This window comes from Bifidobacterium sp. VU/mBH4 (B4) (assembly GCF_058199535.1).
In genome coordinates, this window is sequence record NZ_JBVPQJ010000003.1 from 115343 (window position 1) to 173013 (window position 57671).

General features: G+C 59.1%; 50 protein-coding genes and 1 pseudogene (2 of these 51 running past the window's edge). 26 read left to right on the top strand and 25 right to left on the bottom strand.

Features of this window, described 5'->3' with window-relative positions; translation table 11 throughout:
• From AC0AII_RS05110 to AC0AII_RS05130, 5 genes are all read left to right on the top strand, one after another.
• Positions 1-563, top strand: the 3' portion of a protein-coding gene (locus tag AC0AII_RS05110) for a CPBP family intramembrane glutamic endopeptidase (RefSeq protein ID WP_490446360.1). Its footprint begins 490 nt before the window's first position; 563 of the gene's 1053 nt are visible here — the last part of the coding sequence; its start codon lies off the left edge, out of view; the stop codon is at positions 561-563.
• Between the two features lie 139 nt (positions 564-702).
• Complete coding sequence (gene murA / locus AC0AII_RS05115) at positions 703-2034, top strand: UDP-N-acetylglucosamine 1-carboxyvinyltransferase (protein ID WP_144085306.1); 1332 nt, start codon at positions 703-705, stop codon at positions 2032-2034.
• Positions 2035-2048: 14 nt separating this feature from the next.
• On the top strand, positions 2049-2942 hold the full coding sequence (locus AC0AII_RS05120) for a lysophospholipid acyltransferase family protein (protein WP_490446361.1): 894 nt from the start codon (positions 2049-2051) through the stop codon (positions 2940-2942).
• Between the two features lie 113 nt (positions 2943-3055).
• Positions 3056-4057, top strand: coding sequence for an NAD(P)H-dependent glycerol-3-phosphate dehydrogenase (locus tag AC0AII_RS05125; RefSeq protein ID WP_490446362.1), 1002 nt, complete (start codon positions 3056-3058; stop codon positions 4055-4057).
• 292 nt (positions 4058-4349) lie between these two features.
• A complete protein-coding gene (locus tag AC0AII_RS05130; protein WP_490446458.1) occupies positions 4350-5498 on the top strand; it encodes a D-alanine--D-alanine ligase family protein in 1149 nt (382 codons plus the stop codon).
• Between the two features lie 87 nt (positions 5499-5585).
• Here the strand turns inward: AC0AII_RS05130 and AC0AII_RS05135 are convergent, their stop codons facing one another.
• On the bottom strand, positions 5586-6407 hold the full coding sequence (locus tag AC0AII_RS05135) for a mechanosensitive ion channel family protein (RefSeq protein WP_313838880.1): 822 nt from the start codon (positions 6405-6407) through the stop codon (positions 5586-5588).
• 50 nt (positions 6408-6457) lie between these two features.
• Positions 6458-6910, bottom strand: coding sequence for a GNAT family N-acetyltransferase (locus tag AC0AII_RS05140; RefSeq protein WP_490446363.1), 453 nt, complete (start codon positions 6908-6910; stop codon positions 6458-6460).
• 201 nt (positions 6911-7111) lie between these two features.
• Here AC0AII_RS05140 and AC0AII_RS05145 point away from each other — a divergent pair, with 201 nt between their 5' ends.
• Entirely contained in the window at positions 7112-7783 is a 672-nt protein-coding gene (locus tag AC0AII_RS05145; protein ID WP_490446364.1) for a sugar O-acetyltransferase, read from the top strand.
• Here the strand turns inward: AC0AII_RS05145 and AC0AII_RS05150 are convergent.
• Complete coding sequence (locus tag AC0AII_RS05150) at positions 7743-8552, bottom strand: ABC transporter ATP-binding protein (protein ID WP_490446365.1); 810 nt, start codon at positions 8550-8552, stop codon at positions 7743-7745. The genes AC0AII_RS05145 and AC0AII_RS05150 overlap by 41 nt on opposite strands.
• A 374-nt stretch (positions 8553-8926) precedes the next feature.
• On the opposite strand from AC0AII_RS05150, the gene AC0AII_RS05155 reads away from it, so the two are divergent.
• The 4 genes and pseudogenes from AC0AII_RS05155 to rsmD form a co-directional block, all read left to right on the top strand.
• Positions 8927-9952: a helix-turn-helix transcriptional regulator gene (locus AC0AII_RS05155; protein WP_490446366.1), complete on the top strand. Its 1026-nt coding sequence runs from the start codon at positions 8927-8929 to the stop codon at positions 9950-9952.
• A gap of 124 nt (positions 9953-10076) precedes the next feature.
• Positions 10077-10271, top strand: coding sequence for a 50S ribosomal protein L28 (gene rpmB / locus AC0AII_RS05160; protein WP_015021347.1), 195 nt, complete (start codon positions 10077-10079; stop codon positions 10269-10271).
• A 100-nt stretch (positions 10272-10371) separates the two neighbouring features.
• A complete protein-coding gene (locus AC0AII_RS05165; RefSeq protein WP_490446367.1) occupies positions 10372-12849 on the top strand; it encodes an ATP-dependent DNA helicase RecG in 2478 nt (825 codons plus the stop codon).
• A gap of 10 nt (positions 12850-12859) precedes the next feature.
• Positions 12860-13465 (top strand): annotated as a pseudogene (gene rsmD, locus AC0AII_RS05170) (16S rRNA (guanine(966)-N(2))-methyltransferase RsmD); the annotation flags it as partial.
• Positions 13466-13490: 25 nt separating this feature from the next.
• On the opposite strand, the gene trmD reads toward rsmD, so the two are convergent.
• Positions 13491-14441, bottom strand: coding sequence for a tRNA (guanosine(37)-N1)-methyltransferase TrmD (gene trmD / locus AC0AII_RS05175; RefSeq protein WP_490446368.1), 951 nt, complete (start codon positions 14439-14441; stop codon positions 13491-13493).
• 281 nt (positions 14442-14722) lie between these two features.
• Here trmD and AC0AII_RS05180 point away from each other — a divergent pair, with 281 nt between their 5' ends.
• On the top strand, positions 14723-16126 hold the full coding sequence (locus AC0AII_RS05180) for an MFS transporter (RefSeq protein ID WP_490446369.1): 1404 nt from the start codon (positions 14723-14725) through the stop codon (positions 16124-16126).
• A gap of 30 nt (positions 16127-16156) precedes the next feature.
• On the opposite strand, the gene AC0AII_RS05185 is transcribed toward AC0AII_RS05180, so the two are convergent.
• Positions 16157-17173, bottom strand: coding sequence for a YdcF family protein (locus AC0AII_RS05185; RefSeq protein ID WP_490446370.1), 1017 nt, complete (start codon positions 17171-17173; stop codon positions 16157-16159).
• A 356-nt stretch (positions 17174-17529) separates the two neighbouring features.
• Here AC0AII_RS05185 and AC0AII_RS05190 point away from each other — a divergent pair, with 356 nt between their 5' ends.
• The 3 genes from AC0AII_RS05190 to AC0AII_RS05200 are packed head-to-tail and all read left to right on the top strand — an operon-like array spanning position 17530 to position 20551.
• On the top strand, positions 17530-18348 hold the full coding sequence (locus AC0AII_RS05190) for a (Fe-S)-binding protein (RefSeq protein ID WP_198199220.1): 819 nt from the start codon (positions 17530-17532) through the stop codon (positions 18346-18348).
• Positions 18345-19850 (top strand): LutB/LldF family L-lactate oxidation iron-sulfur protein, encoded by a 1506-nt coding sequence (locus tag AC0AII_RS05195; RefSeq protein WP_081709296.1) that lies wholly within the window; start codon positions 18345-18347, stop codon positions 19848-19850. The genes AC0AII_RS05190 and AC0AII_RS05195 overlap by 4 nt, the downstream gene beginning before the upstream one ends.
• Positions 19847-20551 carry a LutC/YkgG family protein gene (locus AC0AII_RS05200; RefSeq protein WP_045923943.1) on the top strand — a complete coding sequence of 235 codons (705 nt, stop codon included), beginning with the start codon at positions 19847-19849 and terminating at the stop codon, positions 20549-20551. The genes AC0AII_RS05195 and AC0AII_RS05200 overlap by 4 nt, the downstream gene beginning before the upstream one ends.
• A 107-nt stretch (positions 20552-20658) precedes the next feature.
• Here the strand turns inward: AC0AII_RS05200 and rimM are convergent, their stop codons facing one another.
• The 5 genes from rimM to AC0AII_RS05225 form a co-directional block, all read right to left on the bottom strand.
• Complete coding sequence (gene rimM / locus AC0AII_RS05205; RefSeq protein ID WP_490446371.1) at positions 20659-21264, bottom strand: ribosome maturation factor RimM; 606 nt, start codon at positions 21262-21264, stop codon at positions 20659-20661.
• Complete coding sequence (locus tag AC0AII_RS05210) at positions 21261-21494, bottom strand: RNA-binding protein (RefSeq protein WP_015021362.1); 234 nt, start codon at positions 21492-21494, stop codon at positions 21261-21263. Before AC0AII_RS05210 ends, rimM begins: the two co-directional genes overlap by 4 nt.
• Positions 21495-21529: 35 nt before the next feature.
• The gene (gene rpsP / locus AC0AII_RS05215) at positions 21530-21988 is read right to left on the bottom strand and encodes a 30S ribosomal protein S16 (RefSeq protein ID WP_045923945.1); all 459 of its coding nucleotides are present in this window, start codon (positions 21986-21988) and stop codon (positions 21530-21532) included.
• A 215-nt stretch (positions 21989-22203) separates the two neighbouring features.
• The gene (locus AC0AII_RS05220) at positions 22204-24519 is read right to left on the bottom strand and encodes a glycoside hydrolase family 31 protein (RefSeq protein WP_490446372.1); all 2316 of its coding nucleotides are present in this window, start codon (positions 24517-24519) and stop codon (positions 22204-22206) included.
• A 28-nt stretch (positions 24520-24547) separates the two neighbouring features.
• Complete coding sequence (locus tag AC0AII_RS05225; protein WP_197071124.1) at positions 24548-25927, bottom strand: SLC45 family MFS transporter; 1380 nt, start codon at positions 25925-25927, stop codon at positions 24548-24550.
• A 158-nt stretch (positions 25928-26085) separates the two neighbouring features.
• Between AC0AII_RS05225 and AC0AII_RS05230 the strand changes: the two genes are divergently transcribed.
• Complete coding sequence (locus AC0AII_RS05230; protein ID WP_045924248.1) at positions 26086-27108, top strand: LacI family DNA-binding transcriptional regulator; 1023 nt, start codon at positions 26086-26088, stop codon at positions 27106-27108.
• Positions 27109-27125: 17 nt separating this feature from the next.
• Here AC0AII_RS05230 and AC0AII_RS05235 read toward each other — a convergent pair whose 3' ends face one another.
• A complete protein-coding gene (locus tag AC0AII_RS05235) occupies positions 27126-28268 on the bottom strand; it encodes an endonuclease/exonuclease/phosphatase family protein (RefSeq protein WP_490446373.1) in 1143 nt (380 codons plus the stop codon).
• Between the two features lie 30 nt (positions 28269-28298).
• Positions 28299-29915, bottom strand: a complete 1617-nt coding sequence (gene ffh, locus AC0AII_RS05240) for a signal recognition particle protein (RefSeq protein ID WP_490446374.1) — start codon at positions 29913-29915, stop codon at positions 28299-28301.
• A 582-nt stretch (positions 29916-30497) separates the two neighbouring features.
• On the opposite strand from ffh, the gene AC0AII_RS05245 reads away from it, so the two are divergent.
• The 4 genes from AC0AII_RS05245 to AC0AII_RS05260 all read left to right on the top strand — a co-directional run bounded on the left by AC0AII_RS05245 (position 30498) and on the right by AC0AII_RS05260 (position 34942).
• On the top strand, positions 30498-31811 hold the full coding sequence (locus AC0AII_RS05245; protein ID WP_045924249.1) for an ABC transporter substrate-binding protein: 1314 nt from the start codon (positions 30498-30500) through the stop codon (positions 31809-31811).
• A 107-nt stretch (positions 31812-31918) separates the two neighbouring features.
• Complete coding sequence (locus AC0AII_RS05250) at positions 31919-32857, top strand: carbohydrate ABC transporter permease (protein WP_045923950.1); 939 nt, start codon at positions 31919-31921, stop codon at positions 32855-32857.
• A gap of 20 nt (positions 32858-32877) precedes the next feature.
• Positions 32878-33759 (top strand): carbohydrate ABC transporter permease, encoded by an 882-nt coding sequence (locus AC0AII_RS05255; protein WP_045923951.1) that lies wholly within the window; start codon positions 32878-32880, stop codon positions 33757-33759.
• A gap of 49 nt (positions 33760-33808) precedes the next feature.
• Complete coding sequence (locus AC0AII_RS05260; protein WP_490446459.1) at positions 33809-34942, top strand: glycoside hydrolase family 172 protein; 1134 nt, start codon at positions 33809-33811, stop codon at positions 34940-34942.
• A 52-nt stretch (positions 34943-34994) separates the two neighbouring features.
• On the opposite strand, the gene AC0AII_RS05265 is transcribed toward AC0AII_RS05260, so the two are convergent.
• Positions 34995-36011, bottom strand: a complete 1017-nt coding sequence (locus AC0AII_RS05265) for a LacI family DNA-binding transcriptional regulator (protein WP_045923952.1) — start codon at positions 36009-36011, stop codon at positions 34995-34997.
• Positions 36012-36088: 77 nt separating this feature from the next.
• Positions 36089-37687 carry a cysteine--tRNA ligase gene (gene cysS, locus AC0AII_RS05270; protein ID WP_490446375.1) on the bottom strand — a complete coding sequence of 533 codons (1599 nt, stop codon included), beginning with the start codon at positions 37685-37687 and terminating at the stop codon, positions 36089-36091.
• 91 nt (positions 37688-37778) lie between these two features.
• Here cysS and AC0AII_RS05275 point away from each other — a divergent pair, with 91 nt between their 5' ends.
• Positions 37779-38504: a type 1 glutamine amidotransferase gene (locus tag AC0AII_RS05275; protein WP_490446376.1), complete on the top strand. Its 726-nt coding sequence runs from the start codon at positions 37779-37781 to the stop codon at positions 38502-38504.
• A 2-nt stretch (positions 38505-38506) separates the two neighbouring features.
• Here AC0AII_RS05275 and AC0AII_RS05280 read toward each other — a convergent pair whose 3' ends face one another.
• From AC0AII_RS05280 to coaD, 9 genes are all read right to left on the bottom strand, one after another.
• A complete protein-coding gene (locus AC0AII_RS05280; RefSeq protein ID WP_490446377.1) occupies positions 38507-40453 on the bottom strand; it encodes an ABC-F family ATP-binding cassette domain-containing protein in 1947 nt (648 codons plus the stop codon).
• A gap of 63 nt (positions 40454-40516) precedes the next feature.
• Positions 40517-41176 (bottom strand): sugar O-acetyltransferase, encoded by a 660-nt coding sequence (locus tag AC0AII_RS05285; RefSeq protein ID WP_490446378.1) that lies wholly within the window; start codon positions 41174-41176, stop codon positions 40517-40519.
• A gap of 30 nt (positions 41177-41206) precedes the next feature.
• Entirely contained in the window at positions 41207-41761 is a 555-nt protein-coding gene (gene ilvN / locus AC0AII_RS05290; RefSeq protein WP_015021375.1) for an acetolactate synthase small subunit, read from the bottom strand.
• Positions 41762-41775: 14 nt separating this feature from the next.
• Complete coding sequence (locus AC0AII_RS05295; protein ID WP_198189623.1) at positions 41776-43716, bottom strand: acetolactate synthase large subunit; 1941 nt, start codon at positions 43714-43716, stop codon at positions 41776-41778.
• A 217-nt stretch (positions 43717-43933) separates the two neighbouring features.
• Entirely contained in the window at positions 43934-44695 is a 762-nt protein-coding gene (gene rnc / locus AC0AII_RS05300) for a ribonuclease III (protein ID WP_490446379.1), read from the bottom strand.
• Between the two features lie 142 nt (positions 44696-44837).
• Entirely contained in the window at positions 44838-45032 is a 195-nt protein-coding gene (gene rpmF / locus AC0AII_RS05305) for a 50S ribosomal protein L32 (RefSeq protein WP_015021378.1), read from the bottom strand.
• A 64-nt stretch (positions 45033-45096) separates the two neighbouring features.
• Positions 45097-45717 carry a YceD family protein gene (locus AC0AII_RS05310; RefSeq protein WP_144085334.1) on the bottom strand — a complete coding sequence of 207 codons (621 nt, stop codon included), beginning with the start codon at positions 45715-45717 and terminating at the stop codon, positions 45097-45099.
• A complete protein-coding gene (locus tag AC0AII_RS05315; protein WP_490446380.1) occupies positions 45714-46406 on the bottom strand; it encodes an SPFH domain-containing protein in 693 nt (230 codons plus the stop codon). The genes AC0AII_RS05310 and AC0AII_RS05315 overlap by 4 nt, the downstream gene beginning before the upstream one ends.
• A complete protein-coding gene (coaD, locus tag AC0AII_RS05320) occupies positions 46403-46912 on the bottom strand; it encodes a pantetheine-phosphate adenylyltransferase (protein WP_045923959.1) in 510 nt (169 codons plus the stop codon). The genes AC0AII_RS05315 and coaD overlap by 4 nt, the downstream gene beginning before the upstream one ends.
• Before the next feature lie 62 nt (positions 46913-46974).
• Here coaD and AC0AII_RS05325 point away from each other — a divergent pair, with 62 nt between their 5' ends.
• Positions 46975-47286, top strand: coding sequence for a DUF3039 domain-containing protein (locus tag AC0AII_RS05325; protein WP_024627652.1), 312 nt, complete (start codon positions 46975-46977; stop codon positions 47284-47286).
• Between the two features lie 25 nt (positions 47287-47311).
• Here the strand turns inward: AC0AII_RS05325 and AC0AII_RS05330 are convergent, their stop codons facing one another.
• Together AC0AII_RS05330 and AC0AII_RS05335 are read right to left on the bottom strand one after the other, a co-directional pair.
• Entirely contained in the window at positions 47312-48331 is a 1020-nt protein-coding gene (locus AC0AII_RS05330; RefSeq protein WP_490446381.1) for an aldo/keto reductase, read from the bottom strand.
• Entirely contained in the window at positions 48331-49677 is a 1347-nt protein-coding gene (locus AC0AII_RS05335; protein WP_490446382.1) for a nicotinate phosphoribosyltransferase, read from the bottom strand. Before AC0AII_RS05335 ends, AC0AII_RS05330 begins: the two co-directional genes overlap by 1 nt.
• Before the next feature lie 106 nt (positions 49678-49783).
• Here AC0AII_RS05335 and AC0AII_RS05340 point away from each other — a divergent pair, with 106 nt between their 5' ends.
• The 5 genes from AC0AII_RS05340 to AC0AII_RS05360 form a co-directional block, all read left to right on the top strand.
• Positions 49784-50422, top strand: coding sequence for a Pr6Pr family membrane protein (locus AC0AII_RS05340; RefSeq protein WP_198199192.1), 639 nt, complete (start codon positions 49784-49786; stop codon positions 50420-50422).
• A 66-nt stretch (positions 50423-50488) separates the two neighbouring features.
• Positions 50489-51253, top strand: a complete 765-nt coding sequence (rph, locus tag AC0AII_RS05345) for a ribonuclease PH (RefSeq protein WP_024627656.1) — start codon at positions 50489-50491, stop codon at positions 51251-51253.
• A 36-nt stretch (positions 51254-51289) separates the two neighbouring features.
• Entirely contained in the window at positions 51290-51976 is a 687-nt protein-coding gene (rdgB, locus tag AC0AII_RS05350) for an RdgB/HAM1 family non-canonical purine NTP pyrophosphatase (RefSeq protein WP_490446383.1), read from the top strand.
• 176 nt (positions 51977-52152) lie between these two features.
• Positions 52153-55107 (top strand): hypothetical protein, encoded by a 2955-nt coding sequence (locus tag AC0AII_RS05355; RefSeq protein ID WP_490446384.1) that lies wholly within the window; start codon positions 52153-52155, stop codon positions 55105-55107.
• Between the two features lie 367 nt (positions 55108-55474).
• Positions 55475-57671: the 5' portion of a hypothetical protein gene (locus AC0AII_RS05360; protein WP_490446385.1), read on the top strand. It continues 782 nt past the right edge of the window; only the first 2197 of its 2979 coding nucleotides appear in the window; the start codon lies at positions 55475-55477; its stop codon lies off the right edge, out of view.

Sequence of the window (57671 nt, forward strand, 5' to 3'; positions counted from 1 at the left end):
TGCAGCAGTCCTGGACCACGACTGAGCAGATCCAGCAGGCCTCGGGTACCATTCCCATGTTCATCTACGTCAGCCTGCTGGCCCCCGTCATCGAGGAGCTGGTCTTCAGAGGTGCCATCCTGCATGCGCTGAAGCCCTACGGCCACGTCTTCGCCATCGTCACCTCCGCGGTCATGTTCGGTTTCTTCCATGGCGACCTTGGCCAGGGGTTCTTCGCTTTCATCATGGGTCTGCTCCTGGGCTATCTGGCCTGCGAATACTCCATCTTCTGGTCCATAGCCCTGCACGTGTTCAACAACCTGGTCGTCAGCGACGGGCTGGAACTCCTCCTCGGGTTTATGAGCGACAACATGGCCTCCTACGTTAACGTGCTCATGATGCTGGCAGGATTGCTGGCGGCCGTCCTGGTCCTCTACTTGGGCCGACATCGGATTGTCGCTTTTCTGCGTGAAAACCGCACCTATACGAACGTCTACGGTGCCTGGGCCTGTCCATTTTTCATCATGCTGCTGCTGATCATGGGCTTCACGATGCTGACCCCCTTCGTTTCAGCTGGCGCCTGACCAGTATCTGACTGGGTGGACGCTCTATGCCCGAGGCGACAATTCACGGTGTCCCCACACCCCTTGTGGCAGACTTGCAGATAGGGCCGATGATGTGCCAAAGCCCGGCTCTGAGCAGATATGAGAAGGAAGCCGATATATGCCCAAGGTGAATACACAGAATGATGTGCTGCATGTGGTGGGCGGCAGACCCCTGCACGGTACCATCCAGGTCCGCGGGGCCAAGAACTTCGTCAGCAAGGCCATGGTGGCGGCCCTTCTGGCTCCTGGTGTTTCAGTGCTGAAGAACGTTCCCGAGATCCGCGATGTCCATGTGGTCTCGGATCTGCTGAGGCTGCACGGGGTCAAGGTGGATGTTCGTCCCCAGGAGGGTGTGGTCACCATCGATGCCAGTCATGTGGAGCTGGCCGACGTGGCTGATGTGGACACCCTGTCGGGCTCTTCCCGCATTCCCATCCTCTTCTCCGGACCGCTTCTGCATCGGATGGGGGAGGCGTTCATCCCCGTTCTGGGTGGATGCCGCATCGGCAGCCGGCCCATCGATTTCCATCTGGAAACCCTGCGCAAGCTGGGGGCCAATGTCGACAAGGAGCATGAGGCCGGCATACACATCACAGCGCCCGATGGTCTGCATGGGGCCAAGATTCACCTGCCCTACCCCTCGGTGGGCGCCACGGAGCAGACCCTGCTGGCAGCCGTCATGGCCGAGGGGCGCACTGAGCTGTCAGGGGCGGCTACCGAGCCCGAAATCATGGACCTGGTGGCGGTCCTGCAGAAGATGGGCGCGCAGATCTCCGTGGATGTGGACCGGACCATCCGCATCGAGGGGGTGCCATCCCTCAAGGGGTTCACCCATACCTCCCTGCCCGACCGGATCGAAGCTGCCTCCTGGGCCTCCGCCGCCCTGGCCACCCATGGCGACATCATGGTCAAGGGCGCCCATCAGCCCGATATGATGACCTACCTGAATGTCTTCCGCAAGATCGGCGGCCAGTTCGACGTGCGCGACGACGGCATCCGCTTCTGGCATCCGGGCGGCGACCTGCGGCCCGTGGCCATTGAGACCGATGTGCACCCCGGGTTCATGACCGACTGGCAGCAGCCGCTGGTGGTCGCTCTGACCCAGGCCAAGGGTCTTTCCATCGTTCACGAGACCGTCTACGAGAACCGCTTCGGCTTCACCGAGCCCTTGATTCAGATGGGCGCCACCATCCAGCTCTACAAGGAGTGCCTGGGGTCCCTTCCCTGCCGCTTCCAGCAGCGCAACTTCAACCATTCGGCGGTCATCTTCGGGCCCACCCCGTTGACCGGCCAGGACATCGATGTGCCCGACCTGCGTGGCGGCTTCAGCCACCTGATCGCCGCGCTGACGGCCTCCGGTCCCTCCACCGTCCACGGCATCTCCCTGATCGACCGCGGCTACGAAGACTTCCGCGACAAGCTGTTGGCCCTGGACGCGCAGATCGACTGATCCGGCAGGCATAGATGGCTTCCAAAGGCAAACCTTCCCCACGCTCTGCGGTGCCGGCCCTGTCCGACCAGCAGGTGGCCCTGTTGGCCCAGCGGCACAGGTTGGTGGATCCAACCCGCTACTATCCCACTGGACACCGCATACCGGCCCTGGATGAGATAGACGGCCAGCACCCTGTGGGGACTACCCGTCTGTTGCGCGGAGTCTCCCAGGTGGTGCGAGACTCCTGCCGGGTCTATGCCTGGGGCCTGGAACGGGTGCCGCAGAGCGGCCCCTTTATCACCGCAGCCACCCATGTGACCCAGTTCGACGTGTTCATTCCCATGATGTCCCTCTTCCACCTGGGTCGTCGTCCCCGATACATGGCCAAGGCCGAAATGGCCCATTGGCCCCTTATCGGCAGCTGGTTCCGCATGGTGGGCATGCAGCCGGTGGAGCGCAAGTCAGGCAAGGCCAGGTCGATTGAGGAGGAGTCGATCAGCATTATCACCTCGGGCAGGCCACTGACCATTTGGCCCGAGGGAACCGTGACCCGTGATCCTCTGAAGTGGCCCATGTCGCTCAAGCCCGGTGTTGGATTCATCGCCCTGGAAGCCTCGCGACAGCTGGGTCGCATGGTTCCCCTGTATCCCAGCATCACCTGGGGGGCGGCTTCGATCAATCACAAGTGGCCCTGGCCTCGAAAGAACGTGGTCATGTGCTATGACCGGCTCCTTGACTATTCCGACCTTCTGGAAGACGTGGATCAGTGGGGAGCGGAACCCCCCAAGCAGTCCGTCCATGCCCTCTGTGTCCGCCTGCGCAACCGAATGGAGGAGGTCATGGCCGAGATTCGCGGCGAAGAGCCCCCAGCGGCTGGATACTTCGATTACGTGACCATGACCCGTCGGCCCAGAAGCGAGCAATAAGGCCGGAACCCGCCTCTAATTCCAGCTGCCTGGCGGCGGTGTCATAGGATGGTAGAGACAAGAATGAGGCTGCTGGTCGGCGTTCCCGTGCGCACGGCATTATGCAAAGGAGAATGATGACGAAGATCGCGGTATTGGGAGCAGGCGCATGGGGAACCGCTTTTGCCCAGGTATTGGCTGACGCAGGCAATCAGGTGATCATGTGGGACATCGACCCGGATGTCGTGGACGAAATCAACAGCAAGCATTCGAATGCCCGTCGCCTGCCGACCGTGAAGAGGCTGCCTGACGCCATCAGCGCTGAGGGTGATCGGGCCAAGGCCGTTTCGGGGGCTGAAATTGTAGTCGTCGCCATAGCCGCGCAGCATGCCTGTGAGGCCTTGACGGAATTCAAGGGTCTGCTGGGTCATGATGCCATTGTGGTTTCCCTGATGAAGGGGATCGAACGGGGTACTGACAGGCGGATGGATCAGGTGGTCTGTCAGACGCTGGATCTGGACCCGGTCAGGTTTGCGGCCGTCTCCGGCCCCAACCTGAGCAAGGAGGTGGCCGCACGTGAGCCCAGCGCCACCGTGGTCGCCAGCGCTGATGCCGATGCTGCCATGAGCGTGGCCCGTGCCTGTACGACCGACTATTTCAAGGCCTTCGTCTCTGACGATGTGATCGGCCTGGAAATGTGCGGGTCGCTGAAGAACGTCACTGCACTGGCCGTGGGGATGTCACGGGGGGCTGGGTTCGGGGAGAACACGGCCGCCATGATCCAGGCCAGGGGTCTGGCTGAACTTACGGCCCTAGGGGAGGCCTGCGGGGCCAAGTCCAAGACCTTCGCCGGTCTTGCCGGGGTCGGCGACCTGGTGGCCACCTGTGGTTCGTCCTTGAGCAGGAACTACACCTTTGGCTTTAATCTGGGTCAGGGCAAAAGCATTGAAGAGGCTACCCGCGTCAGCAAGGGTGTCGCCGAGGGCGTGCCCACCACCGATGCTGTCGTCGCCCTGGGCAGGCGTTACCAGGTGGCGACCCCGCTGGCTACGGCCATGAGCCATGTGCTGAGTCAGGGTCTGAGCTGCCGGGGCATGATCGACGAGCTCTTCGGCGGGCAGATCACTGCAGAATGAGTCTGGTGGCCGTCAGAAAATTCTGATGACTATAAGGGCGCGAAGGCTGTGAAGCCGGTGCTCTCAACCTTCTGCTCGATGATAAACGGTTTTCCAAATCAATCGCGTGTCTGACTTATCTGGTCCTTGCTTCTGCCCCGTTACGTCCGTTCGTGCCAAGCTTGTGGATGAGCGACCCTGACCAGGCCTTGCTGCCCGCCAAGGGGATATTCTGCTGTCTTGAGTGGTGTATCTGCCCGAGCAGATGCGTGAAGTTCGAATGCATGTCCAGGATGAGGAAAGCCGAGGGATGATGGTCAGGAAACGTGTTGTGGTGCTCTATGGCGGGCGTGCTGACGAACATTCCATATCCTGCGTGTCAGCGGCCGGCGTGCTCAATGCCATTGATACCGACCGATACGAGCCTATTCCTATCGGCATCACCAAGGACGGTCGATGGACCATCGGCGGCCAGGATCCCAGGCAGTGGGGTCTGGGCGATGCCAGTCTGCCAACCGTACAGATAACCGAAGGCAGCCGTCCGGTCATCCTCGACATGGCTCGCGGCAGGGATGGGTTTCTGATTGGCGACCATGCCGATCTGGTCTCTGGAGCCCAACCTTCCGGGACAGTCGGTTCCTTAGAGCCTTTGGGGCGTGTTGACGCGGTCTTTCCGGTGCTGCACGGCCCATACGGTGAGGACGGCACCCTGCAGGGCCTGCTTGAAATGATGGGCCTGCCCTACGTTGGGTGCGGGGTCTTCGCCTCTGCCGCATGCATGGACAAGCACTATACCAAGATTCTGCTCAGCCAAGCCGGCATACCTGTGGCTCCTGGCATCACTGTTGACTCCCGTGAACAGCGATCCGGAGCCGACCTGCTGGCCGCTGTGGAGAAGGCAGAGCTGCATTACCCGCTCTTCGTCAAGCCCTCCCGCGCAGGATCCAGCTTTGGTGTGGTCAAGGTAGAAGAGCCTGAAGCCGAAGCACTGGCTGCTGCGGTCGCCGAGGCGGCAAAGCATGACTGGCGAGTCCTGATAGAGGAGGGCATTGAAGGGCGGGAGATCGAGTGCGCCGTGCTCGCCTCAAGCAAGGACAGAAAGCCCCGTACAGCCTGGCCTGGCGAGGTGGTGCTGGACAAGGCTGATCGAGACGAGGCCTTCTACGACTTCGACAGCAAGTATGTGGACTCCTCCGCCTCTCACGTGGAGGTCCCCGCAGACCTGCCAGAGGAGACTCTTCAGAAGGTTCGCGACCTGGCTGCCAAGGCCTTCAGAACCGTGGACGGTGCCGGTCTGAGCCGTGTCGACTGCTTTGTAACGCCCGAGGGCAGGGTCATCGTCAACGAGATCAACACCATGCCTGGTTTCACGCCCATCTCCATGTATGCCAAGGCCTGGGAGGCCACTGGGATCACCTACACCGAACTGATTACCGATCTGATTGAGGGTGTATCTGCCTGACGCGGAGTCGCCTGCGGAGTTTGAGGCGTCTCGTGAGAGGAAAGATGCCGTTTTGCATTTCTCCCGCAGGATGAGAGGATCATCTGGTTAATACTCAACGTCTTTTGTTTGGAGCTCGGCCTCCTGGACCAGGTAGTCCTGGCCGGCCAAAGCGCGGGTGGCGGCATCCTGCATATCGGCGGCGATGACGCCCTGCTTGGCGAACATGACCACCTGGCCCTTGATGCCATAAGGGGTGAAGCCCTGGAGCTGGACAATGGGCGGGTTGGCTGGCATGGCCATATTCCTGGTTGCCTGGGCCACCACCTGTGCAATGGAACGGGAGGACCTGGCTATATCGGCATCTCCCCGCAGGGTGAAGGGAACCGTGGTGGCGGCCTCGCCGGCCTCGGTGATCTTCTCAAGCGCCGTGGTGTTGAGGATGGAGTTGGGGATCAGCAGCTGGTTGCCGGTCCTGTCGATGACGATGGTATGGCGCCAGGTCACATCGCGGACCGTTCCGGTGGTGCCTTGAATGGTGATGATGTCGCCGGGTTGGACCACCTTGCTGACCATGAGCCCGAAGCCGCCGACGATGTTGGCGATTGTATCCTTCAATCCGAAAGAGAGCGCCAGACCGCTGACGCCTAGGGCGGCGACCACCGTGGATGGGTTGATTCCGAAGACTGGTTGCAGGATTGTGGCAGCAGCGAAGATCCAGATCAGGGCGCGGACGATGTTGACGAAGATGGAGGCACTGGGCAGGTTGGTCCGTTCCAGGGCACGTCGCATGGCCGCCGCTACGATCTTGGAGATCAATGCAGCGCAGACAGCCACGACAATCAGAAGGATGATCTTTCCGAAATTTTGGCGGAACCAGTAGATGACGGCATCGCTGAAGCTGGAAATGGCCTGTTCGGATCTTCCCATGGGATCCTTGTTCGTAGCGACGCTTGTGCTGGCAACATTGACGGTCGGATTCATGAGGCGCGATCCTCTGGCTCGTTTCCGGTGCTGACTGTTAGGGGCTTGTCCATCCACATATGCGGGCATCCCTCGTCCTGGTCGTGAATGCCCATGTCCCTATAGCCTAAAGACTTATAGAAGCCTGCTACCCGTTCCTGGGCGTGAAGTGTGAGCTGGTCGGCCCCGTGGCTCCGAGCGGTTTCCTCAGCCTTGGCTACCAAATTGGCGCCTAGATGCTGACCGCGGTAGGATTTCAGCACCGCCAATCGGCCAAGGGTCCATGTCTGGCCCTGGTCGGGGAAGACTCGGCATACTCCGACGGGTTCATCCCCTTCATAGGCCACGATATGGAGGCTGGCATCGTCGGTTCGGTCGAATTCGTTGTGAAAGCCCTGCTCCTCTACGAATACGGCCTTACGGATGGCCTTGGCATCCGCGGGAATGGCCTCGCTCACCTCATACCGCATGCTTCCTCCTCGCCATGGTCCTCCGCTGTCTCCAATCTACCAAGCTTGACCCTCGGCATGAACGGATGTCCGCAACCGGACGACGAACGGTCCCTGCGACTGTCGGCTGTCTGACCCAGACGATTACATGGATGAGGACTCTGCAAGCAGTGTGAGCTTGCAGCAATGACACTGAAGTGACGCGGGAACGATGGGATGGCCATGGACAAGGACTCGAAACTGACAGGTGCGACTGCCGGAGCCGCTAAAGGGAATCGGCGCTCGCAGCGGGAGCGGATGCTATCTGGCGAGCTCTATGATGCTTCGGATCCTGAATTGAGCCAGCTGCGGGTCAAAGCCCACGAACTTTGCCGTCTTTTCAACGCATCTTCTGAGCAGGAGCGGGACCTGCGCAGCCGGCTTCTGGATGATCTGGTACCCGAACACGGTCAGGATGTCGACTGTATGGGGCCCATCTACTTCGATTACGGATGCTTCACCAAGCTTGGCTCGCGCATCTTCGCCAATTTCAACTTCACTGTTCTGGATACCTGCCCTGTGCTGATCGGCGATGATGTGATGATCGGCCCCAACGTCACCCTGGCCACCCCCCTGCATCCCCTACGGTGGCAGGAGCGAAATCTGAGGCGCCATGAGGATGGCTCCCTCTACGACTACGAGTTGGGCGCTCCAATAACCATCGGATCCAACTGCTGGCTGGCATCAAACGTGACTGTTGCCGGGGGAGTGACCATCGGCGATGGTGCGGTTATCGGGGCCGGATCCGTGGTCACCCATGACATCGCACCTGACTCCCTGGCCGTGGGTGTGCCCTGCCGGGTAATTCGTACCATCACCGAGGCTGATCGGATGGAACTGCCAGAGGAGGGCTGAAGGCCTCCTGGTTTGGCGCAGCATCCATGCTGGCCAGCTGCTGGGCTATGGTCTGTGGGTCTCCGCCCGGGCAAGCTGCCTGAATGCGCCCATCCTGGAGGAAGATGACCCGGTGGGCCCGGGCGGCGACGTTGGGGTCGTGGGTCACCATGAGAATGGTCTGGCCGCTGCGGACAGCCAGGTCGAACAGATCCATGACCTCCCGCGAGCTATGGGTGTCTAGGGCGCCGGTGGGCTCGTCGGCCATGATGATCTCCGGGCTGGTGGCCAGGGATCTGGCGATGGCCACGCGCTGCTGCTGGCCTCCGCTCATGTTTGCCGGATAGGTGTTGGCATATCCCTCTAAGCCGACGTTCGACAGGGCAGACAGGGCCGCTTGGGTGGAGATTTTCCTGCCGCCGAAGAGGCTGGACAGCATGGTGTTCTGTAGACAGGTGAAGGCGTTGACCAGGTTGTAGTCCTGGAAAACGAAGCCGATGTGGTCGCGCCGGAGCTTGGTCAGCTCTTTCTCTTTCATTCGGGTCAGGTCCTCCCCGGCGATGGCCACCCTGCCCTGCCTGACTTGGAGCAGTCCCGCGGCGCAATAGAGGAGGGTCGATTTGCCGGCGCCTGAAGGACCCATGATGGCCGTCCAGGTCCCCGCCTGGCATTCCAGGCTGATCTCGTCCAGCACTCGGGCGCCCTGCTTCTGTCGCGTTCCATAGTCGTAGCAAATCCTGTCCAGAATCAGCGGTGGTGCGTAGGGATCTCTGGTTGCCCGATGCTGCATCCTTGCCTTCCTTTCGATCATTTCCTGCCCGGTCTCTACCTCTATAAGACCATGGCGAGAGCTCCTGTCAGGGTGTTTTTCAGGGTCGAATCAGGGACGATTCAGGGTTGGGATCCGCTGGATCCGCATTCCCTCCTGAAGGGTATGTATCGTGAACGTAGATGGGGTGTATTTCTTGCTGGAGAGGGGGCTGATGGGGATTCAGCGACCACTTGTTTCCTTGGAATTGCAAGGATGCAACCGTCGGTTGACAGCAAATATTGGTGTCTTTGCCGGGTGCAACTCAAAGCTGGTGGCGGTCGGAGCCCTGCACGTTTCATCATGGTCTCGTTGCTGGTTGAATCGGCAATCTGCCGATCTGGAGAAAGAACATTATGAGTTTCAGAACCAATGTGCAATATCTGCGTTCGCAGCGCAACATGACTCAGGAGCAGCTGGCCATGCTGGTGGGGGTATCCCGTCAGGCCGTGTCCAAGTGGGAGTCGGACAAGGCCTATCCTGAGATGGACAAGCTCCTGGCCATCTGTGACCTCTTCGGCTGCACTCTTGATGACCTGGTTCTAGGCGATGTTCGGCATCCGGGTTCCGGGCAGCGTGCGTCCAAGCCTGACCATCAGGATGCCGCGCAGACGACTTCGACAACGCACACGACTATACCTGTTCAGTCTGCTGCGGAAGACGTGACCGGCTACGCCTCCTTCAGCAATGCCTATAGCCTGCGGATGGCTTTCGGCATCGCCCTTATCATGTTGGGACTGGCTTTCGCTGGTCTCTTCGCCGCAGTCAGCCAGCCGACCGACACACAGAATGGTCTGGCCTTCCTTGCTCTGATGATCGGCATCGTCCTGGGCCTGGCCTGTCTGATACCGGCGGTTTCCGCCAGAAGGGATTTTCGCCGTCGGCATCCCTATGTAGCGGATTTCTACACCGATGAGGAGCGCTCGCGAGTTTCCCGGCAGGCAACCTGGGAGCTGGTCTGCGGTCTGGCTGTCGTGCTCTTGGATGTGGGGATCAACTCTGCCGGATACCTGATCTGGGGCTGGTCCGATCAGGTCAGAGGGTTCGTCTTCTTCCTCCTTCTGGCTCTAGGGATCTTCCTGCTAGTCCATGCGGGAACGAGCCACAGAATGATGAACCTCCGGGCCTACAACAGGCAGATTGATTCCGTTGATGACGGTCGCTGGGACACCTATCGGTATGAGCACCGGATAAGCAATGCCATCAGCGGAGTCATCATGGGCATTTGCACGCTGGTGGCCCTGACTATGCTCTTCTCCGGCAATTACGACAACCTCTTCGGGTGGCGCATCCCGTTCTGGGCCATCTGGATCATCGGCGGGGTGTTCTGTGGAGTGCTCCAGTCTCTAATCGGCATCTTCCGCAAGCCGCCTCGTGCCTGAGACAGCTGATTTGCCTTCTTTGAGGGGATGTAGTAGTCTAACAAAGTTGTGTGTTCATCCGTAGCCTCGCGTTGCGGGCAAGAACACCTGGGACGACTTGGAAAACAACGTAAAGGAAGTCAACATGGCAGCTCGTTGCGCGGTGTGCGGCAAGGGCCCGCAGACCGGTTACAGTGTTTCTCATTCGCATATCCGGAACAAGCGCATCTTCCGCCCCAACCTGCAGTCGGTGCACACCACCGTTGATGGCCAGAACGTGCGTCTGCGCGTCTGCGTCAAGTGCCTCAAGGCAGGCAAGGTGCAGCGCATCGCCGCCTGAGTGCGGTTTGTCGGTCGTATTGGGACCCCCGGGGGCAAAGCTCCGGGGGTTCTTGTCATCCTGACGGATGATGGTCGGCGCATGCGGGAGGTGATCGGGTATGTCGGCAGTGGCTCGTGTTGGTCTGCACAGCACCGTGGCCTCGCTGGTGGCCAACAGGCGTAGGGTGAGTGCTCTCAAGGCTCTGGGCGTGGTCACAGTCGGGGATGCGCTGACCTACTATCCTTTCCGCATCACTGATCCTATGCGGGTCACCACTATTGCCGGCATTCGCCTTGGCGAGCCCTGCGCCTTCGCCGCCCGGGTGGATCAGGTGCGTCTGGTGCCACTGAGTGGCCACCGGGGTTTTCGGCTGGACGTGATGGTGGACGATGCAGCCTTCGTCAGCAGCCAAGACGGCACTCCGCTGGCGGTCAGACTGGTCTTCTTCTCCCATAAAAAGCCCTATATGGACTGGATGGTCCGTCGGCTGCAAGTAGGGGCGGATCTGGTCGTGGCTGGCGAGCCCGGTGTCTACATGGACCAGCTCCAGTTCACCCATCCGGAGACCCTGGTTGTTGCCGATGCCGATCGGGAGGTTTTGGCAGAGGCTTCTCGACCCGATGCAGCCAGCCTTGACGAGGCCTTGGAACGCGTCCGTCGACCGCGGCCGGTTTATCATGCAAGCTCCCGCATCTCCTCGGACCATATTCACGATGTCATTCTGGGGTTTTTGCGTCTGCTGGCACAGGCCGGTGATTCACCTGAAGCCTTGCCTGTAGCGGGTGCCCTCGAAGAGGGGCAGCCCAGTGCCGAGATCCGCATTAATCCGGAAGCCCTGGGCCGAGCCATACCTGATGTGCTGCCCGAGCAGGTCCGTGTCGACCAGGGGCTGATGCATCGTGCCCGTGCCCTCTTGGGCATGCATGCGCCCGACAGCCCTGACGACTTCGCTGCGGCGCGCAAAACCCTGCGCTACGAGGAGGCTTTCGTCTCGCAGACGGCGCTTCTGCAGACCCGTCGCCAGACCCAGCAGCAGCCCACTTATCCATGTGCGAATTCGGGCGCCGATCATCCAGACACCCTGCCTGCCCGTTTCATCGACTCCCTGCCGTTCCAGCTGACCGATGGGCAGCGTCAGGTCATCAATGATATCGGTGTCGACATGGCCAAGGATCAGCCCATGCAGCGGCTTCTGCAGGGCGAGGTTGGTTCTGGCAAGACCGTGGTGGCCCTGGCGGCCATGCTCCAGGCGGTCCAGGCCGGTCATCAGGCTGTCTTGGTGGCTCCCACCCAGGTGTTGGCCGAGCAGCACTATGCCTCCATCGGCGGCATGCTTAAGACCATGGGCACTGATGTGACCGCCACTGCCGTAGAAGGCCGCCATAAGCCTGTGGACAACGTCACCATGATTCGTATGACGGATCAGCTGGTGCTGTCTCTGGTGCTGCTGACCGGCGGTATGAGACTGGCCCAGCGCCGTTCTGCCCTGGCTGTCTCGGCTTCGGGCCGTCCCTGCATTATCATCGCCACCCATGCGGCCTTCTCCAAGACCTTCCAGGCCCCCAATCTTGCCCTGACTGTTATCGACGAGCAGCATCGTTTCGGGGTCGAGCAGCGCGAGGAGCTACGCCGCAAATCCGAGCGCGTTCCCCATCTGCTGATCATGACCGCGACACCTATCCCGCGCACGGCCGCTATGACCTGGTTCGGCGACCTTGACATCTCCACCCTGACCGAGCTGCCCAGCAACCGCAAACCGGTCCGCACGCACGTCATCGCCGAGTCCGACGGAGCGACCATGGGTGCCATGTTCCTGCATCTGCGCCGACGGATCGAGGCTGGAGAACGGGCCTATGTAATCTGCGCCCGCATCGACGAGGAGGACGACTTCTCGGCCGCCTCTGACCGACCTGGTCAATCTAGCGGATCCGATGCTCAACCTGAGCTGCTGGCTGAGGAGGGCCAAGGTGATGGCCAGCGTCCGCCTCTGCACTCGGTGGCCGAAATGAGTCAGAGACTGGCTGCTCTGCCGCAATTCCAAGGCATTGCCATGGCCACGCTGACTGGTCGGGATGACGACGCCACAAAGAATGCTGTTATGGCGGATTTCGCTTCGGGCCGCACGCCCCTGCTGGTAGCCACCACTGTGGTGGAGGTGGGGGTAGATGTGCCCCAAGCCTCCTGCATTGTCATCTTCGATGCCGATCGGTTCGGACTCTCCCAGCTTCATCAGCTGCGCGGCAGGGTGGGACGCGGCGGCACTGATTCATGGGCCTTCCTGATCTCGCGCGCCCCTGCGGATTCCCCGGCTGCCGAGCGGCTCGAGGTCATTCGCGACACCACTGACGGGGCCAAAATCGCAGAGGAGGACATTCGCATCAGGGGTGCCGGAGACGTGCTGGGCGATGCCCAATCCGGCGGTCATTCCTCCCTGAAGCTTCTGCGGGTGGTCACCGATGCGCCCATGATCGTCCGTGCAAGGACCCAGGCAGGCCAACTCCTGGAGTCCGACCCCACCCTGGCCGGACAGCCCGAGCTGGCTGGCGCCGTTCTGGATTTCATGAGGGGCAACGAAGGTTTCCTGGTCTCCAGCTGAAAGGACAACAGACCATATGCACATCATCGCCGGCCGCTTCAAGGGATTCCCCATTCCCGCAGCCCTCAAGGGCACCCGGCCCACCACCGATCGCACCAAGGAGGCCATTTTCTCCCACCTGGAGTCCGAAGGTCTGCTGTCCGGTGCTCGGGTCCTGGACCTGTTCGCCGGCACCGGGGCTTTGGGATTCGAAGCCCTCTCCCGTGGTGCCCGGAGCCTGGTGGCTGTGGAGTCTTCTGGTCGTGTCGCCGGACTGCTGTCACGCTCAGCCGCTGGGCTGCGCCACCATCCGGCTTGGGATCCAGCCATGGATATTCGTGTCAGCAGAAATCGTGCCGAGCGCTTTGTTCGTCCTCTCTCTTCTGGCCATGAGGATGCCGGTCTGTCCGAGGCCTGTTTCGACCTGGTCTTTATGGACCCGCCTTATGACCTGTCGACTGAGGATTGCCAAAGTATTATGACCGGTCTGACTGGCCGAGGAATGGTGGACGATAGGGGCATGATCGTTCTGGAACGATCGACACGCACCCCGCCGCCCACAGCTCCTGAAGGATGGGCGATTGATCAGGCTCGCAGCTATGGGGAGACAGCAGTCTACTATCTGACGGCCTGCTGATAAGCCCTGCAAATTTGACGGCTAATCAATTTGAAGGCTGGTCCAGAGGTCTCGGATGGGTTTCCCTTGTATCCCAGCCCAGGTCCTCCAAGAGACGGCGGTCATGCTTATCCAGGGTGGGGCAGTCCAATCGGGCGATCAGGTCGGGACGGATCCGACTGGTTCGCTTGATGGCTTCATCGCGTCGAAACCGGTCCACCTTCCCGTGGTCACCGCTGGTCAGTATCTCGGGCACGGCCATACCTCGCCAGGTGGTGGGGCGTGTGTACTGGCGATATTCCAGCAGCGGCTCATCCCCGGTGTAGGACTCCTGCACGATGGATTCAGGATTGCCCATGAATCCGGGCAGAAGACGGGTGATCGCCTCCAGCATCACCGAAACGGCCACCTCGCCCCCATTGAGCACATAGTCGCCAATGGAGTACTCGCGAACGTCGATCCCCTGATTCCGGTAGTAGTCGGGGATGCGTGCGTCATAGCCTTCGTAGCGGCCGCAGCCGAATATCAGCCTCTTCGCCTGTGACAGCGCGGTCGCATCGGTCTGGGTGAACAAAGGAGCGGATGGGTTGGGGAAGATCAGGACTGGTCCTGCCAGGCCTGCCTCGTGGCTGTCTGTAGACGAATCTGCCTCGGCTGCTATGCCATCGCTTTTGTCGCCGGAACTCTTTATTGCTTCTTTGTGTTCTGCAGCATCAGCGGTGCCGGCTGTCTGATCCGTGGACGGTTGTTGCTGAGTCGATTCGTCTGGCATGTCCAGCAGGTCGTCCAGGCACTGGCCCCAGACTTCCGGTTTCATGACCATGCCGGCTCCGCCGCCTACCGGAGTATCATCCACCGAGTGGTGCACGTCATGGGTCCAGTCGCGCAGATTGTGGGCGCGGATGGTTACCAGGCCTTTTTCCTGGGCCTTGCCAAGCAGGCTGAGTCCAGTCACGTCAAAATATTCGGGGAAGACGGAGACGATATCGATTTGCATGTCATCAACTCTACCCAAGCCTGTTTAGGTCTGGAGTGGACACGGATTGGTGCCTTTGCGGGTGCTACACTAGCTGGGTCTTCAAAAGTCGTGGAGGTGAACCGGCTCGTCGCAGCATGCGGCTGTCAGTCCGGCGCCACTTTGGGAGACGTCATCAACGCAGCCAGAGAGCTATAACCGTTGCGTAAACAGCAATGAGAGCGGCATCTGATGATGCCATGCCGTACGGATCCGTGGTGATGGCTATGCGAACAGTCTGATGCGTGAGGAGCGGACGGTCCATGGTCGACCATGTTGATAAGCGAACACAACTGCTGATTACCGGCACTGCCGGGCTCGCCTTCTGCGGGGTCCTTTTGGAGACCTCGCTCAATGTCACCTTTCCGGAGATGACCCGGTACTTCAACACCGGGCTGGGCACGGTCCAATGGCTGACTACCGGGTATCTGCTGGTGGTGGCCTTGACGGTTCTGGCCGCTGCCTGGCTGGAGCATTCATTCACCACCCGCACATTGATTCTTGCCAGCGTGGGAATATTCCTGGGCAGCGACCTGATGTGCATCCTTGCTCCATGTTTTCCCCTCCTTATGGCGGGGCGCCTCCTGCAGGGCATCAGCACTGGTATCGTTCTTCCCCTGGTCTTTTCCCTGATCATGAAAAAGATACCTCTTCACATCCAGGGTCGTTACGTGGGCAGCGCCGGCATGGCGGTAGCACTGGCGCCCTCACTTGGGCCGACCTTTGGTGGAGCCGTTATCCAGGCCTTATCCTGGCAGGCCATCTTTCTGATCGTGCTGCCCATCGAGCTGGTCTTCGGGCTCATCGCCCTCATCTCTGTAGACAGGGAGAGCGCCCATGTCGGCCCCTTCGCCTGGCTCCAGTTCCTTCTTCTGGGTATGTTCCTGACCGGTCTGACCTTGTGTCTGAGCACCTTGGATGTGCACGGTCCTATCACCTGGCTGTCCCTGCTCGTCGGCGTTTTGGCCCTGGTCGCAGGGGTTTGGATCCTTGCGCATCAGCGCACCAGGCTGATCAACATTGCGGTCTTCCGCAACCGCACTTTCACCCTTGCCCTGATCCTCTACTTCCTGGTCCAGTTCGTTCAGATTGGCCTTACGTTCATCCTGCCCAATATGGCCCAGTCCGTCCTGGGGGAGACATCTACCGTGGCCGGCCTCTTGCTGCTGCCGGGGAGTCTGCTCTCAGCCCTCTGCCAGCCCATCACAGGCGGTTATCTGGATGGTCATGGCCTGCGTGGACTGCTCGCTGTGGGAAGCACGGCCTTCATCCTCTCCGCCTTAGGCTTCATGATCCTCAGTCGGCGCTTGTCTGTCCCCCTGATGGTTCTTCTCTACGCCTGCTACATGGTCGGTCAGGCTTGCGTCTTCAACAACCTGCTTACGGTCGGCCTGCAGCATATCCCTGCGAAACTGGTGCCTGACGGCAACGCCCTCTTCAACACCCTTCAGCAGTATTCAGGCGCGGCTTCGACCGGCGTTCTGGCCGCCATCATCACTGGCGTGCCCAAGGCCAGAGGAATCCATGGCGGCCCTCAGGCCTTCCAGTTCGGAGCCGTCTGGGCTTTCGTTTTCGTCTTGCTCATTGTCCTGGTCATCCTTCTGGTGGCATGGTTCCTAGAGCGCAGCCTGGCCGGTCAGGATAGGGAAGAGGTTCAGGTTGTATGACCGCTGATTCCTTCTGGAAAGCCACCGGTGTCAGTTCAGGAATGAGATGCCGACCCAGACGGCCCAGCCCAGTGCAAGGACCAGGTAGGGCCACCAGTGCATGCGGGTGATGGCCACGAACTCTCGGATGAAGGCAGTCGGCCAGTAGTAGCCCTTGGTGTGCGAACCGATTCCGTCGGCATTCAGCCCGACCTTGCTGGCGTATTCGCTGGCCCGGAAGACATGGTAGTCGCTGGTGACCAGGGCCACCCGGTAATGCTCAGGCCCGGTGCCCGTCTCGTAGCGGTCGTCGAGGATCTGCTTGGAGTAGCGCAGATTCTCCAGGGTTGTGGTCGATCTGTCCTCCATGATGATGGCCTCGGCTGGCACCCGGCAGGAGTTACGCAAATACTGAGCCATGGCCCTGGCCTCGCTGATGACCTCGTCCGGGCCTTGCCCGCCGGAGACCACGAAGCGCCCCAGGCGCCCCTGCCGCTTCCAGAGGTCTACAGCCTTGTCCAGCCGTCCGCGGAGCAGAGGGGTGGGTTCTTCGCCGCGCAGGCCGGCTCCGTGGATGATGATGTAGTCGTAGCGACGCTTGCGGGGCAGCAGCCTGTACAAGCTGGAATAGAGCAGCAGGGCCAGGAAGGAGAAGAAGAACCAGGTGGCTTCCAGGTCGATCAGCCCAGCCAGCTTCTGCAGCCATGAGGGGGCGCCAAACCCAGCCAGGAGGGGCGAAAGAATCATGTAGGCTACCACGGCCAGTGCCAGCAGTCCGGGCAGCAGGGTGGTCAGGGAAATCCCCTCATGCCGGATGACGATGACCGTGTTGGCCAGCAGGAAGGCGACCACCAGCAGGGGCGAGGCGATCAACACAATGATCAGCGGCAGGATCAGCCAGCGCATCCCGAACTGCAGAAGAAGCGCTCCACCCAGGGTCAGCAGCAGGAGCAGGAACCAGATGGCATTGCGGAACTGCCGTGGCTCCTTGTGCAGGTCCCAGAGGAAGAGCAGGCCGAAGATGATGGCGGGTGCATAGAGCAGGAGGAGCTGCAGGTAGTTGGTCATGCCGTGATTCCCCTTCCCGAGGACGAACTGGCAGGGTTGTATTCCACTGTAGCGAATAGATGAGCCGCCGCTCGTCCTTGACATGCCACCGCTTTCCAGCCTGTCGTGGTACCATATATGTGGTAAATCTCACACGTTCAAAAGCTGAGGGTGGGCGATTCCCGACGGTGCGAATTCCAAGTCGAGACCATGATAATGATGGGTCCTCTCAGGATTGCACATCGGTGCCTGCATGGGCGTGGTTGGTCGCAAGGCAGCGATGCGTTGGGAGGATCAGGGGTTCAAGTGATGTTGGGTTCCTCCGCGCTCAGGAGATGGTTCGGACCTGGCGTACAAGGCTGTAGAGAGGTGTGGTAATGAAAGTAGTGATATTCTCCACCTGCGTGGTGGACCTCATGTTTCCGAACGTGGGGAAGGCCATGGTGGAAGTGTTGGAGCGGTTTGGCTGCGACACCTACCTTCCCAAGGAGCAGATCTGCTGCGCCCAGCCCACCTTCAACAGCGGGTATGTCAAGGAGAGCATGCAGGTCATGCGCAACGAGGTCGATGCCCTGCTGAGCGTAGATGCCGACTACATCGTGGGTCCAGCAGGCTCCTGCGTGAATATGCTCAAGGAGCTGCCCTTCCATCTCAAGAACGACCCGGTCTATGCCGCCAAGGCCCAGACCATGGCTGACAAGACCTATGAGTTCTCGCAGTTCCTCTATCGTGTGCTGGGTGTGCTGGATGCGGGCGCTGAGCTTGATGCCGTGGCCACCTACCACCGCTCCTGCCACATGACCCGGTTGCTGGGGGAGCGGACCAGTCCCTTCGTCCTGCTGGATCATGTCAAGGGCCTGACCATGATCCCCCTGCCCCATATCGAGAACTGCTGCGGATTCGGTGGCATGTTCTCCATGAAAGAGCCTGAGATCTCCAAGCAGATGGTGGATGAAAAGGTGAACGACGTGCTCAGCACCAAGGCCAGCGTCCTCATCTCCTGCGATCCGGGCTGCCTGATGAACATCGGCGGCCGATTCAACCGGCGTGGCGAGAAGATCACCATCATGCACCTGGCTGAGGTGCTCAATCACAACGTGGACATGAGCCGCGTCAAGTATGTGGAAGGCCGCTCTGCTGGCGATGGGGCTGTGGGTTCCGTCAGGGCTGCCAAGGAAGAGGGGGCTCTGGTATGAGCAGCATGGTCAATGGCAAGAAGGCTGCGCAATATCTGCGGACCAGCAAGGCTCCCTTCCTGACCAGGGTCAAGGAGTCCGAGCAGGACCAATTCGCCCAGCAGGCCGTGGCCAAGGCCCAGGATGCGCAGTGGGTCAAGCGCGAGGCTGCCCGACAGGAGCTGGGCAACTGGGAACAGTGGCGCGACCTGGGCGAGCAGATTCGCCAGCATGTCATCCGCTACCTGCCTGACTACCTGGAGGAGTTCTCCGACAACGTGGAGAAGCGCGGCGGCCATGTCTTCTTCGCCCAGACCGACGACGAGGCTGCCCAGTACATCAAGCAAATCGCCATCGAAAAGAAGGCCAAGCACGTCGTCAAGAGCAAGTCCATGGTGACCAGCGAGATCAACCTGGATCCCACGCTGATGACTGTGCCCGGCCTGGAGGTGCTGGAGACCGACCTGGCCGAGTTCATCCTGGAGGAGGACGACTGGGACCAGCCCACGCACCTGGTCTTCCCCGCCCTGCACAAGAACCGCGAACAGGTTCGGCAGGTTTTCGAGAAGAAGCTGGGTTACAAGGGTGACAACGATCCCCAGCACATGGCTCGCTTCTCGCGCAAGGTTCTGCGCAAACACTTCCTCGAGGCGGACATGGGCATCACCGGATGCAACTTCGCCGTGGCAGACACGGGCATGATCAACCTGGTGACCAACGAGGGCAACGCCGACCTGGCCATGTGCATCCCCAAGACCCAGGTGGTGGTCATGGGCATGGAGCGCCTGGTGCCGACCATGAAGGAGGCCGAGACCATGGACAACATGCTGGCCCGGTCCGCCGTCGGCCAGAAGCTGACCTCCTATTTGACCTATACTGCGCCGCGCACCGGCCAGGAGTCGGACGGACCGGACGATGTCTATGTGGTCATTCTGGACAACGGCCGCTCCAACGCCCTGGGGACGGTTTTCGAGCCCATCCTCCAGTGCATCCGCTGCGCCTCCTGCCTGAACGTCTGCCCCATCTACCGGCACATCGGCGGTCATGGCTACGGATCCATCTATCCGGGTCCTGTGGGCTCGGTGCTCTCGCCGGTATTGGATGGTGGCTACGACGACTTCGGGGACCTGCCCTACGCCTGCAGCCTGTGCGCAGCATGCACGGCCACCTGCCCGGTCAAGATCCCCCTGCATCAGCTCATGATTGAGCACCGGCGGATCATGATGGACGACCAGTCCCAGGCCAATCTGATCGACGACACGGTCATGAGGGTCATGGGTCTGGGCACCGGCCACTCCTCGCTCTTCCGCACTGCCCTAGGGGTGGATCACACCATGCTGACCCCCATATCCAAGAAGCAGCCGGAGACGGCCAAGAACCTTTTTGCCAGCGATCGGCACGTGGAATGGATGCCCTTCGTCTTCGGCGGATGGACCAAGGTTCGTGATCTGCCGGATCCGCCCAAACACGGGCAGAACTTCCGCAGTTGGTTCGCTCATCACAAGAAGGAGCAGCAGGCATGACCGATCGTGAGGTATTCCTGGACTACCTGGCCAAGAAGAGCGGACGGCCCCGTCACCAGCTCAAGGACCACCCTCTGGTGCCGGTCAACGATCTGCCGGAGACCACCCTGTCAGGCCACACCCAGGACGAGCTGCTGGAGATCGCCCGGAAGAGCAGCGAGGCCGTCCATGTGGACTTCCGCACCTGCACCAAGGCCGAGTTGCCCACTGCTCTGGACGAGTTCATCGATTCGCGCAAGGACGACAGCGATCATGTGATGCTGCCCACCTCCGACCTGTTTGCGGATTTCGGTCTGGAGGAGTGGAGGGACGGTCTGAACCCGCCCGCCACTTTCTGGAAGCCGGGAGCCAGCCGCGAGGAGAACATCAAGACCGCCGACGAGTCCGGCACGGCCATCGCCTTTGCAGATTTCCTGCTGGCCGAGTCCGGCACCATCACCGTGGCTACTACACCGGGTCAGGGTCGTGCCTTCCACTTCCTGCCAGTGCACTATCTGAGCATCATCCGCAAGTCCAAGATCCTGCCCCGAACCCGGCAGGCCATGGACTACTACGACCCGGCTCTGGTCTCAGGCGAGCTCAAGACCTCCAACATCAACTTCATCACGGGCCCCTCCAACACGGGCGACATCGAGATGGTGATCGTGGTGGGCGTACATGGCCCCCTGGATATGACATATCTGGTGGTTGAAGACATGTAGCTCTAATAACATTTCCTGCTTAGGCAGGCGCATTTCCCGTATGTGGGGGGTCAGCGGCTTGTAGAAGGACGCTGACCCCCCACATACGCTTCTGCTGAAAGACGGGTTCAGACCAGGCCAGGCAGAAGCCCTCCAGGTGGGTCGATGGCCACGTACCCGTTTTCAATGTCAACCTGGGGTACCAGGGCTTCGACGAAGGGTATCAGCCCTTCCGCCTCCTCGTCGTCTTCTTTGGTGGTCATGCGGATCTGCAGCTGCTGCTGGGCTACGCCGTCCAGCACGTCGCTGACTTGGCCGACCACTCGTCCGGAGGGCTCGCCCAGAGAGTTGCCCGGAGCCATGCGAACCTCGAGTCCAATCAGATCCTCGGGATACCAGGCATCCTCCTGCGCCAGTTCCTGGGCTGGATCAGCCTGGACATACAGTTCGAGGCCGTTCAGCGCTTCGGATGCGTTCCTGTCTTCCACGCCTTTGAATAGGACGATCCAACGCTGTTTGAAGCGCCGGGAGGAGACCACCGTGAAAACCTGCCCGTCCTTGGTCTGCAACTGGGAGTCGGGGGCGAAGCGCCGCTCAGGCTCGTCGGTGTAGGCATATACGTTGACCTCGCCCTTGAGTCCCTGGGCGCGGCCAATACGGCAGACCCTCAGCAACCTTCGCTGCTGAGGGTCCGGACCCTGCGGGCCGTGATTGGTGGACCGGCTGGGGCTCACCGGCGCACGTCCATGATGTCGACGCGCACCTTGTGGTCGGCCAGCGCCTGGATCACGGTGCGGATGGCGTTGGCGGTCCTGCCGCCCCTGCCGATCACGCGGCCAATATCCTCGGGGTTGACCCGTACCCGCAACAGTTCTCCGCGAGAGTTCTCGTGGGACTTGACCGACACGTCATCGGGAAAGTCCACGATGTTCCTGATCAGGTGCTCAACGGCCTGTGCAAGCATGATAGCCGGTCCTTCCAATCCTCAGTAAATATGCCTTACTCAGCTGCCTGCTCGGCCTGGGCGGCATCTGCCGACTCATCGGCCTTGGGGGCTTCCTTCTCCGCCTGGGCCTTGGCCTTGGCGTCAGCCTCGGACTTGGCAGCCTTGAGCTTCTGAGCTTCGTTCTGTGCCTGCTCAATGCGGGCCTGGGCATCGATCTCGGCCTGGGGCACCTTCAGAGTGCCTTCCTTGCCGGGCAGATCCTTGAACTTCTGCCAGTCACCGGTGATCTTCAGAAGGTTGAAGACAGGGTCACTTGGCTGAGCGCCCACACCCAGCCAGTACTGGGCGCGCTCGGAGTCGATCTTGATTGAAGAGGGCTGGGTGTTGGGATCGTAGGTGCCGATCTCCTCGATGACCTTGCCATCGCGCTTCTTGCGGGAATCGACCACGACCACGCGGTAGAAGGGGTAGAACTTCTTGCCCATTCTCTTCAGACGAATTCTGGTTGCCAAAACGGCTCTCCTTGGTACTTGGTGTGCCCGGCGGCGTCTCCATGTGGGGCATGGTGGCGCTCCTGGCGTGTTCCTCACGGCCGTCGGAATGAGAGGGCTCCTCCGGACATGAATAACAGCAAAAGTATACCTCAACCATAGGATTAAGGGTCTGCTGTGGCATATGCCTCAACAGACCCTTGGTTCGGTTTTCTCCAACCTGTTCTGACCTAGGTCTAAGCTTCGGCCTCCCTATAGACCGGGGCCTGGCTCTTGTCGTCCAGGATCAGGGTCATGGTTCGCTCAGGCAGGACCAAATGGATCCTTCGATAGAGAGGCTTGAATCCATAGTGGGTCACGGTAACCGAGCACTGGCCTTGGCTCTCCATGCGGATCTGATAGAGGTTGTAGGCCCCCTGCTCGTAGTCGAAGCTGTATCCGTCATCCTGATAGTGGGTGTAGTCGCCATGCTGGCCGAAGAGTCTGAACGTCATGGACTCCTCGGGCTGGTCGTCCATATGCTCCACCAGTCGACCCCAAGGCAGAACGGTGTCGGCCCTGACGAAGATCGGCAGCTGGTCCAGAGGAGCCTCAACCAAAATATCTCGTTGGCCGCCGAAAGTGACCATGGTACGCAGATCCACCCAGTCGCCCTTGGGCAGATAGACCATTCTTGAGACCTGCCCTTGCTCTACCACCGGTGCTACCAGAACCTGGTCGCCGACCATGTACTCATCGTTCAAGTTCCGGGTGCGCGCATCTTCTGGGTAATTCAGGACCAGGGGACGCATAACCGGCAGGCCGTCTTTCATCTGCTTGGCAAAGCAATCGTAGAGGTAGGGAATGAAGCGATACCTCAAGTGCAGGAAGTGCCGGTAAATGTCTAGGACCTCAGGGCCAAAGACCCAAGGCTCCTGGTCTCGTGCCTGGAGTGCGGAATGGTTGCGCAGAAGCGGGCTGAAAATGCCGGCTTCGATCCATCGGGTCAGCAGCTCCGGGGTTGTATCGGCGCTGAATCCACCGATGTCGGCCCCGACAAAGCTGAATCCGCTCATCCCCATATTGCAGAGCTGAGGGATCGACATTTGCAGATGCGGCCAGAGGCTTTGGTTGTCGCCGGTCCAGACCGTTGAGTACTTCTGCGTTCCCGCGTAGGCCGCGCGTGTGATGACGTAGGGCCGTCTGCCGGTGGCTTTTTTCAGGCCCTGATAGGTGGCCTTGGCCATGTTGTGGCCGTAGACATTGTTCATCCTGGCAAGGTCGGACTGCTGATCTTCATCGCTGAAGACGGTGTCTTCCGGTATCTCTCCGTCGAATACGGCGGGTTCGTTCATGTCTGTCCAGATGCCGGCTGCCCCGCTGTCGACCAGAAAACGGCAATGCCCGGCCCACCAGTCGCGGACTTCGGATCGACCGAAGTCAGGGAATACGGACTTGCCGGGCCAGACCCTGTTGACATAGACGCTGCCGTCCGGGTTGGTCGCGAAGTACCCCTTATCCAGACCCTCCTGATAGATCGGATAGTCGGGATCCTCTTTGACTCCAGGATCCAGGATGGGGATGACTCTGACTCCCCGTCTTTTCATATCCGCCAGGAACCCGGCGGGATCCTTGAAGATATTCCTGTTCCAGGTGAAGACGCGGTAGCCGTCCATGTAGTCGATGTCGAAGTGGACAGCTTCCAGGGGAAGGTGATACTTGGCGAAGGTGTCGACGATCTGCTCCACCCGGTCCTGGCTCATGCTGTAGCCCCAACGTGACTGTTGGTAACCCAGCATCCAACGCTGGGGGAGAGGGACCCGGCCAGTCAGATAGGTGTAGTTGGAGACCACCTCCTTCAAGGAGGATCCGCCCAGTATGTAATAGTCCAGGTTTCCGTCGACGGCCGAGTAGAAGTAGTAGTCGGCGTTCTCCCTGCCCAGGTCAAGATGGCTCCGGTAGGTGTTGTCGAAGAAGATCCCCCAAGGGTGGCCTTTTTTCAGTCCGAAGAGGACCGGGACGGACTTATAGAGGTTGGTGAAGGTCTCGATGTGCGGGCGCGGCTCATCATAATTCCAGTTGTCGTATTGATAGGACCGCTTGTTCAGATACCCGGTCTTGTCGCCCAGTCCGTAGAATTGCTCGTCCGGATCCAAGGCCTTGACTACCTGGTAGTAGTGATCCTCAGTCTGGCTCACGCCGGAAACTTCGTGGCCTTCGGCCCGCATGATGCTCTGGTGGGCGGCATCAATCGTCTTGGCGATGGGACGTCTCTTGCCGCGGTAGTCCAGGATCAACGGATTGCCTTGAGCGTCGAAGACGTCCAAGAGCAGGTCAGGTCCGACTTTGACGGTCAGCTGCCCTGTAGACAGTTCCAGATGGTTGTCGACTTCCTTCAGATCGAAGGGAGTCTCCACCTTCTTCTCGCCTTCGATGGCGTAGGAGTTGGTATGTCGTCCCCGATCCTGAAAGACGCGGATGATTTGGTCCGTCAGCACGGTCAGGATCAATGCTCCCTGGTCGGAACTCAGGGTGATGGTCTGACCTTTCGCGGTGTAATGCAGGTTCGTCATGGCAGACGTATTCCTTTCGTAATGTTGCTTAAGCCTCGTTGGATTCGGGCTTCTGGCTCTTGATGATGTCCATCAGAGCTGCGCCAATCAGCCAGGAGATGCCTCCGATCAAGAGCATGGTCGGCATCGATCTGCCCACCAACGGGAAGATCGCGAAGCTGCTGACCGATGCGATTATCTGCGGGAGGCAGATGAAGATGTTGAAGAGCCCCATATAGGCACCATCATTGGCCCCGTCGGTTTCCGTAGTGAAAATTGCAAAAGGTTCGGCATGCATGGTCAGGAAGCAGATACCGATCAGTGTAAAGGAACCGATCAGGGCGTACTGGTTGTGGGTGAAAGCGGTCCAGATCATTCCCAGGCCGCCGCAGAGCAGTCCAATCCGGTACCAGAACTTGCGCTTGTACTGGCTGGTCCTGGACAGAACCAGGAATCCGTAGATGATGCCCACGATGGACTGGACGAAGGTGAGGATGCCATACCAGTTGCCGGCGGCCTGGAATCCCGCTGAGGAAGAGTCGGCCGTGTGCCAGACGTTTTGGGCGATGGCCCCGGTGGTGTAGGTCCAGAGGTACTGGACGCCGAAGTAGGCGAAGAACTGGATGACTGCAACCTGCCAGAATGTGCTGGGGGCCTCCTTGAGAAGGGTCCAGTAGGACTTCTGCGGCTTCTTCTCCTCATATTCGAAGTTATGGTATTGCGCGTAGGTCTTAGGATCGTATTCCTTGACCGAGAGGATGGTGTAGATGGAGGTGGCCAGAAGGACGGCCGCGGCGATGTAGAAGGAGAGCCGGACGGACATGGGGACCACTCCCTTCTTGTCGATGTTGGCAATGCCCAGCCCGGTCAGCAGGAAGGGGCAGAGGTTGGCCAGGACGCCTCCCAGATTGCTGAAGGACTGTTGCCAGGACCAGGCCTGGTCCTTCTGCTTCTCGTTGACCATGTCGCCGATGATCATGCGGAAGGGTTGCATGCAGGCGTTGTTGGACAGGTCCATGAGGACGATGGCTGCTGCTCCGAAGCATAGAGCAGTCAAGGATCCGTAGCCGAAACCAAAGGAACCGGAATTCGGCAGCAAGACCATGACGATGGCAGCCAGGGGAGCCGCCCAAAGCAGGATGGGCATCCGGCGGCCGAAGCGAGGGGACCAGTGGCCGTCAGAGAATCGTCCCAGGATTGGTTGAATGATCATTCCGATCAGGGGCGGCAGTATGAAGAAGAACCCAAGCTTGCTTGGGTCGGCACCCAGAGTCTGGAATATGCGGCTCATCTGTGAGGTCTGCAGGGAGAAGGCCATGTTGACGCCGCAGTAGCCGAAGGTGATGGCGAACATGGTCTTCATGGTGATATCCGGTAGCGAATGCCGTTTCTTGGTAGAGGCATCACTCGTCATTTGAGGTGCGCTCAAGGTATCTCCTTTGATCTTTTGTAAACAATTACTGTAAACGTTTACGGTATCAGTATACAGCCTCATTCATCTTTTTCATGCCCGGGCGTGTGGCTATGATGGCCGATGACGTAGCAAGTGGGTCCGGCATGGGTTCGGCAGAGGGAAAGATGGAGGTCATGGCTGAAGCTTCCAGAGTGACCTTAAAGGACATAGCCCAGCGGTTGGGGCTGTCGACGGCTACCGTTTCGCGTTCCCTTTCCGACACCGGTGAACACAGGGATCAGACGGTACGCTTGGTCAAGGAGACGGCCAAGGAGATGGGGTACATCCGCAACACGGCAGCGGCCGACCTCGTTCAGGGCAAGAGCCATGCTTTGGCTGTCATCCTCTCCAACACCAAGACCAATTTCGATTCTTCAATCATCGAGGGGATCGAACAATCAGCTGCGGAACGGAACCTGGATGTGTTGATTCTCCATGCTGGCAACGCTGATCTGCAAGCCCAGCGGCGGGCCATCACCACTGCGGTAGAGCGCGCCGTCAGAGGAATTATTCTGGTCTCCCTCGAGCTCCAGGAGTCATTGATCGCCACCATAGAGCAGGTGGGAATGGATTGCATATCGCTCTCATCCTTTGTGGGCGGCGGACGGCTGCCCTGCATTACTTCAGATGACTATCAGATGGGGTATGAGGCCACCCAATTTTTGATTGACCAAGGTCACCGACGGATCGGGTTGGCGGGCATTCCTAAGCATGGTTCAATCACTCTGCGCATCAGCGGGTACCGGCAGTGCCTGGAGGATAACAGCATTCCTTATAGGGAAAGTCTGGTTTTCCGTGGGGGATGTCTCTACCAGGATGGGATAGCCGCCATGAAGCGCTGTCTAAAGACGAAAGAACAGATCACTGCCCTTATCGGTGCCAGCGACCTGGTGGCTATGGGTGCCATCAACCAGGCCAGGGACCAGGGGTTGGATGTGCCCGGTGACGTGAGTGTCATGAGCTTTGACGGCACGGACATTGTAGAAATGGTCAGGCCCACCATAACCAGCGTCACCCAGGCCTTTTACCGTATGGGAGTGGAGGGAGTCAAGGCCCTGCTGTCCGGAGACAAGCCGGGTTCGCGTTTTCTGCCTTTCCGGATAATCAGCAGGCAGTCCACCGGACCGGGCCCTTGCCTGCACGGTGATCATAAGTGAGCAGCCTCTGCTCAGGCTCACAGGCGCAGTTGAGCCAAAAGGCCACAGTGGTCGGTGTGCGGGACTTCCATGACCTTCATCGATTCGACCCTGATGCCTTGGCTGACCAGGATATGGTCGATTTCGATCAGCGGCGGTAGAAGTGCCTGGCAATGCGGAAAGGTCGGATGCGGCCCGCAACCTAGGGAAAGGGAGGCATCACGCAACCTGCCGGACTGCAGCATGGCACGAAAGGTGGGGTGGTGCAGGTTGGCGTTGCAGTCGCCCATGATGACGGTGAATGCGGGCGATTCCATGTCTGGGGCGGCCGCCGTCTTTTCGCTGTTCAAGAGAGCCAGGCGCTCAATGCCTAAGCCCCATTGTCTGGCGCCGCGTTGGGGCGACTTGGGATGGACTGAAGCCACGCGGATTGTTCCAGCTTGGGTATGCAAAAGCATCAGAGGAACGGCTGAAGCTTCCAAATCAAGGCCTGATGGTTGATGCCATATGGGCTCCAGACGAGAGAAGAGGGCGTTCCTGCCGCCATTGTCATTCTGGGTCTGCAGCCCCTCCACCAGGTATGGCATGATCTGCCTCATCCCTGCTTTCTGAAGATGAGTCAGCAGCGTCGAGTTCACTTCCTGCAGGGCTAAAACGTCGACATCATGGCTTTGAACCTGCTCCATGATGGTCTGCGCATCCGCCTTGCCATAGCGGCAGTTTAGCGTCATGACTCTCAAGGAAAGGGCTGGATGGCTAGCGGCTGGAGCCAGGTCGCGAGTTTCTGTGTGGACCTGTGCTGAATCAGGCGTGACCTGATTGAGCTGGTTTGATTTGGGACTGTCTGCATAGGCATCTGCTTTATTACTAGTATCGGTGCGATGCCTATTGTTTGACAGTAGCCCAGTTCTGTACCCCGAGCCCGTTGGAGAGGACAGGTGAAACCTGTATTGAAGTCTCCACAAGGTGACCAGGGTCAGCTCAATCAGGGCCAGGGCAGACTGTGGCCAGGCCTGGATCACAATGGCGCAGACCAAGATGGCCAACAGGGGAACGGCCAAGAGGTCGATCAGAGCGATCAGCTCTACCAGAGGGCGGTGCCAGTCAGCTCCGGCAGGGAGGAAGCGCAGGGCCATCCACAAGGCGATGAGCCCCAGGAGAATCCAGAGAAGGGTGTTCACGTGCCATTGTCTCCTGCAGGAGAGAGGGGTTTAGCGGCCGCCGAAGAGACCGCCCAGTCCACCGCCAAGGTTGGGCGGCAGGTCCGGCAGGCCTTCAGGCATCTGCGGAGTTTCGGGGCGCTTGGCGAAGGCGGAGCCGCCGGAGGATTTGCTCTTGCCGGACAGGCGCTCGCGTAACGCCTTCTCTTCGGCCTCCCGCTTCATAGGATTGCCTGAACGGGAGCCCTTGCGGCCTTTCTTGCCCTTTTTGCCCTTCTTGCCGCCGCCAGCGCCCATGCCGCCCATGCCTGGGATCGAACGGCTGCCATTGGTCATCCGCTTCATCATCTTGGCCGCCTGCTCGAACCGCTGCAGCAGGCCGTTGACAGCCGAGACCGTAGTGCCGGCGCCATAGGCGATCCGGGCCCGCCGTGAGCCGTCGATGATGCTGGGGTCGCGTCGTTCCTGGGGAGTCATCGACTGGATGATGGCCTGGGTCCGGTCCACCTCCTTCTCATCGAACTGCTCAAGCTCCTTGCGGTGCTGGGCCATGCCCGGGATCATGCCCAGAATGCTCTTGAAGGAGCCCAGCTTGCGAACCTGTTGGAGCTGCTCCAGAAAGTCGTCCAAACCGAAGCTGCCCTCGGACATCTTCCCGGCGGCCTTGCGGGCCTCCTCCTCATCGAACTGGCGCTGGGCCTGCTCGATCAGGGTCAGGATGTCACCCATGTCCAGAATGCGGGAGGCCATCCGGTCGGGGTGGAAGACCTCGAAGTCCTTGAGGCCCTCGCCGTTGGAGTCGAAGAGGATGGGCTTGCCGGTCACCGAGGCCACCGACAGGGCTGCGCCGCCGCGGGCATCGCCGTCCAGCTTGGACAGGACCACGCCGGTGAAATCCACGCCCTGGTCGAAGGCCTTGGCTGTGGCGACTGCATCCTGGCCGATCATGGCATCGATGACGAAGAGGATCTCGTCGGGGTGGACGGCATCGCGGATATTGCGGGCCTGCTCCATCAGCTCCTGATCCACGCCCAGCCGACCGGCCGTATCAATGATGACCACGTCATAGAGCTTGTCCTTGGCCACCCTGATCGAGTCGGCTGCCACTTTGACTGGATCGCCTGTGACCTGCCCCGGGGCTGCCAGCTCGGATCCGCTGGTCTGCACGCCTGGCTCGGGTGCGTATACCGGCACTTCGGCGCGCTCGCCGACCACCTGGAGCTGGGTGACCGCATTGGGCCGCTGCAGGTCGGCCGCCACCAGCAGGGGGGTGTGGCCGGCATCCTTGAGCCAGTAGCCTAATTTGCCGGCCAACGTGGTCTTGCCGGCACCCTGCAGGCCAGCCAGCATGATGACTGTGGGCGGATTCTTGGCGAAATTGAGCGGTCGATCCACTCCAGCGCCCAGGATGTCAGTCAGTTCGTCGTAGACGATGGAGACTACCTGCTGGGCCGGGTTCAGGGCCTTGGAGACCTCCTCGCCCAGGGCGCGTTCCCTGATGCGCCCGGTAAAGGAGCGCACCACGTCCAGGGAGACATCGGCATCCAGGAGGGCGCGGCGGATCTCGCGGATTGTGCCGTCGATGTCGGCCTCGGTCAGCTTCCCCTTGGAACGCAGATGGGTGAAGGCCTGGGAGAGCCGGTCGGTCAAAGATGAAAATGCTGCCATAATGCCCCAAGTCTACCTGTCAGCCGGGAGATTGGCCGGCAGCTCCGTAAGGCCTGCGCCATCAGCCGAGTGACAGCAGAGGTGGGGGGGGGCACGGCCGACATGTGGGTGCGTCACACTTTCCCTGAGCTTCGAAGTGACTATTGCCATCCCATCTTGATCGTCGGATCACCTGCATCAAAAAAGACTCTAGTAACAGCTGGTTTGTAGTTTTCGGGCGATCAGATGCTGCAATACAACCAGATGGGCACACTCTGCTCAGTTGTTTTTGGTTACCCCCCTCCCCCTATTTGAAACGTTCGGACAAGGTGCGGGACAGGGGGACTCCTCCTACCTCTTAGTGGATTTGATTGCTCAGTACCAAGAAGGTGTCTCGATTTAAACCTCTAAGGAAATGTCTAGCAAAGTAGAGTGGTCATTTTGACAGCATGGGGTGCCGTGTTATAATTGTCGAAACGATTCGATTACTTCAGAGATGATGAGAATCGCATAAGAGGAAAGAGCTGAATGTTGTTACGGATTGATCCCTCATAACAACATGCCCATTGAAAAGATAAATTCCAGCCAATGGAGGAGTGGAATATGAAGACATGTAAATTGCTCGGTGCTTGCTTAGCGATGGCGCTAGCTTCTACGCCGCTTGCGGGGTGCGGGTCTAATAGCAGTTCTGCAGAGTCGACGGGTAAGCCAGACAGCATCTTGGTCTGGGATTATGGTGAGCCGGCAAGCGGGCAGGATAGAGGCTGGCATCGTGCAGCTGAGATCTTTACCAAAAAGACTGGAATCAAGGTGAAATTCGAGGTCAAGTCTTTCACTCAGATAGCCCAGAATGGCAGCCAGTTTTTGAATTCAGATCAAGCGCCCGACGTCATGAAGTCAAACAGGGGTAATGGTTCTGCTGGAGTGCTGTCTACGCAGAACCTGTTGACTGATTTGAAACCGTATGTGAAGAAATATGGATGGGACAAGAAAGTTACCGGTCAGGCGGCGGCTGTAGGCAAGTATGACAAGAGAGGTGTTATGGATGGGGATACCTGGTATGGCATTCCCTCGTATGCGGAAATGCAGCGTGTGTACTACAACAAGGACATATTTGCCAAATACGGTTTACAGATTCCCAAGACCTACAGTGAGTTTACCCAGGTGCTCCAAGCATTTAAGGATAAGGGCGTGACTCCCATTACAGCGGATGCTGGTGAATTCGGCGTTTTATGGTTGTGGTGGCAACTGGCTATGACCAAGGCAGACAGAAAGTTCGTTGATGACTGGCAACTATACAAGCACAAGGTCAATTGGCGTAGTGAGCCGCTGACATTTGCTACAGATACCATCAAGGATTGGTTTGATAAGGGGTATATCTCGCGAAACGCCACCGGGATGAAGGCGGAAGATACCACTACCGCTTTTATCCGTGGAGAATATCCGATTTATCAGACGGGCAGCTGGAATCAGAACAGGTTCATGGAACAGATCAAGAACTTTGACTGGACGGCGGCCATTTTCCCAGATTCAAAGATGGTCGAGGGGTGCGCCGGCAATCTTCTGGTGATACCGGAAAAAGCCAAGCACAAGGATCTGGCTGCACAATATATCGACATTGTGCTTTCTGATGAGATCCAGAATTTCATTGGTAACCATGGTGGTGTGCCTGTCCATGCTGATTCTAGTGCCATTACAGATACCAAGAGTCGCGAACTTGTGCAGGAATACAACGATGCTGCCAAGGCGAACCGCATGAGTTACTATCCAGATTATCCAGCGCCGAATCTTACCGATGCTATGCCCGCCGCTTTCCAGGAACTGGTCAACGGGACCAAGAAGCCCTCGGAAATCCTTCAAACGCTTCACAAGGATTATGACGATGGAGTCTCGCAAATGGGTCTTGATGACAACTGACAAAGAACTCTTTATGCCGGGTGCTTTAAACGCGTGAGTGCCCGGCTTTGTGACAGCCCCGAATCCAAGTTATTCGGTTTTGTTCGGGGCATTTAGGAGATGTAATCGTGTCGTTACGTAAAGACCACAGGACCGTCGCCCATTCGCGCATCCCCGGAAGTCGGCCATCGCGATTCGTGCCCTACCTGCTGCCGGGGCTGATAGGTATCTTCGCAATAGTCATCGTGCCAATCGGATGGAATATATATCTGAGCTTTACGAGGTGGAGGGGAGTCGGGCCCACCCGTTGGATAGGCGGCAAAAACTGGCGACGCCTCATGAGTGACAAGACTTTTTGGGTGTCTTTCAGCCATTCTTTATGGATCATCGTCGCTATTGTAGTGATACCAACGATACTGGGCTTATTGATCTCATCGGCTTTGACGGATGTAATTCAGAAGAAGTTCGGTCCACGTGCATCCTCATCGCTTAGAGCGCTCTACTATCTGCCCCAGGTTCTGCCAGTGGCTGTGGCTACGATCATTATGGGCTGGATATTCAGGCCAGAAGATGGAGCAGTCAACGATCTGCTGGCTAAGGTGGGTCTGAGTTCGCTGCAGCAGAATTGGCTGGGCTCGACAAAAACCGCTTTGCCGGTATTGATGATTATTCTGATATGGATTCAGCTAGGGTATCCAATCGTCATTTTCATGTCCGGCCTGCAGCGTGTGGATCCTGAATTGTATGAGGCTGCCAGCCTTGATGGTGCTAACTGGTGGCAGAAATTCCATGTTGTCACATTGCCATCGATTGTTCCCGAGTTATTGGTCGTGGTGCTGACTTCGACGATAGGCGCGCTCAAAACATTTGCCCCTGTATTCCTTCTGACCAAAGGCGGCCCTGGCACGTCGACAATGGTCCCTTCATATTACTCATACAACCAGTTCTTCCAGATACAACAGGTGGGTTACGGGGCGGCCATTTCTACAGCTCTTACGGTAGTCATCATTATCTTCTCGATTGCTTTCACTGCAGTGCAGAAGCATGTCGAGAAGAACATGGATTAATTCATCCTTAAGGAAGCAAAATGAGTAGTCAAATGTCAGAGCAAATTGCTGATACCGCACCATTGGGCCACGCTAAACATATAAGGTCATGGGGGAATTGGGCAGCGCTTATATTGCTGGTGCTGGGGGCCGTAGTGATGCTGTTCCCCCTTGTGATCCTGGCCTTGAACGCTTTCAAGACCACAGAGGATTACAACATGACGGGCCCCCTTTCATTCCCGGCGCATATGAGTCTTGAGGGGGTGATTTCCTTCTGGAACACCACTGATTTCCCAATGAAGTTTGCGAACTCCTTGCTTATATCGTTGGTTGTTTCAGTGGTTGGGGTCTTGTTGTCGGTTTTGAACTCGTTCGCCCTCGGAATAGGACGAGTCAAAGGAAATACTGTGATTCTGCTTTTTATCATGTTGGCAAACATGGTGCCGCAAGAGGCACTACTGTACCCGCTGTATATCATGTTCAAGGCTATCGGGCTATACAACACCCAATGGTCGATGATCATCATCTTCACTATTATTCAAAGTGCATATGGGACATACCTGCTTTCTGCTGTTTATGGCACTTTTCCACAGGCGATCCTAGAGGCGGCCACAGTTGATGGTGCATCTCGCTGGCAGACGCTTTTGCGAATCGTCCTCCCGGTTTCTTGGCCTACTATCAGCGTACTGTTCGTTTTCTTCTTCATTTGGACTTGGAATGAATATATGATTCCCATGGCTTTCCTGATGAGTGACAGTGTTCAGACGGTCCCCTTGGCGCTGGCGACTATGCAAGGTCAGCATACTATGGCCGCCACTGATCTGGCTGCTGCGGCCTTGCTTAGTATAATTCCCACGATCGTCTTCTTCGTCTTCTTCCAGAGGAAGCTGTCCCAAGGAATCGTTGCGGGGTCGGTTAAGTAGAACATCGAAGAAAATGATTTCCAAGTTGGAGCATCTTCAGGAGGACAAAATGGTTATTAACAACCGTGGGGGAGCGATCGGAATGGATGCACTCGTGTTCCCCTCGAATGAGCGATCTCGTTGCATCAATGCTGAAAATCCGAACGGTGATAAAGGCAAGGCAGCCATGTCGGCCAGCCAGCTGGGTGTTGCGCGCAAGGGAACTCCCTGCTTGAAAAATATCGCTCCAGGGAGCCATACGGTTCTTGCGGACATTAAGGGATCAGGCATCATACGCCATATTTGGATGACCGTTACTGATTCGACCTCGCCCACAGGTCCCAATGTGCTGCGTAACCTGATATTGGAGTGCTACTGGGATGGCGAAGACAGTCCATCGGTCTGTTCGCCTCTTGGGGACTTCTTCTGTTGCGGTCATGCCCGAGCTTGCAGAGTTGAATCCATGCCGATGGCCGTCTATCCAAATAGGGGATTCAACTGCTTCTTTCCCATGCCGTTTCACAGTGAGGCTAGGATTATCCTGAGGAACGAGCATAACGAGGCGATTCCTGCTTTCTTCTATCAGATTGATTATGACGAGGTTGATGATCTTCCCACGGATGCCATGACTTTTCATGCGCAATGGCGGCGTCAGAAAATCACTCAATTGGCCCATGACTATACCATCCTTGACGGTGTAAGCGGCACTGGCTCGTATGTAGGAACATATTTGGCTTTGACAACTCTTGAGAGCCGTTGGTGGGGAGAGGGCGAGATCAAGATTTACCTTGATGGAGACGGCCAGTATCCTACATGGTGCTCAACTGGATGTGAGGACTATTTTGGTGGAGCTTGGAGTTTTGCGGCCCACGATGCCGACGGCAAGATGGTTGAACAGACCTACTGTGGGACTTATATGGGTTTCCCCTTCCGCTCAAGCAATCTGAGCAGCAAGCGTCAGAGCGAGTATTGGGATACATCCAGCCCGGTCATGCGTGGTTTGTATCGCTGGCACATCCCCGATCCCATTCATTTCAATCACGATATCCGTGTCACCGTCCAACAGATTGGTGTGGATGAAAATGGGTATTTCGAACGGCAGGATGATATAGCGAGCGTAGCCTATTGGTACCAGTGTGAACCCCACGATCCATTCGCAGATGAGATAACGCAGGTAACGGAGCGTGATCGGCGTCCTCGCTGATACTGAAAAGCGGCTGAACTGAGATTATGGCTAGTTCAGTCGCTTATTGTGCTCATTCGATGGTGGGAACTGATTGACGCTGGATCAGCAGCGGGTCTTGGAGCTTGACCTGCCCTGCAACATCTTGATTGCCCTCGATTGCCTTTGTCAGCATGTCTGATGCAGCTACACAAAGTGTATCCGGTGTTAGAGGCATCTCGGAGATGTGCAATGCTTTCAAGGTTTCGCTTGGGGTGTCAGCTGCGCAGGACATTACTGCTACGTCATCTGGTATGGATAGGCCGCTTTCTGCTATTCGACCTAAAACCGCATCCAAGACGACTGGTCTGATCTCGCTTATCAGACCATTGGCCTTATGCGTCGCCATAGCTTTGAGGACCCGATTCGCATATTGGGTTTGATTGGCTACTCCATTTGATATTTCATGAAACTCGGCATTATATTGGGCGGCCCATTTGCGCAAACTAGCTAGCAGGATGAGTCGGTATCCAGAGCGTCGACGATAATCCTGATCCGGGCCTTTGAGGAAAATCAAACGGCGGCGGCCCGCTTGAACCATGTTTTCGATGGCGATTCGACCCATCTTCTCAAAATCCAAATCAATACAGGCACAGTTTTCATGGCATCGGGGAAGGCCGATGGCCACGCATGGTCGTTTATATGTAGATGCCTGTGCAGCGCGAATATCATCATTCACAATATCCATAAGGACAACGCCATCTGCGAGATTTCCTAAGGTGACTCGGCGAATATCCTCTACACCATTTTCAGCAGTCAGTAGCAAGGAGTCATATCCGCGTAAATGCTCCTGGCGAGCGAATTCAATGAAATAGTCAGCATAGGCCGTACGGTTCTGCCCTAAACGAAGGGGAGCGCTAATAGCGACTATGTGTTTATGCTCTGCACGTAGCATGCGTGCACCTGCATTAGGTGTGTATCCCAGTTTTTTGACCGCGTCCATTATGCGTTGGTACGTGGTTGCAGATATTGGCCGCTTTCCTGAGAAAGCGTAGGAAACAGTGCTGACGGAAACCCCTGCCATTTTGGCGACATCGCGAATATCGGTCATGATTTCCTCTGGTATTGGATTTTAAGGCTACGACCGATGGCTTTTGGCACTCCGGTCGACTCTGCAAGTGCATGCAGTCAGCAATTCGAGGTCCACGTCGGTCCGCTGGAAGTGTCCATGATGGTGATACCACTTGCCGCAAGCTCTTCACGGATCTGATCAGCTAACTTGAAGTCCTTAGCCTTTCGGGCTCTTTCTCGACTATCGAGCCGCGCGCGTACCAACGTGTCCAACGCCTTTTCACATGAACCTGCTAATTGCGATCCACCGTTATGGTTCCACTGCTCCGATAAGGGGTCAAGGCCAAAGACATCCAACATGCCGCGCACGGACAGGAGAGCTTGGGAGACCTGGGTCATAGATGAATCTTTGTTGGCTCTTTTCGAGTTGCTTAGCTGATCCATGATTGTATTAGTGCGTCGAATTAGCGCGAATATAGATGCGAGGGCTTCTGAGACGTTGATGTCGTCATTCATGGCCTGCACAAAGTCCTCCGGCAGATCATCCGCGCCCAGTCCAGCCACGCGGGCACGCTCGGGCTGTGCGCCCAGGATCCGCCCGGCCCGGTCCACGAAGTTGCGGATGCGCTCGTAGGCGCCCTCGGCCTCCTGCAGGGACTGGTCGGACCATTCCAGCATGGACCGGTACTGCACCGAGACCAAGGCGTAGCGCACCACCCAGGCCGGATGCTGCGAAAGCACCTGGTCCACGGACAGCCCGTTGCCCAGGGACTTGCTCATCTTCTCGCCCTTCTGGGTCACCCAGGCCGTGTGCATCCACCGATGGGCGAACCCCCAGCCGGCTGCGTGCGACTGGGCCATCTCGTTCTCGTGGTGGGGGAAGCGCAGGTCCAGGCCGCCTCCGTGGATGTCGAACTCCGCGCCCAGATAGCGGTGGCTCATGGCCGAGCATTCCAGGTGCCAGCCCGGCCGACCTGTGCCGAAGGGTGTTTGCCAACGAGCCGTGGGTGGATCGGTGGGCTTGGGCGCTTTCCAAAGTGCGAAGTCGCGGGGGTCGCGCTTGCCGGGCTCCTCATCGGGGTCGGCAGCTTGCTCATCGGTGTCGATGCTGGGTCCCAGCCGGTCGTTGGCGGCGGCCTGTTCGTCAGCGGGCTGGGTGCCGGTCTGCTGGTGGGTCAGGGCACCATACTCGGGCCAGGAAGCCACGTCGAAGTAGACGTTGCCTGATGGGCGGCCCTGTTCGTCGGGCACCACATAGGCGTGGCCGCGGTCGATGATGCGCTGGATCAGGTCGATCATCTCGGGGATGTGCCCGGTGGCTCGGGGCTCGTAGGTGGGTGGCAGGGCTCCCATGGTCTCATAGGCATGGGTGAATTCGCGCTCGTAGATGTAGGCCCGCTCCCACCAGCGCTGGCCGTTGGCCGCCGCCTTGGTCAGGATTTTGTCGTCGATATCAGTCACGTTGCGGATCAGGGTCACCTGGTAGCCCAGCCTGAGCAGCCAGCGCCTGATCACGTCGAAGGCCAAGGTGGTCCTGATGTGGCCGATGTGGGGCGAGCTCTGCACCGTGGCCCCGCACACGTAGATGCCAACCTTGCCCGGTTCGATAGGCCGGAAGGGGGTCACCTGGTGATCAGCCGTGTCGTACAGACGCAGACCAGCTGCGGCGAGGCTGACTGAAGCCTTGGAATCATGCGGTTGCGAACTCGTATCCATATCCTTGAGCCTACCAAGGCTTGCTGACCGTCCAAGAGGAAATGCCGAGCCTGCAGACCCGGTCCGGCGGCATGTGTGCAAGAATGGAATCATGGCGAAACCTAGGGTGCTGATAGTCCAGCATGTGGATTGGGAGAAGCCGGGTCGCATTCTCGACAACCTCCAGGAGTGCGGGCTGGACACCGAGATCACCAATATCGTGGACGAGAAGAAGCCCAAGCTGCCGCGCTCGCCTGAGTTGGCGGGACTGGTCATCATGGGCGGGCCCATGTCGGCTGACGATTACGCGCATCACCCTGGACTCAAGGCTGAGACCAAGCTGGCTAAGGCTGCGATGGCTGCCAACAAGCCCATTCTGGGGATTTGCCTGGGTCATCAGATTCTGGCGCGGGCCCTGGGAGGCACCCTGATGCGGGACCAGGATCCCGAATACGGCATGGGGCCCATCCGGTGGGTGGGGCAGGACGACGACGTGGCCATGTGGAGCAAGAACACGGATGTGCTGCACTGGCACGCCGACCAGGTCACCCTCCCGCCGGGGGCCAAGCTTCTGGCCCGCTCCCAGGCAACCAAGGTTCAGGCTTTTCGGCTTGGATCGGCCTTGGGCCTGCAGTTCCACCTGGAGGTGACGGCGCCCATTTTCGAGGAGTGGATGCAGGTGCCGAGCATGGTCGGCACGATGAAGAAGTCCAAGATCGCTAAAATGCGCGAAGAATTTATCAAAGGGATGCCGCAGATGCAGCCCCTAGCCGATGCCATCTTTTCTGCCTTTGCGGCAAGGTGCTCAACCCAGGCCGCCCAGCTGGCCGCCGCCTGAGGCTACTCCAGCTCCTCCCCGATGATCAGCCACTCCTCCTCAAGCTGGTCCGACTGCTCGGTCAGATCCTTGAGTTTGCTGTTGAGCTCGTTGAGACCCTGATAGTCGCTGGGGTCATGCTCAGCCATCTGTCGCTCAAGATCCTTGCGTTGATCAGCCAGCTTGGCCAGCTTGCGTTCGATGGCAGAGGCCTGCTTGCTCAGATTGCGCTTGGCAACACGTTCGGCCTTGGCCTGGTTGTGATTCCCGGTCTCCTTGGCTGATGCCTGGCCCGGTGCATCCGCCGCTCCCCGGTCGGCCGATTCGACCATGTCCAGGTAGTCCTGGACACCGCCGGGCAGGTGAACCACCTTGCCGTTGATCAGGGCGAACTGCTGGTCGGTCACCCGCTCCAGCAGGTAGCGGTCGTGGGAGACCACGATCAGAGTGCCTGGCCACGAATCCAGCATGTCTTCCATGACGGCCAGCATGTCGGTATCCAGGTCGTTGCCAGGCTCGTCCATGACCAGCACATTGGGCTCGTCCAGCAGGATGAGCAGGAGCTGCATGCGGCGCTTCTGTCCGCCAGAGAGGTCGCCGATCCTGGTCATCAGCTGGGAGCTTTCAAAGCCCAAGCGCTCCATCAGCTGGCTGGGGGACACCTCCTTGCCCTCCACCAGATAGGTGGGCTTGTACCGGCTGAGGACCTCCTTGATCCGATAGCGACCCAGTTTCTCCAGCTCGTCCAGACGTTGGGTCAGCACCGCAAAGCGGACTGTCTTGCCCACCTTGACGTGTCCTGCTGTGGGAGCCACGCTGCCGTCGATCAGACCCAGCAGAGTGGACTTGCCGGCTCCGTTGGCGCCTACGATGCCGAATCGGTCGCCGGGGCCGATCAGCCAGGTCACGTCGTCCAGGACCTTGTGTCCGCTGATGGTGAAGGTGTCGGCCGCTGCAGTGCCCGGACGGTCCTTGCCGGGATCGGCGGCCACGGTCACTGATCCCATCAGAGGGCGCTCGGCATGGGGGGAGGGGACCCGGTCGTTCTGGTTTCCGTCGGCAACAGAGTCGGCCCCTGGATAGATCTTGGTCACGTCGACCAGGTCCACCACCTGCTTGCCCAGGCGGGAGGTGGCCATCCGCTTAAGCTCCAGGCTGTTGCGCATGGGTGGCACGTCGGCGATCAGCTCCTGCGCGGCCTTGACATGGAACTTCTGCTTGGTTGAGCGGGCCCGGGCGCCTCGGGTCAGCCAGGCCAGTTCCTTGCGGGCCAGGTTGCGGCGCTTGGTCTCGGCCAGATCCGCCTGGCGCTCGCGTTCCACCCGCTGGAGCATGTAGGCACTGTAGCCACCCTCAAAGGGGTCGATGGTGCCGTCGTGCACCTCCCACATGGAGCTGCAGACCTCGTCCAGGAACCAGCGGTCGTGGGTGACCAGCAGGAGGGCTCCGGAATTCTTGGCCCAGCGGTTCTTCAGATGCTCGGCCAGCCAGTGTATGGTGAGCAGGTCCAGATGATTGGTCGGCTCATCCAGGGCCAGGATGTCCCAATCCCGGAGGAGCAGCCGGGCCAGGTCCACCCTGCGGCGCTGACCGCCGGACAGGGTGCCCACCTTGGCCTCCAGCTCCATGCCCCCCAGAAGGGACTCGACGATTTCGCGGGATCTGGGGTCGGCAGCCCATTCGTAGTCTTGTCGATTCTCCAAGGCCGCCTTGCGGACCGTGTCTTCGTCCTTCAGAGGATCACGCTGGTCCAGCATGCCGAAGGTGAGTCCATTGCGCATGGTCACCCGGCCCTGGTCAGGTTCCTGGCTGCCTTTCAGCAGGTGCAGCAGGGTGGATTTGCCGTCGCCGTTTCGGCCCACGATGCCGATCCGATCACCCTCGAAGATACCCTGTGTCACATCCGTAAAGATGGTTTTGGTGGCGAAGGATAGAGCGACGTGTTCCAGACCGAGATCATAGATGGGCATGATTCCCCAATCTACCGCCAACCTTGGATGGAATGAGCTGTGGGCTTTTCAGAGGGAGGGGGTTTATTGGTCCTGGTCGTTCTCCTGGTCACGCTGACGAATTCTGTCCAGGTAACCGGTTCCGTCCGCATCGGTGATAGGTCGTAGGACGGTGCAGGGGTTGCCGACCGCAACTACCTGATCCGGTATGTCATGGGTGACGACAGACCCCGCTCCGATGACGGCTCCACGGCCAATCCGCACTCCTCCCAGGACGACTACGTGGCCGCCCAGCCAGGCTCCCTGGCAGATTTTGATGGGTCGGGCCTGGCAGGCGCCAGCCTTTCGCTCTTCATAGTCCAGGGCATGGTTGGTGCAGAAGAGCCCTGCGCCGGGGCCTATCCACACGTTCCTGCCTATGGTGATCGGAGCGTTGTCCAGCATGACGGCTCCATAATTGATCAGCGTCTGGCTGCCAATTCGTATGTTGCAACCGACTTCGCATCTGAAGTCCGGATTGATGACGACATCCTGCCCTATCTGGCCCAGCAGGTCTTCCAGAATCCGTCGACGTTCCTGCTTCTGTCCGGGGCCGGTCCTGTTGTATTCCAGGAAGAGGTTCTCGGCCCGTTCCCTTTGGCGATCGATGTCGGGATGGGTGTCCTGATAGACCTGGCCGGATATCATCCGCTTCCATTCGATTCGGCCGGTCCGGCTCATTCCTGCCGTCACATCGTCAGTCATGCGCACCACCTTCCATGATTACAGGATGAGTCAGCGGCCGGTGATCTGGGAGCCCAGCACCTTCTCGCTCAGAGCCCGGGGACCCCGGGTGACGGCCACGGCACCCGACCGGACCAGCTCGATGATGCCAAAGGGTCGCAGCAGCCGCAGCAGGGCCTCGAGTTTGCCCTCGGCCCCGGTGGCCTCGATGGTCAGGGACTCGGGATGGACGTCGACCACGCGCACGCGGAAGAGTTTGACGATCTCCAGCACATCGGAGCGGTTGCGTTCGTTGGCTTTGACCTTGATCATGACCAGTTCGCGTTCCACGGCCTCGTCGCCCTTGAGTTCGACGATCTTGAGGACATGCAGGAGCTTGTTGAGCTGCTTGATGATCTGTTCCAGAGGGACGGCTTCCACATCTGCTGTGACCGTGATCCGGGAGATGTCGTCTCGCTCAGTGGACGAGACGGACAGGGAGTTGATGTTGAAGGCGCGCCGGGCGAACAGGCCGGCCACCCTGGCCAGGACGCCGGGGCGGTTCTCGACCAGGACGGAAAGGGTGTGCCGTTCGGAACCGGGCTTGGATGCTGGATAATTGGCCATGTGGTGCCCCTTTCCTACTTGTTCATGCGACCGGCGGCGTCGCTGGCCATGGCTGCCCGGTCGGCTCCGGTCTGCTCATGCGGCTCGGGCTGCTCCTGCTCAGGACGGATGCCGGCCAGGGGCTGCACGCCCGGCTTGTAGATGATGGTGTCGTTGGAGGCGCCTGCCGGGACCATGGGCCATACCATGGCATCCTTCCAGACGCGGAAGTCGATCAGGACCGGTCGGTCGGTCACTGCGTTGGCCTTATCGATGGCCTCCAGGGCCTGTTCCTGGGTAAAGGCCCGCAGTCCCAGGCAGCCATAGGCCTCGGCCAGTTTGACGAAGTCGGGGATGCCGTTGCCGTCTGTGGGCTTGGCGCCACCGTCCTCCAGGTTGGTCTGGGAGTAGTGGCTGCCGTAGAAGAGGGTCTGCCACTGACGGACCATGCCGTAGACCGAGTTGTTGAGTATGGCGATGCGGATGGGCAGTCCCGCCTGCCCGGCCGTGGCCAGCTCCTCGGAGGTCATCTGGAAGGAGCCGTCCCCGTCGATCAGCCAGACGGGCCGCGGATCCTCCTCTTCCCTGGTGCCGATGGCTGTTCCTATCGCGGCGGGCAGACCGTAGCCCATGGTCCCCAGCCCGCAGGAGGAGACCCAGGAGCGGGTGCGTTCAAAGTCGATGAACTGGCTGGCCCACATCTGGTGCTGACCCACGCCGGACACCCAGATGGTATCCGGATCGGCCTTGTTGCTCAGGGTCTGGACCACCCACTGGGGGGCCAGGGTGCCGTCCGGGCTGGGCTCAAAGGTGGTGGGGTAGTCGTGCCGCCAGCCGTCGATCAGCCGCCACCAGGGCTTGAGGTCGGGCTTGCCCCAGGTGCGTTGGGCTGCTTTGAGCGCCGGAATCAGATCGTCCAGCACCTGGCCCACGTCCCCGACGATGGGTACATCAGCCTGCCGGTTCTTGCCGATTTCGGCCGGGTCGATGTCGATGTGGATGACCCGGGCCACCGGGGCGAAGTCCTCCAGGCTGCCGGTCACCCTGTCGTCGAAGCGAGTGCCCACGGCCACCAGCAGGTCGGAGTGCTGGATGGCCCCGTTGGCGGCCACCGTGCCGTGCATGCCGGGCATTCCCAGAACAGCTGGGTCGGAGTCGGGTACGATGCCTCGCGCAGGCAGGGTGGTGACCATGGGGGCACCGGTAGCTCGGACGAGTTCTTGGACCTGCCGACGGGCGTCGGACCGGACTGCGCCGCCGCCCACATAGAGGACCGGTCTGTGCGACTGGACCAGGAGCCGGGCGGCATCGTCCAGGACGTGCCCGTGGGCCCGCGTCACCGGGTTGTAGCCGGGCAGGATCATCTCCTGGGGCCAGGAGTAAAGCATTTTGCCGTTCTGGGCCGTCTTGCTCAGGTCCACCACCACCGGGCCGGGCCTTCCCGAGCGGGCGATGTGGTAGGCCTCGGTCATGACCCGGGGGATGTCCTGGGCCTTGGTCACCAGATAGGAGTGTTTGGCCACCGGGTAGGTGATGCCGACGATGTCGGCCTCCTGGAAGGCATCGGTGCCGATGGAGTCCACGCCCACCTGGCCGGTCACCACTACCAGGGGAACCGAGTCCATCATGGCATCGGCTATGGGGGTGACCATGTTGGTGGCCCCGGGTCCGGAGGTCACCAGGCAGACCCCCACCTTGCCCGTGGAGACGGCGTAGCCCTCGGCTGCGTGGCCGGCTGCCTGCTCGTGGCGGGTCAGTGTGAAGTTGAAGCGCACTTGCTCGTCAATGGCGTCGTAGGCGGGCAGAATAGCGCCTCCTGGAACGCCGAAGACCTGGGTGACCCCCAGATCCTCCAGGGACCGAATCAGCGCCTGGGCTCCCGTCATGGGCTCGCCCTGGGCGGGGACATCCTTGTCGTCATGGTCCCAGTTCTTGGGTACCGAGCTGAATGCTTGCAGAGGTGTCGGCAGACTCATGTTTCCTCTCGACCTCCAGACTGCGCGCCGACCTGCGGCCGTGCATGTCGAAATACGAACCTGTCGGAGCGTCGGCGGGGTGGGCGGACGAATCCCGATCAGGAGGAGGCACCTGTGCTGTTCGTGACGGCGTGCCTCCAGGTTATGCCCATAGTCTAAACAGGGGTCTGGTCGGGGCGTTGGCGCAGTACCGCATGCCGGAATTCCGTCTGAGATCTCAGGAGGATTGCTCGGCGCGCAGGGTCGCAAGCAGATCCTGGTCGTCCAGCCGATTCCACCCTTGGGCGGCAGCAGCCAGCTGGGCCTTTCGCTTGCTGCTGGCCTGGCCCTTGCCGATCACGGTCCCGCCGTCCTCCAGGCGCAGTTCGGCGGTGAAGACCTGAGCGTATTCCGGCCCGGAGACCGTCATGGCGTACCGGGGCTCGCCCAAGCCCAGCTTGTGGGCCTTGACGGTGATCGAGGTCTTCCAATCCAGTGCCGGTCCCTCAGTGGCCACTTCGGCCAGGGTGTCGTCAAGAATGGTATGGACGGTGGTCCTGGCCCCCTCGATGCCGTGCTCCACGAAGACCGACCCGATCAGCGATTCGACGGTGTCGCAGAGTATGGAGTCCTTGTCAGCCCCGCCGTTTTCGCTCTCTCCCCGGCCCAGAAGAATATACCGCCCCAGGTGCAGTTTCTCCCGGGCGATGGCCGACAGGGCCTCCTCGGAGACCGCTTTGGCCCGCATCTTGGCCAACTGGCCCTCGGTCATGTCTGGATGAACCTTGTACAGGGTCTCGGTGGCCACCAGTTCCAGAACCGCGTCGCCCAGGAACTCCAACCGTTCGTTGTTGGGCATGCCCGGGTGCTCATGGGCGAAGGAGCGATGGGTCAGGGCGTGCACCAGCAGCTCCGGGCTGATCCTGCCGCCCAGGGCCTGGAAGAGCTCCTCAGCCGCCTGGTTGCCGGGATTCGCCTGCTCCTGTTCCTCCTGCTGCATATGGTCTTCCTGATCCTTCCTGGAGTGCCCTGTCTGCATGGCCCCTCTCGCTTTCTCGGCCTTGCCGTCTGATGATATGGAAAAACCCCTGCCACCCGTCGATGGCCGGGGTTCTCTCATTGCGTGTCGATCGCTTATCGGCTCACTTGCTGAACTGCGAACGAATGGCGTCGCGGTAGACGCGCCCGCGGTACATGCCGCAGCTGGGGCATGCCATGTGCGGCAGCGCAGGAGCCCCGCAGTTGGGGCAGGTCACCGTAGCGGCGGCCTGGGTCTTCCAGTTGGCGCGCCGGGAATGGGTGTTGGCGCGCGAGGTCTTGTACTTTGGCAGTGCCATATTGTCCTCTGTTTCGATCGAATACTTCGAGCTTAAGCGTAGAGCAGTCTACCGCAACCTCCGGTCATTCGCCAGCCTGGCCGTTGTTGCCGGGGTTCTCCTCCTGCTCCAGACGCTGCTTGAGTCCCTCCAGGGCCGCCCAGCGGTCGTCCATTATCTCGTGGTGGTGATCGGGATGGTCGTTCAGATCCATGCCGCACTGGGGGCACAGGCCTCGGCAGTCGGGTCGGCACAGGGGTTGCAGGGGCAGGGCCTCCACCAGGGTGTCACGCAGCAGGGCTTCCAAGTCCATGAAAGCGCCCCCGCTGGCCAGAGGATAGGTCTGGCCGCTGGCCTCCTCCTGCTCGGCCAGAATCTCCTCCTTGCCATGGGTTGGCTCCGGTTCGGGATCCTTGTAGGGGAAGAAGACCACCGGATCGTCCTGGATGCTGGTATCCACAGGCCTCAGGCAGCGGGTGCATTCGGTCTTCAGCGGCACGCTGATGTGGGCCTGCAACAAGAGTCCATCCACCAGGGAGTCGATGTCGCCCTCCACATGCACGGGTGTTCCTGCCGGGATGCCCACTACCTGGTCGCCGATGCCCTCCGGAGCTGGAAAATCGCGGTCCACCCGGGTGCTCTGCCCTGCCCGCGTTGACACCTGGGCCACTGAAACCGCCCAGGGGGAATCCTCCGGTCTGCTCATCCCTGAGTCTCCTTTCCCTGATCCGAGGCTGACGCGTTCATGCTACGCGCTGCCTCCTGCTCACGCTGGTGGAGAACCTCCAGGCCGGCACGCACATCCTGGCTCATCTTGCCCAGCTGGGTGTCAAGCTCGCCCATGACCTGGGCGGCATACCCATCGGCCCCCTGCACCAGGCGGTCCGCCCGGGCCTGGGCCGTGTCGATGATGGTCTGGGCCTTCTGCCGGGCTATGGCCACCACATTCTCCTGGCCTGCCAGGAAGCGGGCCTGCTCGCCGGCCTCCTTGACGATGTCTGCAGCCCGGCTCTGGGCGTCGGATATGGTGGCGTTGGCCTGGGTCTGAGCCGTGTTCAGCCGACGTTCCGCCTCCCTCATGAGCGCCGAGGCCCGCTCCAGCTGCACTGGCAGCATTTTCTTGAGCTCATTGAGGTCGTCGGCCAGCTCATCTCGGTCCACCTTGACCAGTCCCGGACTGAAAATGGGGGCCTTGGCCTCATCAAGCATGGCCTGGATCCGATCGATAATGTCATAGACGGTGGTGAATTCCGATCGGGGGTTCCCGCTCTCGTTGCGGTCCTCCTGCAGGTCGGGCAGGTCCTTCATGTCGACTGCGGACCTGGGAGCGCTCGCTCTGGTCGAGTCGTCGATAGGCTCGTCATCGTCCCTTTCCTGGGTCTGCTCGTTCATCATTGGCTCTTTTCCGTGTGCGGTGTGTCCCTGTGCAAGGTGTCTATCAGTGCATCCACGACGCTGTCGGGGACCATGCCGGTGATGTCTCCTCCATGTCTGGCCACGTCCTTGACGATGGTGCTGGAAATGTGCTCCCGCACCGGATCGGCAGGCAGGAAGAGCGTTTCCACCCCGGACAGCTTGCGATTGACCAGGGCCATGCCCAGCTCGGCCTCATAGTCCCCGTTCTGCCTGAGTCCCTTGACGATGACTGAGGCCCCCACCTTGCGGCAGTAGTCGGTGATCAGGCCATCGGTAGAGGCTACGGTGATGTTCGGGTATCCGTCCTCGTCCAGGGCCCGGCGGATCATGGCCACCCGCTCCTGTTCGCTGAACATGGGGGTCTTGGCAGCGTTGACGGCCACAACCACGTGGACCGTCTCGAAGAAGCAGGCGCAGCGTTCGATCACATCCATGTGGCCGGAGGTGACCGGATCGTATGAGCCAGGGCATACAGCGATAGTCATGATTCTCAGCGTAGCGCGTCATAGGGAGCGAACGTGCAGCTCGCCGCCGTACCATGGATGTCATGACTGCAAGCAAGAGCATTCGCATGGAGGATCCGGAGCGGGAGCAGAACCCCGACCAGGGCACTGGCACGGCCGTGCTGGACCGTCCGGACACTGAGACCGCCGAGAAAACCCGGCTGAACGATCAGGGCGATGCCGACCGGTTCGCCCACTACGTCTCCCGTGAGCGCATCGCCGAGTCCAAGCTGACCGGCCGACCGGTCGTGGCCCTCTGCGGCAAGGTCTGGGTGCCCAAGCATGACCCCTCCCAGTATCCGGTCTGCCCGGACTGCAAGCGCATCTACGAGCAGATGACCGGCGGCAGCCACTGAGCGCTACTGAACGGTCCAGGCTGCTTCAGGACTGCTTGTCCAAGGCGATCCGGTCGATCATCTCCAGTTCTTCCTGGCTGAAGTCGGCCGACTGGACGGCCTTGAGATTGTCCAGGATCTGCTCGGGCTTGGAGGCGCCGATGAGCACTGAGGTGACAGCGGGGTCCCTGAGCAGCCAGGCCAGGGCCATTTCTGCCAGACTCTGGCCGCGTTGGTGGGCCAGATCGTTCAAATCCTGAATCTGCTTCAGCCGCTGGGGGGTCAACGCAGACTCCTTGAGGAAGCGGCCGTCGGCACGAATCCGGCTGTCCTCGGGAATCCCGTGCAGGTAGCGATCGGTCAGCAGCCCCTGGGCCAGCGGGCTGAAAGTGATCAGTCCCTTCTTCTCTTTCATCACGGCCTCTTTGAGCCCGTTGTCCTCGATGGTTCTGTCGAAGATGGAGTAGCGGTTCTGGTTGATGATGAAGGGGACGTGCATCTCGGTCAGGATGGCCGCAGCCCGTGCCATGGTCGGCCCGTCGTAGTTGGACAGTCCCAGGTAGAGGGCCTTGCCGCTGGTGACCGCCTGGGCCAGGGCGCCCATGGTCTCTTCAAGAGGCGTGTCCGGGTCGGGGCGGTGGTGGTAGAAGATGTCCACATAGTCAAGTCCCAGCCGTTTCAGGCTCTGGTCCAGTCCGGACAGCAGATGCTTGCGTGAGCCGAGGTTTCCGTAAGGGCCAGGCCACATTTCATAGCCGGCCTTGGTGGAGATGACCAGCTCCTGGCGGTGGTGACTGAAGCATCGGCGCAGGATGATCCCCATGTTGCGCTCGGCGGCGCCCGGTTCAGGGCCGTAGTTGTCGGCCAGGTCGAAGTGGGTGATGCCGTGGTCGAAGGCTGTCGTGCATAGTTCCTGCATGCGATCCAGGGGCGTGGTGTCGCCGAAGTTGTGCCAGCAGCCCAGGCAGATGGGTGGCAGTTTCAGACCGCTGTCGCCGCAGGGCCGGTAGGTTGTGGCATCGTACCGGCTCGGGTCGGGCTGGTAGGTTTCGGATTGCGTGTTCATCAGATGCTCCTCACTAAGGTGGGCAGGACCGGTTCGCCCTTCATCAGGCTGAGTGCGTTGATGGGCATCTCCTCCAGGGCCTTGGCCCGGTGCTCCCGGGCATCCAGGACTGCCTGCTCACCCTGGAACTCCGGCCTGCTCTGGCCATGGTCCACATAGGTGACCAGCAGATCCCGCCAGTCCTGCTGGGGCGTAAAGGCTGCCAGCGCATCCTCAGCACCCGAGATGACGTGCTCGGCGTCGGCCACCCCGTTGTGGTAGGAGCGGTAGGCCAGCTTGCGTCCCGGTACCGAGGCCTTGCCCACCGACTTCTTGGCGACGGCCTGCATGACACCGTCGGAGTTCTCGCGCTCGGTCAGTTTGTAGACCATGGCACAAGTGGGGGCTCCCGAACCGGTGACCAGCATGGTGCCCACCCCGTAGGAGTCCACCGGGGCGTCCTGCAGGGAAGCGATGGCATACTCGTCCAGATCATTGGTGACGGTGATGGTGGCTTTGGTGGCTCCCAAGGAGTCCAGCTGGGCGCGGACCTGCTGGGCCAGCGAGCCCAGGTCTCCGGAGTCGATGCGGACCCCGCCGAGTTCAGGTCCGGCCACCTCGACGGCTGTCCTGACGGCCTCCTCGATGGAGTAGGTGTCGGTCAGCAGGGTGGTCCCCTTGCCCAGGGCCTGGATCTGCCCCTGGAAGGCCTCGCGCTCGTTGTCATGCAGGAGGGTGAAGGAGTGGGCTGCGGTTCCGATGGCCTTGAAGCCGTATCGCTTGGCCGCCAGCAGGTTTGAGGTCCCTTGGAATCCGCCGACTATGGCCGCTCTGGCCGCCGCCACGGCTGCGTATTCGTTGGCCCGGCGCGCGCCCATGTCCATGCAGGGCCGGCCCTTGGCCGCGGTGACCATGCGGGAGGCGGCCGAGGCTACGGCCGAGTCGTAGTTGAGTATGGACAGGATCAGGGTCTCCAGCAGGGTGCACTCGCCGAAGCTGCCTTCGACCTGCAGTAAGGGGGAGTCGGGGAAGAATATCTCGCCCTCCCGGTAGCCGCGGATGGTTCCGGTGAAGCGGAAGTGTTCCAACCAGTCGATGGTGGTCTGGCTGACGATGTGACGGTCGGACAGGAAGCGAAGCTCGTCCTCGCTGAGGTGGAAATCCGCCAGCGCATCCAGAATCCGCCCAGTGCCTGCCACCACTCCGTAGCGGCGCCCCGCCGGCAGGTGTCGGGTGTATACCTCGAAGACGGATCGCCGCCCGGCCGTGCCGTCCTGCAGGGCGGCATCCAGCATGGTGTATTCATACATGTCGGTCATCAGAGCCGTAGAGGTTCCAGTGTCCTTGCTATTGTTTTCAGCGTTCATATCTTCCCCTTTGTGGGTGGAAAAGCCCTTGGTTGGCCCCCAGTCTAATCCTCTGCCGACCTACTGGCTCGCCCTGCCCTCCCAAGGTCGGGCTAAGCTGATCCGCATGAGATTCGTCGTGGGCATCTACCGATTGCTGATCGCCTTTTTCTGCCTGGGCGGCACCTACGAGGCCTGGCTGCTGGGAATCGGCAACAAGTGGGTCTATTTTACCTTCCAGACCAATATCGCCCTGGGTCTGGTCATGCTCTGGGCCGGAGCGGCCACCCTGCTCAAGGGCATCCAGCCTCCCGCCTGGCTCAAAGGATGTCTGACGCTCTACATCGTCATCACCGGGCTGGTGGCCATCCTGGTTCTGGGGCTGAACAGCACGGACTACCAGCTGGTCCTGGGCATCCGGACCACATGGATGATTCACGTCATCAGCCCCATCCTGGCATCGGTGGACTTCCTCTTGTTCGACCCTCATCGTCGTTTCCACTGGCACAACGTGCTGACCTGGCTGATCTATTTCCCCTTCTACGTAGCCTTTGTGCTGATCAGGGCCGCCATCTGGCCCCATTCGGGACCGGAGCCGGGCGGTAACCCTTATCCCTATGCCTTCTTGGACCTCGGGCACTTGGGATGGGCCCAGTTGACGGTCAACATGGCTGAGTACCTGGTTGTTTTCTTCGCCCTGTCGCTGGTCATCTTCCTGATTGATCGCATTCTGCCGGCCAAGACACCGCTGACCATTGATCGGTAGACGGTTGACGGAATAATAGGGACCAGACCAGGGGAGCCTGGGCGGAACGGGAAAGGATCATCACTGATGGTTGCTATCAAGGACATGCTCCAGGAGGGTGCCGTGCTGCGGCCTGACGGCAGGGCGGCTGATGAGTTGCGACCGGTCGTCATCACCAGGCATTGGACGGAGGCTCCCGAGGGATCGGTGCTGATCGAGTGCGGCAAGACCCGGGTCATGTGCACGGCCTCCTTCACGCCGACGCTGCCCCGTTGGCGCAAGGACTCCGGCCTGGGCTGGGTCACGGCCGAGTATGCCATGCTCCCCAGGGCCACCAGCGACCGGACTGCACGCGAGTCAGTCCGAGGAAAGGTCGGCGGCCGCACCCAGGAGATCAGCCGGCTGATAGGCCGTTGCCTGCGCGGTGTGGTGGATATGAAGGCCCTGGGCGAGAATCAGATCCAGCTGGACTGCGATGTGCTTCAGGCCGATGGCGGCACCCGTACAGCCTCGGTCACCGGCGCCTATGTGGCCATGGTCGACGCCCTCAGATGGGCCCAGGACCACCATCACATCCGCAGTGCCGACAAGGTGACCAAGGATTGCGTCTCGGCCGTCTCGGTGGGCATCATCGATGGCAAGCCCATGCTTGACCTTCCCTATCTGGAGGACAGCAGGGCCATGACCGATATGAACGTGTCCATGACCGGCTCCGGCGATTTCATTGAGATACAGGGAACGGCGGAGCATCGTCCCTTCAATCGTCAGGAGCTTGGCATCTTGCTGGACCTGGCATCCAAAGGAAACAAGGAGCTTCAGGCCGCTCAGCGCAAGGCTCTGGCATCTGACTGACGTCCAAGGTAGACATTTTCAGCGAGGAGGATCGGTATGGGGCAGGCCAGAAGAGTGGTTGTGGCCACGCACAACGAGGGCAAACTAGCTGAGCTTCGTCGCATACTCGACGGTTTCCTGGCCGATAAAGGTCAGAAGATTGAGCTGGTTTCGGCGGGGCAGCTTGGATTGCCCGATCCGGTAGAGACCGGCACCACTTTTCAGGAGAACGCCCTTCTCAAGGCTGGGCAGGCTGCTCGTGAGTCCGGTTTGCCCGCGCTGGCGGACGACTCGGGGCTGGTCGTTGATGTAATGGGTGCCGCCCCGGGAATCCTCTCGGCACGATGGAGCGGCCGCCACGGCGACGATCAGGCCAACTTGGAGCTCTTGCTGAACCAGCTGAACGACATTCCCGACGACCACAGGGGAGGTCGGTTTGTCTGTGCTGCCGCCCTGGTCGTTCCGGATGTGCCGGGGTACGCCGTCCGGGCATCTCAGGTGACCAGGGTCGGCGAAATGCCCGGAAGCATCATCCGCCAGGCACGAGGGGACAACGGGTTCGGCTACGACCCGATCTTCGTTCCCCGTGATCAGCCTCGGCGCGCCAGCGGCCAGCAGCCGCTGACTTCGGCGGAAATGACCGCGGATGAAAAGAACGCCATTTCGCACAGGGGCAAGGCCCTGGCGGCCATCATGCCGATTCTCGTCAACTGGGTGCTGGGCGACGGCCATATTAGAGGCTGATAAATCCTTATAGATTCCGTACGGCGAACGGTCGTGAAGCGTCGACAATTATGCTCTGAGCGCCCGGTTATGCTTGATTTATGTAAAGAAAACGCGAAGGTGCGATTTTTTTATCTCTGTGATACAGTCGGCGGTATTGGGGACAACTTAAAAACAGAGCTGATCTGTTCTAGCAGATGATTCCATCGGGATTTGGGGGTTTCGTATTGAAGCGATTGCAAGAACGGAGCAATAAGGGATCGCTGCACGTGAACCGTTCGATCATCGCCGTTTTGGTAACCCTTCTGGCGACACTGGCCATGGTCGTTCCGCTTGGGCTGAGTGCTCTGTCGGCCAGTCAGGCCAATGCCGTTGATGGACAGGACGAGACGGCGAGCAGGAAGCCTCTGCTCTATAGAATGATGGCCTTCAATGACAGGATCGATACCTATCAGGATGAGCTGCGCATGGACTTCATCCTGCGCGTGAAACACAACGAGTTCAAGCCGGATTGTGTCAACCTTGGTAAGGCAGACACCGGTGGTAAGTCAAATTGCAATTTATCTTTTGTATATCAGTATGTTGGTTCTGATAACCCTGCAGATTATCATCGTGTAAAGTATATAAACACTATAACTCCAGATGATTATCTTGAAAATAACAAAACTGGGTATGCATATGATGGAGCTACAGCGTGGGCTGATAATCATCTGCAGCGCTTTACTGTTCATAAGATAATCAATTCGGGTTTATACGACTACTTGACCATATCTATCGAAGGCGACATGAACATTGCGGATAAGTCTAAAGATCCCGCAAAGTTCGTGGCTGGTGGTCACCCTGAGCCCTTGAATGTCTTTGCTATCGTTGGTGATCAGAATACCATCCTGTCTTGCGGTAGTTCTTCGTGGGCATGGGGTACCGAAACCTGCTCAACTTTCGATCCAGCCTCCATGAGCAACTTGCAGGATAGATATTCAAATATCACCGCGAGTTTATCGAAGGATAAACAGATGAAAGTGTATATGGGTGACTGCTTGGGTAGCGGAGGAGACGACCTGCAATGCAGCGGCCCATATTCCTGGGTTGGGTGGGACAGCAACCCATATCTCTATCGAAACCATCAGGCTAATTGGGGTATGGTGACCGATTATGGTTTTCCGGCTTATAGCGATGGTACGGTTGGAAATATAAATGCCACAGCCCCGGGCACGGCCCCGGCACGGTCTTTCTTCGTGTATTGGATGAACTTGCGTGGTCCAGGCAACAAAACCAATGGCATATGTTCTGAGACCAGTTCCTATTACTATCAGTGGGTGGCTCTTAAGGACAGCCAGTGGGTGCCTGTTAAGGAACTGACTCCTGAGCCGGTCCTGGTGACAGGCCAGCAGCCGAGTCCCAACACTTTGACTACCACCTACGGACTGCAGGGCATGGTCAATACCAATGGCGCTTATAACGTTAATCCGACCGACCCAAAGTATGCGAATACCACCAACGTGCTTTTTGCGACTGATAAGGATGGCAATCCTATGCCTGCTCAGAAGGCTGATGGCGGGATTGATTTCAAGGAGGCCAAGGAGAAGCAGGATCTTGACGGCTATTTCAAGCTGGTGACCTGGCCTGACACCAGGAATTCTGATGGCACGGAATGTACAGCCGTCAGCCCTGAGGTGTACAGCCCCAAGAGCGCTGGTCTTGTGGGGATTGACGATAACATGTCCGCCGCGCAAAAGGATACGAATCTCTCTGCGGGTTGGACGATTGATACTGCTTTTTATAAGTATAATGTGCCGCGTCCTGATGATCCGACGATCACGAAGATCGAGAATGATGCGGATGCCGGCTTGGATGCTTCTGGAAGCGTGTATACGACCAAGCTTGACCCGGTAATCAGCGGTGAGTGCACGCCTTCCAAGGATGACAAGCATCCTAATACGGTTGTCCTGTATGGAGAGGATCCCACCAATCCGATTGCGGATGGTCAGGGCACAAATGGCGATGACCTGGTGAAAAGCTCGGACACGTGGGGGTTCAGGCTGGGGGAAGCTGTTTGCGAGACCGACACTGGCAGCAAGCAGGGAGGGTCCTGGTGGATACAGGACACCAATAAGCAGTATCCGTCGCCGGATCCCGGCAATAAGTACAACAGCTACAGGCGCTATCACGCCTGGGTGGTTGAGTCCACGTCAGGGTTCGGCCTGACCTCCTACTTCTCGAATGTTGGCACGGCTTATTTCGTCTCGGGCGAGAACGTGCCGGATGCGGCCAAGTTCTCGGTGGCGGTGCCCCATACGGTCAACGGGAGCCTGCCGGCAGGCTCGGTAGTCACGTTCAAGGGTGAGGTGTCGCCTGTGTATACGGCCTGGTCGTCGGGGAAGCTGGGGATGACTGATTCTAAGATGGCCATTTCCATGAAGCAGAACACTGCCTCGGACTGGACCAGCTTGGTAACTACTCCGGCCAACACTTTCCAGAGGGATGCAGCAGTCGGCACCGCATCTTCCATTTCAGATTCTACGACCGGCCTCACGCTTAGCCTGACCAAGACGGCGGCTTCTACCTGGTCCTGGTCGCTGAACATCCCTGCTGATAAGTTCACTGGTTACGACGGCAGCGACGAGACGCAGACCTATGCCTTCCAGGTTGAAATGGTCAACCCGATGAACCTCCGTTCGGGCCCGGCATCCATCGAGCGGAAGGTCGACATGACGCCCACCACACTGACCATTGACCGCCATGACGTCTTCCAGGTGGCCGGCAGGGCCTACAAGTATGTGGACGGGGACAGGAAGATTCCTGAGACCAAAGGGACCATGGTGCATGTGACCTGGCCTGACAATACCGGCACGGATGTGGCTGTGGGGGATCAGGGCATATGGCAGGCGGTCCCACCTGAGGGGATGAAGCAGGGGGATGTCGCCGTCCAGGTGCTTTCCGATGATGCCGAGGGCCCTGACGCGCAGGGCAGGTTCCAGGGCGGGAACCAGTCAGCTTCGGTGTCGCAGGAGCTGGAGTTCCGGCCTTCGACCTCCTCCCTGCCTCTTACTGGTGGCTGGCCGCTTTCCGTGCTCAGGATCCTGCTGCTGATAGCCCTTGGCCTGGTGGGCTTCGTGGCCTGCCTGAGGAACAAGCAGGAAAACCGCCACTGATCCCGAAAGTATAAGCCAGGGCCCGTTCTCACCCCGAGGAATTAGGAGGTGAGGGCAGGCCCTGTTTTTTTTAACTTTCATGCGGGTGCCAATACACTATTCGTGCCTACAGTGTGTCCTGTCGTTGCCAAAGGTGCTTGGTGAAAGAGCTGCTTGACAGCATTACCAATCAGGTGCTCTGTCAATTGAGCCAAAACGGCCCAGCCCCCCAATCCAGACCAGCTGGAATCAAGACCATGGACGGTCGCGAAACGCCGATTATAGAATATTTTATCTGAATCCAAGATAATGCTTCTAATTTCTGTACTCTTAGCTGCGTAGTAAAAAATGAAGCTGCATTTTTGTGCTCTATATACAGTTGGCTTAATTGGGGATAAGTCAAAAGCAAAGTCGATCTGGTCTAGAGCTTGATTTCATTGTGATTTTGGGGGGTATTGTATTGAAGCGTTTGCAGGAACGGGGCACCAAGCGTCCACAACATATGAAACGTCAGATCATCGCCGTTCTGGTAACCCTTCTGGCGACGTTGGCCATAGTGATTCCGCTTGGGCTGAGCGCTCTGTCAGCCAGTCAGGCCAATGCCGTCAACGGACAGGATGAAACAGCCAGCAGGAAACCCCTGCTCTATCGGATGTTGGCCTACAACGACAAGATCGATTCCTATCAGGACGAGCTGCGCATGGACTTCATCCTGCGTGTGAAACATAACGATTTCGACCCTTCTTGCGCCAATGCCTCCGGTGGTGTCGATACCAGGGGTGCTTGTAATTTGTCCTTTGTTTATCCGTATCTTGGTTCGACAAATCAGTCATACTATCGCAGGGTTAAGTATCTGAACACTATAGCTTCAGCATCATCCTCGGGTCAGCCCTGGTCCGGAGCCTACAAGTGGGCACAAAATCAAGATGAGTACTTCACCGTACACACGATAATCAACTCTGGTTTATACGACTATTTGACCATTTCCATCGAGGGCGATTTGAATCTCAGGGATACTTCCAGCAATGTGTCAGATTATAAAGCTGGTGGTACTGATGAGCCCTTGAACGTCTTTGCGGTCGTTGGCCAACAGCAGGGGGCACTGTCTTGTGGCGGTATTTCGTGGGGCTGGGGTATTGCCGATTGTGGCACCTTTAAGCCTGACACGATGATCAACGCCCCGGATAGGACATCGAATATTACTTCATCCTTAACGGCGAGCGGCAAGAACTTCAAGCTATATATGGGCGACTGCATGGGCAAGGGCGCTGATCTTCAGTGCAGCGGACCGTACTCTTGGATTGGGTGGAATGACCAGCCAGATCTCTATGGCGGGAATCAGGCTAATTGGGGCATGGTGACCGATTATGGTTTTCCTGCCTATTCTGACACCAGTGTTGGAAGTATCAATGGCACCAATCCGGGCACAGCCCCATCGCGGTCTTTCTTCACGTACTGGCTGAATCCGCGTGGCAGTACCATCTATAACCCTGATGGCATATGTTCCGAGACCAATTCCTATTATTACCAGTGGATTGCTTTGAAGGATAGCGAGTGGGTGCCTGTCGATGAGTTGACACCTGAGCCGGTCCTGGTGACAGGTCAGCAGCCGTCTCCTAATTCGGTCACCACCACGGTAGGTAAGCAATATCAAGTCAGCAGGTATTCGGCTTTCAACGTAAGTCCAAAGGACCCAAGGTATCTCAATAATCCCAATGTGCTTTTTGCGACCGATAAGAACGGCAATCCGATGCCTGCCCAGAATTCGGACGGTTCCATCAATTTCAAAGAGGCCAAGGAGAAGCAAGATCTTGATGGCTACTTCAAATTTGTTACCTGGCCTGTTACCACGAACCGGGATGGCAACACTTGTACGGTCAGTTCTGAAGTGTACAACCCTGATAAAAAGGGTCTCGTCGGTATACGTGACGGCATGAACAGTTCGGATATAGACCGAAATCTGTCTGCGGGTTGGACGATTAATACGGCGTTTTACAAGTATGATGTGCCCCGTCCTAACGATCCGACTATCACCAAGATCGAGAATGATGGGGATGCGGGTTTGGATGCTTCGGGGAGCGTGTATACGACCAAGCTTGATCCGGTGGTCAGTGGTGAGTGCACGCCTTCCAAGGATGCTGCGCGTCCCAACAAGGTTGTTCTCTACGGGGAGGATCCAGCCAATCCGATTGTGGGTGGGCAAGGTTCGAATGGCGGGGACCTGGTGAAAAGTTCGGACACGTGGGGGTTCAGACTTGGTGAGGCTGCGTGCGAGGTCGATCCCAAAAGCAAGCAGGGAGGGTCCTGGCAGATACAGGACACGAACAAGCAATACCAGTCTCCGGACCCGGGTAACAGGTACAGCGGGTATAGGCGGTACCATGCCTGGGTGGTCGAGTCTATCTCCGGGTTCGGTTTGACCTCCTTCTTCTCGAATATCGGGACGGCGTATTTCGTCTCGGGCGAGAACGTTCCGGATGCGAGCAAGTTTTCGGTCAGCGTGCCTCATACGGTAAACGGGAGCCTGCCCGCAGGTTCAGCAGTCACATTCAAGGGTGAAGTATCACCTACTTATCTCGCCTGGT

Excerpts from the sequence above, each read along its gene's own strand:
- AC0AII_RS05285 (WP_490446378.1), bottom strand. The coding sequence starts at position 41,176 with ATGACTGACGATGTGACGGCAGGAATGAGCCGGACCGGCCGAATCGAA.
- AC0AII_RS05315 (WP_490446380.1), bottom strand. The coding sequence starts at position 46,406 with ATGATGAACGAGCAGACCCAGGAAAGGGACGATGACGAGCCTATCGAC.
- AC0AII_RS05185 (WP_490446370.1), bottom strand. The coding sequence starts at position 17,173 with ATGACCAACTACCTGCAGCTCCTCCTGCTCTATGCACCCGCCATCATC.
- AC0AII_RS05355 (WP_490446384.1), top strand. The coding sequence starts at position 52,153 with ATGATTCCATCGGGATTTGGGGGTTTCGTATTGAAGCGATTGCAAGAA.
- AC0AII_RS05135 (WP_313838880.1), bottom strand. The coding sequence starts at position 6,407 with ATGGGAAGATCCGAACAGGCCATTTCCAGCTTCAGCGATGCCGTCATC.
- rdgB (WP_490446383.1), top strand. The coding sequence starts at position 51,290 with ATGGGGCAGGCCAGAAGAGTGGTTGTGGCCACGCACAACGAGGGCAAA.
- AC0AII_RS05155 (WP_490446366.1), top strand. The coding sequence starts at position 8,927 with ATGAGTTTCAGAACCAATGTGCAATATCTGCGTTCGCAGCGCAACATG.
- AC0AII_RS05275 (WP_490446376.1), top strand. The coding sequence starts at position 37,779 with ATGGCGAAACCTAGGGTGCTGATAGTCCAGCATGTGGATTGGGAGAAG.
- AC0AII_RS05195 (WP_081709296.1), top strand. The coding sequence starts at position 18,345 with ATGAGCAGCATGGTCAATGGCAAGAAGGCTGCGCAATATCTGCGGACC.
- trmD (WP_490446368.1), bottom strand. The coding sequence starts at position 14,441 with ATGCAAATCGATATCGTCTCCGTCTTCCCCGAATATTTTGACGTGACT.
- AC0AII_RS05335 (WP_490446382.1), bottom strand. The coding sequence starts at position 49,677 with ATGAACGCTGAAAACAATAGCAAGGACACTGGAACCTCTACGGCTCTG.
- cysS (WP_490446375.1), bottom strand. The coding sequence starts at position 37,687 with ATGGATACGAGTTCGCAACCGCATGATTCCAAGGCTTCAGTCAGCCTC.
- AC0AII_RS05330 (WP_490446381.1), bottom strand. The coding sequence starts at position 48,331 with ATGAACACGCAATCCGAAACCTACCAGCCCGACCCGAGCCGGTACGAT.
- AC0AII_RS05295 (WP_198189623.1), bottom strand. The coding sequence starts at position 43,716 with ATGAGTCTGCCGACACCTCTGCAAGCATTCAGCTCGGTACCCAAGAAC.
- AC0AII_RS05180 (WP_490446369.1), top strand. The coding sequence starts at position 14,723 with ATGGTCGACCATGTTGATAAGCGAACACAACTGCTGATTACCGGCACT.
- AC0AII_RS05140 (WP_490446363.1), bottom strand. The coding sequence starts at position 6,910 with ATGCGGTATGAGGTGAGCGAGGCCATTCCCGCGGATGCCAAGGCCATC.
- AC0AII_RS05260 (WP_490446459.1), top strand. The coding sequence starts at position 33,809 with ATGGTTATTAACAACCGTGGGGGAGCGATCGGAATGGATGCACTCGTG.
- AC0AII_RS05245 (WP_045924249.1), top strand. The coding sequence starts at position 30,498 with ATGAAGACATGTAAATTGCTCGGTGCTTGCTTAGCGATGGCGCTAGCT.
- AC0AII_RS05130 (WP_490446458.1), top strand. The coding sequence starts at position 4,350 with ATGGTCAGGAAACGTGTTGTGGTGCTCTATGGCGGGCGTGCTGACGAA.
- AC0AII_RS05125 (WP_490446362.1), top strand. The coding sequence starts at position 3,056 with ATGATGACGAAGATCGCGGTATTGGGAGCAGGCGCATGGGGAACCGCT.
- murA (WP_144085306.1), top strand. The coding sequence starts at position 703 with ATGCCCAAGGTGAATACACAGAATGATGTGCTGCATGTGGTGGGCGGC.
- AC0AII_RS05325 (WP_024627652.1), top strand. The coding sequence starts at position 46,975 with ATGACTGCAAGCAAGAGCATTCGCATGGAGGATCCGGAGCGGGAGCAG.
- AC0AII_RS05340 (WP_198199192.1), top strand. The coding sequence starts at position 49,784 with ATGAGATTCGTCGTGGGCATCTACCGATTGCTGATCGCCTTTTTCTGC.
- AC0AII_RS05190 (WP_198199220.1), top strand. The coding sequence starts at position 17,530 with ATGAAAGTAGTGATATTCTCCACCTGCGTGGTGGACCTCATGTTTCCG.
- coaD (WP_045923959.1), bottom strand. The coding sequence starts at position 46,912 with ATGACTATCGCTGTATGCCCTGGCTCATACGATCCGGTCACCTCCGGC.
- AC0AII_RS05220 (WP_490446372.1), bottom strand. The coding sequence starts at position 24,519 with ATGACGAACCTGCATTACACCGCGAAAGGTCAGACCATCACCCTGAGT.
- rpmF (WP_015021378.1), bottom strand. The coding sequence starts at position 45,032 with ATGGCACTGCCAAAGTACAAGACCTCGCGCGCCAACACCCATTCCCGG.
- AC0AII_RS05265 (WP_045923952.1), bottom strand. The coding sequence starts at position 36,011 with ATGACCGATATTCGCGATGTCGCCAAAATGGCAGGGGTTTCCGTCAGC.
- AC0AII_RS05280 (WP_490446377.1), bottom strand. The coding sequence starts at position 40,453 with ATGCCCATCTATGATCTCGGTCTGGAACACGTCGCTCTATCCTTCGCC.
- AC0AII_RS05150 (WP_490446365.1), bottom strand. The coding sequence starts at position 8,552 with ATGCAGCATCGGGCAACCAGAGATCCCTACGCACCACCGCTGATTCTG.
- ilvN (WP_015021375.1), bottom strand. The coding sequence starts at position 41,761 with ATGGCCAATTATCCAGCATCCAAGCCCGGTTCCGAACGGCACACCCTT.
- AC0AII_RS05200 (WP_045923943.1), top strand. The coding sequence starts at position 19,847 with ATGACCGATCGTGAGGTATTCCTGGACTACCTGGCCAAGAAGAGCGGA.
- AC0AII_RS05255 (WP_045923951.1), top strand. The coding sequence starts at position 32,878 with ATGAGTAGTCAAATGTCAGAGCAAATTGCTGATACCGCACCATTGGGC.
- AC0AII_RS05120 (WP_490446361.1), top strand. The coding sequence starts at position 2,049 with ATGGCTTCCAAAGGCAAACCTTCCCCACGCTCTGCGGTGCCGGCCCTG.
- AC0AII_RS05310 (WP_144085334.1), bottom strand. The coding sequence starts at position 45,717 with ATGAGCAGACCGGAGGATTCCCCCTGGGCGGTTTCAGTGGCCCAGGTG.
- AC0AII_RS05145 (WP_490446364.1), top strand. The coding sequence starts at position 7,112 with ATGGACAAGGACTCGAAACTGACAGGTGCGACTGCCGGAGCCGCTAAA.
- rph (WP_024627656.1), top strand. The coding sequence starts at position 50,489 with ATGGTTGCTATCAAGGACATGCTCCAGGAGGGTGCCGTGCTGCGGCCT.
- AC0AII_RS05165 (WP_490446367.1), top strand. The coding sequence starts at position 10,372 with ATGTCGGCAGTGGCTCGTGTTGGTCTGCACAGCACCGTGGCCTCGCTG.
- rnc (WP_490446379.1), bottom strand. The coding sequence starts at position 44,695 with ATGCAGCAGGAGGAACAGGAGCAGGCGAATCCCGGCAACCAGGCGGCT.
- ffh (WP_490446374.1), bottom strand. The coding sequence starts at position 29,915 with ATGGCAGCATTTTCATCTTTGACCGACCGGCTCTCCCAGGCCTTCACC.
- AC0AII_RS05230 (WP_045924248.1), top strand. The coding sequence starts at position 26,086 with ATGGCTGAAGCTTCCAGAGTGACCTTAAAGGACATAGCCCAGCGGTTG.
- AC0AII_RS05210 (WP_015021362.1), bottom strand. The coding sequence starts at position 21,494 with ATGCTTGCACAGGCCGTTGAGCACCTGATCAGGAACATCGTGGACTTT.
- rpmB (WP_015021347.1), top strand. The coding sequence starts at position 10,077 with ATGGCAGCTCGTTGCGCGGTGTGCGGCAAGGGCCCGCAGACCGGTTAC.